Raw genomic sequence first — 46,875 nt, 5'->3', positions numbered from 1 at the left:
CCATTCGATCGTAGAGACACGATACATCGTGTCTCCCCATCAAACCATTCGATCGTAGAGACACGATACATCGTGTCTCCCCATCAAACCATTCGATCGAGTACAATAAAAAGCACAAGGGCGGGGATATGGTAGATGGACACCTTGAGCACACGCCGCGCATCAAGATTGGCGCGACTACGGAAGAAGACGATGCTGGCCTGGAGCAGCCACCCGCTGAACACCAGGGCGCCTGCGCCATAGAGCCAGCCGGTATACCCGAACGCGGTGGGCAATACGCTGGCGACGAGGAGCGCGACAGAAGCGAGCACGACCTGAAACACCGTTGATGTCCCGTCCGGTTCGACGACGGGAAGCATCTTGAAACCGGCGCGGCCATAATCCTTGCGGTACATCCACGCAAGCGAAAGGAAATGCGGGAGTTGCCAGATGACGAGGATGGCGAACATGAGCCAGCCTCCCAGCCCGAAATCTCCCGTAGCGGCTGTCCATCCGCCCATGGCCGGCAGCGCGCCGGGCAGGGTGCCCACCAGGGTATTGTACTTGGTGTGTTGCTTGAGGGGAGTATACAGCAGCACGTAAAGCACGATCGTCGCGGCAGCCAGCGCCGTCGTAAGCAGATTGGTCTGGATGTAGAGCGTCGTCAGGCCGGCGGTGGAAAGCGCCAGGGCGGTCGCCACGCCGCGCGTGAGCGAGATGCGCCCGGCGGGCAACGGGCGGTCCGCCGTGCGGTGCATCTTTTTATCCAATTCCCGTTCGAGGCACAGGTTAAACGCGGCGCCTCCGGCGGATGACAATACGACGCCAACCAGCAGGCCCGTCAAGATGCGATAGTCGATGTCTCCGGGGGCGCCCAGTAGGAAGCCGGCGAGGGCCGAAATGGCGACGAGAAAGGAAATTTCCGGCTTGGTCAGCGACCAGTAATCCTTTACCGCCTGCTTGAGCGACCAGCCCGCGGGGGCTTCCGCCGCCACGGTGGTAGCAGCTATGTACGATGAAGGTGACTCTACGGCCATGAAATCCTGATTCCAGAAAAGAGGTTCGCCGCCCGTGTCGCGAAGCACGCCGCGCGGAAGTTTCAGTCGAATGATTCCCGCCACAGCCACTCAGCAAACCGGGCGCGCGACGGCCTGTTCCATTAAAACCCGTTGAAGCCTCTCGTCTCGCCGCGGAGCCCGGAACGATCGGGTAAGCAAGGGATCCAGGGTAAGTGAAAAGTGTAAAGTGCACAGTGAAAAGTGGGTTTGATCGTGCTTCGCTTTTCCTTTTTCCTTTTTCCTTTTTCCTTTTGCACTTTTCACTATGCCTTCATCCGGTACCCTCATCGTTTCGATCTCCGGCATTCGGGGGATATTTGGAGATGGGCTCGACGCCCGCTCGATAGTCCGTTATGCCGAGGCGTTTGGGATATGGTGCAAGGGCCAGACGACGCCGGGAAGCGGCCGGCCAACGATCGTCGTCGGCCGCGATGCGCGGGTGACGGGCGAAGTGTGTGCCGGCCTGGTGATGGCGGCCTTACAGAGCGTCGGGTGCGACGTGATCGATGCCGGGATGGCGTCTACGCCGACCATCGCTTTTGGCGTGCTGGCAGAAAACGCCGCCGGCGGCGTCATCCTTTCCGCCTCGCACAACCCCGCTCAGTGGAACGCACTCAAGCTGCTCGGCCCCCGCGGCGAATTCCTCCGCGCCGCCCAGGCCGAAGCCATGCTGGCGCTGGCGGACGCCCCCGACTCGCCGACCGTCGCTTTCGACGCCATCGGATCGCTCCGCCGGCACGACTACCTCGCCGCCCACATCGACGCCATCCTCGCGCTGCCCTATATCCAGCCGGAAGCCGTCGCCCGGCGCCGCTTTCGCATCGTCATCGATGCGGTGAACTCGGTGGGCGCCGTGGCCCTGCCGGCGCTCCTCTTGCGCCTCGGCCTGGTCGAGCAGGACATCGTCCTCCTCAATGGCGAACCCAATGGGCTGTTCGCCCACAACCCGGAGCCGCTGCCCGGGCATCTGGCCGACCTCATGCAGCGCGTGGCCGACGAAGGGGCCGACCTCGGCATTGCCGTCGACCCGGATGCCGACCGCCTCGCCCTCGTGGCCGATGGCGGGGTGTACATGAGCGAGGAGCTGACGCAAGTCATCGCGGCCGATTTCCTCTGGAAGCACGCATCGGGTCCGTTTGTGACCAATCTTTCGTCCTCGCGCGCGATCGAGGATGTGGCCCGCCGGCACGGCCAGCAGGTGCACCGAACGGCAGTGGGTGAGATCAATGTGGTGGATAAGATGCAGGAAATCGGCGCCGTGCTCGGCGGCGAGGGTAATGGCGGGGTGATCGTGCCGGAACTCCACTACGGCCGCGACGCCCTCGTAGGGGTGGCGATGGTCCTCCAACATCTGGCCGACGAAGGCCTCGCGCTATCCGCCCTCCGTGAACGGCTACCCCGGTACGCCATCGTCAAGGATCGCCTGCCGCTGGGCGCGTTGAACCCGGATGTCGTCCTGGCCCGCCTCGCCGAGCAACACAAAAACGATCGGATATCGACAGTCGACGGCCTCAAGATCGACTTCGACGAAGGCTGGGTGCATCTCCGGAAATCCAATACGGAGCCTATCGTGCGGATCTACGCGGAAGCCGCGACGGAAACCGCCGCCCAGGCCCTCGCCGATCGGTTCAAATCCGCCATCCTCGCACTCGCGTGAACGGACGCGAGGGACATGCGCTTTTTCCTTTTTCCTTTTTCCTTTTGCCATTTTTCATGTCGCCATTTGTTTACGGGATCGACTTCGGCACGTCCAACTCGGTCGTCCATGTATATGACATGGAGGCCGGCGAGGTCGTGGAACTGCCTGCCGGCGTCGAGACTTCCATCGAAAGCGCGCTGTTTTTTCCGGATGGTCAGGGAGGCGACTTCCTCATCGGCTCCCGAGCGGTGGCGGAATATGCACGCTCGGGGATGAAAGGGCGTTTCTTGAAGTCGATCAAGTCGGCGCTTCCCGAGCCCTCATTGTCGGAGATCACCATCCACAACAAGCGGGTCCGCATCGAGGCGCTCATCGCGCATTTTATCGGGTATCTCAAGCAGCAGTGCGACTCGTTCCTGGGCGTCGATACAAAACGCGTCGTCCTGGGCCGGCCGACATATTTCTCGGAAGACCCCGCTCGGGATGCGCTGGCGGTGGAGCGACTCACCCGCGCGGCGCGGATGGCCGGCTTCGAGGAGATCTTCCTCCAGCCCGAACCCATCGCCGCAGCGATCGACTACGAGCAGCGCATCGACCGTCCTCAGACGGTCTACGTGGCCGACCTCGGCGGCGGCACCTCGGATTTTTGCATCATGCGGCTGGACCCCGCCCGCATCCGCGAAACCGACCGGCGCGGCGATATCCAGAGTACCGCCGGCGTGAAACTGGGCGGCGACGACTTCGACGCGGAGATCATGTGGGCCCGGATCGTCGCCTATTTCGGGTACGGGGCGCTGTACGAGTCGTACGGCAAGTGGCTGCCCGTGCCGCCCAACATCTTCCGGACGATTTGTTCGTGGGATAAGATGTCGGTGCTGAAGCGAGCCGATATCCAGCAGGCGCTCAAGACCTACCAGTTTTTCTCGGACAACAAGCCGGCGATGGCGCGGCTTCTCGCGCTCATCGACCGCAACCTGGCCTTTGCAGTCATCAAGGCGGTGGAGCGTGCAAAAATCGCCGCCACCGATGCCGAGCGCGCCATCATCCGGTTTTCCGATCGCGACATCGTCATTGAAGAACCTCTTTTTCGAGCCAACGTCCCCGCCATCCTGGAGGCGAGACTCGCACTACTGACCACGACGGTTGAGCACCATCTGAAAACAGCCGGCGTCGATCCTACGGAGATCGACGCCGTGTTTCTCACAGGAGGTAGTTCGCTCGTGCCGGCCGTGCGGCAGCGACTGGCACGGGTGTTCGGCGATGACAAATTCCAACAAGGCCACGCATTCCGAAGTGTTGCGTATGGCCTGGCGTCGTCCGCCCGGCTGTTTTTTAGCACTGTCTCAGCGTAACAGAACCACCTGGCGTGTCTGCGAAACGCCCTCGCCATCGACACGAATCAGATAGAGCCCGGGCGCGGCGCCCTCCGCGCTCCAGCGAATCCGATGGGTGCCCGTGGGGGTCGTACCCTCGTGAATGGAGGCCACTTCGCGGCCGAGGATATCGAACACGCGAATTCGCAGGGTCTGCGGGGCGGTGAGCGTCAGGTCGAACTCGGTCGCCTGCGAAAAGGGATTCGGGTACGGCGACGAGACGCCGGCGACACGCGGGGTCTCTGGCGGTCGCTCCGAGCTTACAGAAGAGGGCTCGAACGCCGGGTAGCGGGCTATAAACGCATCGTTCTGGCCGGCGCTCGTTCGCTCGTCGACGGCATCACCCCGCCCGAGATCCATCAACACCGAATACCCCCCGGTGATCGCCACATCCTCGTCTGCCTCGAACGCGATGCCCATCCCGTTGAGCAGACCCGTGCCGGTGAGCGTAAAGACCTTGCGAAGATCGCCCAGTGCATCGTAGCTGGCGACAAAGACGTCGGATCCGCCGTCCTGGTCGATGATCAACGAGGTATTGAGGGGGTCGAAGTCCGTGTTACCGGAGTAGGTGCCTGTGAGATAGCTCACGCCGGCGTCGTTCGTCGCGACATCGAACGCCGCGCTCGCCCCCCCATTAAAGACATTCGCGAAGCGCATAACTCCATCCGACGTGTAACTGGCCAGGAAGGCGCTGCCGTTGCCGTCGCCGGCGCGGACCTCGAGGTTGCCGTCGCCGTCCGCATCGAGCGGGTCGAATGAAAGCTGGCCGCTGCCTTCGCCGACGACATAGACATTATCATCCGCGTCGACTGACACCCCGTGCCCGGTGTCGTCGTCGGCGATGAAGGCGCCGCCAAAGGTATACGCGAAGCGCAGGATGCCTTCGTCCGTGTAGCTGGCGAGGAATGCGTCGGCGGTGCTGACCGTTGTACGCTCACCTCTGTCGCCGTCGTTATCTCGATCGTCGGGATCAAACTGCACTGTTCCCGTCACCCGGCCGGTGACGTAGACGTTTCCCTCACTATCCGCGACGGCGTCGCGGGCATAGTCGGCGCCAGGCCCTCCGATGCGGCCGACGAAGCGGAAGGCGCCATCGTCAGTGAAGCTGGCGAAGAACGCATCGACGCTGCCGATGCCTGGCAGGTCGCCCCGGCTGGTGTCGGCCGGTGCAAAATCGAGGAAAAACACATAGGAGCCGGCGATGTACACGTTTCCGGTCGCATCGGCGCTGATCCCGAGTCCTTCGCCCGAACTTTCACCCCCCGTGATCGGTGCGGACCACCGGTAGGCGCCCTCGCTCGTGTAGCCGGCCAGGAAGACCTTGCCGACGGTCTCCGCGAACTCCCGCGGGTCCGGGTCAAAGTCGATACTGCCAAAGGGCTGACCGCCGGTGACATAAAATCGTCCATCCTCCTCGACGGCGATGCCGCTGGATGACTCCGACGTCGCAAAGACGTTTCCGATCGGCAAGGCAAACCGGAGCGCGCCCGTCGTATCGTAGGACGTCACGAAGACGTCTGTTCGCGTGGACGTGTAGGATACTTCGCCCGGCCCCGGGTCGAAGTCGATGGTGCCGTTAAAGGTGCCGGCGGCGTACACATTGCCGCTGGAATCGATGCCGACACCCTGGCCGCTATCGAAGCTTTCGTTGCCCAATGAGTGGGCAAACTGGGCGTTTGATTCCGGCGCCGCGAGGGTCAGCAAAAGAAACGACAACCCGAGGGCTCGCGACGTTGCCCGGAACACGCTGTATGAAGTGTGCATGATGGAAGCCTCTATCATTGAACAGGGTGGATTCAAGGATAGAGGCGACATCTCATGCCGGGGCGCGCCACAACGCTTCTGGATAATTTACCGCTCTTGCATGTCATGCGTTTCGAAACGAGCTTGCGTCGTACTCCAATCATCCTACCCACAACGCCATGTTTCTCCGACTGCCAGGACTCGCCCTGCTGTGTCTGCTGACGGCGCCCGCCTTCGCCCAATCCTCGGTGTATGTACTCCGGCCGGCCGCTGTCGTCGATGTGGAATCCGGTACGCTCCTTCGTAATGCCATCGTGGTTGTTAATGGCAACCACATCGATGCCGTGGGCGTGGATGCGGCCGTCCCGCGTGGCGCTACCGTCATCGATTTGCCTGGCCACTACCTCCTACCCGGCCTCATCGACACACACACCCATGTCACCCTCACGCCCGACTACGGGGAGCGGAATCCGATCCTCTATAAGTCCATTCCCTACCGCACCGCCGAGGCGACGGCAGCCGTGCTCCAGACCCTGCTTGCCGGCTTTACGACCATCCGCGACCTGGATTCCGAGGGCGCCGACTGGGCCGATGTGGCCATCCGCGACGCGATCGAGAACGGCGTCATCCCAGGCCCGCGCATGCAGGTCGCCACGCTGGCCATCAGCATCACCGGCGGCTACATGAACACCGACGGCCTCGCCCCGGGCATCGAGGTCCCCCAGTTTGGCGCCCTCGCCGATTCACCGGCGGCCATCGTGGAAACCCTCCGCAAGCAGATCAAGTACGGGGCGGATTGGATCAAGCTCTACGCCACGGGGACGACAAAACATATCGACTTCGAGAAGATGGAGCCGCTGCCGCAGTTTACCGACGACGATATCCGACTCGTCGTCGACGAGGCTTCGCGGTTTCGGACGCCGGTCTCGGCCCACGCGTACGGCGGCCGGCCGGCCTATGTAGCCGTGGAGGCCGGCGTGCGCTCCATCGAACACGGCATGATGCTCGACGATGCGACGCTTGATCTGATGGTCCAAAAGGGGACGTTCTGGGTCCCAACCCTCTCGGTTTATTTCCCCCTGGAACCCGGTGCCACGCTCACAGAACGCCAGCGTGCGATCACGGAATCTCACCGCGATGTGTTCGGCCGGGCCGTGCGTAAAGGGGTCAAGATCGCCTACGGGACCGACGCCGGCGCTATCCCGCACGGAGAGAACGCGATGGAGTTCAAGACGATGGTGGACTACGGGATGACCAACGCCCAGGCGATTCGGTCCGCTACCCTCACCGCCGCCGAGTTGATGCAACTGGACGACGCCATCGGCTCAGTGACCGCCGGCAAACTGGCCGACCTCATCGCCGTGCCGGCCGATCCCCTCACGGATATCGATGCCCTCCGCCGGGTGGCCTTCGTGATGAAGGACGGGGTCGTCTATCGTAAGCCCTGACGGGCTTTCGGGTTAAAGGTTCGAAGTTCAAGGATTAAGGTCGTATTCTTGAACCATAGACCATACACCTTGAACCCTTCAGAAGGGCTTGTATAGCGCCAGGTAGGCGGCGAGTAGGCCGAGAACGAGCATCACATACCACAGCCATGTTCCATTACGCCCTGCTTTCTGGATCAGCACGGTCATTCCGCCGAAGGCTACCCAGATGATGAGTTTGGCAAACACCCATCCGTCCCACGGCCAGGGGATGTCGAGCCGGGCGAGCATGCCGAAGCCACCCAGGAGTACGAGAAACAGCCCGATGCCGTGGGTGATGCCGATGGCGGTTCTCCATCGGTTTTCACTTTTGAGTCCGCCGTTAAAGGCATGGACAAACGAGGCGCCCATTGCCATGAAGAGCATCATTATGCCGATCAGGTGGACCAGTTTATAGGCAAGGATATCGATCATACGAAGTCGTGGGTGTGATGGAGATGAGCCGGCGCAATCAGCGTCCGTACCAGCGGAGCAGGATGTTGAGCAACCATCGGGTGGCGCGAGTATACGGCGGATAAAGTTTACCGAAAAGGGCCGGCGCGCCTACATGTTGTGTCAGCAGGGGGCGTTCGTTAGAAAACGCCATAAATCCCGCATAGCCGTGGCTGCGTCCAATCCCGCTTTCATGAATCCCCCCGAACGCCATTTCAGTGTGGCCAAAGTGGATCAAGGTATCATTCACCACGATCGAGCCGGTCGTCGTTTGCTGACGCACACGATCCGGGAGAGACCGGTCTGAACTGAACAGGTACAGGGTGAGCGCCGGCGGCCGTTCGTTGATAAACGCCAGCGCTTCGTCGAGGGTGTCGTAGGGTACGATCGGAAGCACGGGGCCGAAGATCTCCTCCTCCAGCAAACGCGCATCCGGGGGGATGTCAACGATGAGTGTCGGCTTCAACACGCGCTCGCCGCGAACCATATCCCCTCCCCGGACGATGCGTGCCCCATGGGCGACGGCGTCGTCGATCAGAGCCAGAAGGCGGTCCAGGTGCCGTTCGTTTATGATGCTCGCGTACGACGCCGGCGTATGGGCTTCGCCGTAAAATGTATCGAGTGTTTCCTGGAGCGCCTGGACGAGCGGCTCGTAGAGGGCTCGATGGACGAGCAGGTAGTCCGGCGTGACGCAGGTCTGGCCGGCATTTGAACACTTCCCAAAAATCAGCCGCCGCGCCGTGAGGGTGACATCGGCCGAGGCGTCGACGAGAGCGGGCGACTTGCCGCCGAGTTCAAGGGTGACGGAGGTCAGGTGCCGGGCGGCGGCTTTCATCACGAGCCGGCCGATCGCCGGGCTGCCCGTGAAAAAGATATGGTCGAACCGAAGCGTCAGCAGTTCCCGGGCGACGTCCCCATCCCCCTCGACGACGGCCACCTCGTCGGCGTCGAACACATCAGCGAGGAGGGTGCGCATGAGTGTGGAACTGGCCGGCGTCAGTTCGGACGGCTTGAGCACCACGGTGTTGCCGGCGGCGATGGCCGAGGCGACGGGGCACAGGGCGAGCATGATGGGATAATTCCAGGGCGCCAGGACGAGCACGACGCCTTTGGGTTCGATATACCGAACGGCGGATGTGCCCACAAAAGGAACCGGTGTTCGCAGCCGGCGCGGCTGCATCCACTGCCGCACATGGCGCTCCGCATGGCTGATCTCGGCAAGGAGCACGGATAACTCCGTGAGGTCGGCTTCTTCTGGGGGCTTGCGAAAATCGGTGTAGACGGCTTCGCGGATGGCGTCGCGTCGGGCGAGGAGGGCCCGTTTGAGCCGGCGAAGTTTGTCCACGCGCATCCGCCAGTCGCTATGGCGGATCTCGGTCGCGCGGTGGGATAATCGCTCGAGGAGTGCCGCGTAGTCGGTGGTGAGGGTGGGCGCTCCCATGGATTCGAGCCGCGAGTTAGCAGAAGTTCTGTGTCAGAAAAAGCTGTCCCAACGGGTCGCGGGCCGCGCCGATGCCTATTGTCTGGTATTGCCGGCTCAGCACATTGAGCCGATGGCCGCGGCTATTCATCCAACCCTCCATGGCTTCGACGGCGAGGGCATCCACTGTTTTCCAGGTATACACCTGCGTGGCTTCGTCGCCCCGCCGCATGGTATGAATCGAGGAGAAAAGATAGGTGCTAAAGATGTTTTCGCCAAGTCCGATGGCCATTCGGTTCTCCCCGGCCGGCCGAACGCATTCGATGCCGCGTGCCGCCCCGCGCTGTGTGGGGTCGTCGCCGTTCGGGTCCGTGTGGCTAAAAAACTGTTGTTGCGCCATGTGGGTGCTGTGGGCACGCGCCACGTCGTCCAGCGGACGGCTGCGCTGGTAAGATGGGAGATTTCGTTCGGCCCGTTCGGCGTTGACCCGCGCCAGCACGTGACGCTCGATCGCATCGAGGTCGATAGCAGCCATGGCACGGATCGCCTCCGCGTCATGAACGCCGGCATTGAGGAGGGCATCACGTTCGGCAAGCGGCTGTCCGGAGGGCAGGGAAGCGCATCCGGACGATGCAACCAGCATCAGAAAGGTACAGGCGAAGGCGCACCACGCGATTGCGCAAACGGAAGGCGCACGCGCAGACGTACTGCCGAGAAAACAGTGGAGCCGGTGCAAAGGCTGGGGGGCCTTATCCGATCGGCTACGCCCCATGCAACGCGAGGAGTTTTTGAATCAGATCCACCGCGGAGACCCCTTCGGCCTCGGCGTTGAAGTTTGTCACAATGCGGTGCCGGAGCACTGGGACCGCCATCTTGCGCACATCATCGATGATAGGTGTCGAGCGGCCTTCGAGGGCTGCGAGCGCCTTGGCTCCCAGAATGAGGTATTGCGAGGCGCGCGGGCCGGCGCCGTAGCTGAGGAAGTTCCGGACGAAGTCGGGCGCTGAGGCGGCGGCCGGGCGGGTGTTGGTCACCAGACGAACCGCATACTCGATGACGTTATCGGTCACTGGTATCTGACGCACCAGGTGCTGGTACGCGGCCAACGACTCCCGGGAGAGCACGCGTGACAACGTCACGGGCACGGCGTTGGTCGTGTTACGCACCACGCTAACTTCCTGCTCAAACGTTGGATAATCGAGCCACAAGTTGAGCATAAAACGGTCCAGCTGCGCCTCCGGGAGGGGATAAGTGCCCTCCTGCTCGATTGGGTTTTGCGTGGCGAGGACAAAAAACGGTTCGTCGAGCTCATACGTCTGGCCGGCCGCCGTCACCCGATGTTCCTGCATGGCTTCGAGGAGGGCCGCCTGCGTCTTCGGTGGCGTACGGTTGATCTCGTCGGCCAGCACCACGTTGGCGAATACAGGGCCTTTGACAAAACGAAAGGCGCGCCGGCCCGTCGTCATATCTTCCTCGATGATCTCGGTGCCGGTGATGTCGCTGGGCATGAGATCCGGGGTAAACTGAATCCGATTGAACCGGAGGTCCAGCACCTGCGACAACGTCCGAATCAACAACGTCTTGGCCAGACCGGGCACCCCGATGAGCAGGACGTGTCCGTTGGAGAGCAGACACACAAACACCTGTCGGATGATGTCGTCCTGGCCGATGATCACTTTGCCAATCTCACGGGTGAGTGTGGCGAAACTCGCCTGCAGTTCATCGATCATGGCGATGTCTGTCTCAATGGGTGCACTTCGCGACATGGGCAGGTCGGGTGGAGAATAGGAAGAAGAACAGAAAGACTACCGCGTGGCCGGGGCGAGCGGTCATAGGGTGTTTTCGGCCAGAGAGAGGGCTTTTGCCTTGCCACGCAGGTCTACATACACGTCAGTACGCAGCTTATCCAGCCATTCAGACATGATCCTGTTCTGCTTGTCTTGCAGCGCGAGGTCTTCGATGCGTTCGTAATCCGTGATGATATCAACCGGGTGCTCGGGCACGCGGCGGTGCAATAGGACGATATGAAAGGCGCGTTTGCCGTCGAGTAGTTCAACCTCCGCCGGCTCGCTGATCGCACCGATCTCGACGGCATTAATGGTTTGCCGCCAGGTAAAATTGAGCGCCTGCAGGACGAGGTCGCGCTCGCCGGTGCGAGGATCTACCACGCGGCCGCCCAGGCGCATCGAAGCTTCCTCTTCGGAATACCGCCGCGCCATCAACTCAAACGGCGCCTGGTGGGTCAGGATCGAGTCTCGAACCATGTTCAGCGTAGCGATGGCGTCGGCAGGATCGGCCTTGCCGTCATCAACCTGGATCAGAATATGGTTGAAATCCACCAGATCGCCCCTCCGTGTGTTCACACGTAAGATGTGGTAGCCAAAGGGGGATTCGAATACAGGGGATACCTCACCGATTGGAGCGCGGGAGGCAACGGCTGCAAATTCGGGCACGAGTTCGCCTAGCCGGCTATTGGCATACCTACCGCCATTTTCGATCGACCCCTGATCCTCCGAATACAGCCGCGCGTATTCCTCGAGCGAGGCGCCGGCGATGACAATGGAGTCCCGGATGACGGATATTAGGTCTCGCGCGTACGACTTCGCTTCGGGAGAAGCCACGGGGTAGCGCACGATGTGGGAAACCCGGACGATCTCCGGGATCACGGGGAGCGAATCCTGGGGAAACTGCGCAAACCACTCGCGCACTTCCGTCGGGGTAATCTTGATCGTGCCGACCTTCTGGTTGCGGATATGGTCGGCCAGCAACTGGTCGCTGAGTTCGTCCCGTAGATCTCCCCGGATATCGAGCAGGCTCTTTCCGTAAAACTCTTCGAACTGGGCCGTTCCGCCGGCCTGAGCGGTAAGCTGGTCGATCCGTTGATTCAGGGCTTGTTCGACCTGTTCATCCGAGATGACGATGTTCGTGTCCCGCTCCGCGTGGATCGTCATCACCTTCTGGTCGATCATCTGGTTGAGCGCCAGCATCCACAGGTCCTCCGTGTAGGGCATCTGCTGTTGTTGCAAGATGCCCAGGACCACGCCGTCCACTTCAGATCGTAGGAGGATGCGGTCCCCGACGACGGCTACGATTTCATCGACGACCTCGCTTTCCTGGGCGAAGGCGTCGCGGCCGGGGGGGGAGAACAGCGAAGCGGCGAATAATGCAAATAGGAGAAAGCCAGTGGGCTTTGAGGTCATCGATGTATACATGCGTAAGGGGTCGAAGCGGGCGTGTGGGTAGAGAACGCCGTTCGCCCGGGAATATTGCCCGAAAATGGCCGGCAATCGACAGGGGCAATCGGGAGACGGGTTTCGCCCGTGAGCGATTCAAGGAAACAGGTTCCAGGTACCTTGAGCACGCGATGCCAGAGTAGTTTAGTGGATTTCAAGGTCCTGGCGGGCCAGCGCTTCGTTTCTGAGCCGTTGAACCTGACGCGCTACCATCTGTTTCCTGGCCTCGATGATCAGACGTTCGCGCAACTCGTCCTTGATCCAGGGTAGTTGCGGGGTGGTTCCGGCCAGCCGGCGGTCGGCGAGTTGGAGCACATGGAACCGTCCGTTCTCCTCCACAACAGGGGCAATCTGGTCGACTTCCAGGCGTTGAACCCACTCGCGGAGGGTGGCGCTGGGGAAGAGCCTGCTCTGGGGGAAGAAGTTCTCGCTGAGCCGCATCGAGCCGTCGTATTCCTGCGCCCAGGTGCGGGCGATGTCGCTCCAACTCGAGTCCGCCTGCCCGATCGCCGTCGCGTCGCGTAGGCGATCGCGGGCGCGGTTTGCATCGACGGCGGTGGCGGCGGTGAGGTACCGGACGCGCAGGTAGTCTTCCTTGAGCGCGAAGAGGTCGACATGCTGGGTGTAATAGGATTCGATGTCGCCCTCCGAGGGCTCGTTATCTTCCACCCGATAATACCGGGAGAGTAACGCGCTCACGAGGACGGACCGTTCATTTTCGGCGACGAGGCGGAGCACCTCCTCATCATCCTGCAAGCCGAGCCGTAGGGCTTCCTGTGCGATGAGTTCTCGTGTGACCCATTGCTCAATAATCTGCTTTCGGGCCTCGACCGAATCCAGACCCACGGCCAGGGAGGTGAGGCTTGCGTCCATCTCCTCAGCCGTCAGATAGTTTTCGCCGACCCGGACGGCATAATCCGGCACGACTTCCGGGTCGGCGCAGCCGGCGCTGAGTCCGAGTACACAGGCCAGTACCAGGGCCGGCAATCCGGTGAACCGGGCGAACGATTTCGCCCGGTCCGGATCGCCATGGACGTCAGTCATTTACGTTTTCGGGAGCGGTTAGGTCGGTGATCTTAGCCGTGGCCGCCCGCTGTTTTTCTTCCGCGTAGAGGCCCACGAGCTGCTCCGGGAACAGTTGCGTCGCGTATTTCTTGCGAAGCCGTGCCAGGAGTTTCGCTTCCTGGAGCTCCTGGTAGGCACTTAACACCTCGGAGCGGGCTTCCGTGAACGTTTTCAGACGGGCCGGCTCGGTGCCGTCGTTGATGAGGGCGATAAACGAGCCGGCGTTGAGAATCGGCTCGGTGGCCTGTCCGGCGGACAAGCCGAGGGCGCGGTCGTAAATGGAATTGTTCGGGCCGGCCAGATACGTGGTGTCGATTTCCACCACGTTCACCGTATCGCGGGACGCCGTCGCCACGAGGTCCTTCACAGAGACGCCATGGCCCAGATGCGCCGTAATCGCCCGGAGCGACGAGTCGGATTTTGCGCGGACACTCACGATCCGGGTACGGTCCGGGAATGAGAAGCTGTCGACGCGGGCGTCATGGTAAGCCACGAGCGAGGCGGTGTCCCGGGCGGCGGCCGTCCAGATGGAATCCTCCATCAACTTGAAGAGCAACAGCCCATCCCGAAACTCACCCATGATCCCCTTGAAGTCCTCATTCGTGGATTCCAATTGCGCGGCCTCATAGTCGAGGGCGGCGTTGTTCAGGAACATGTCGATCGTCTGATACACACGCCCTAGCGTATCGGCTATGTAGGCTTGATTGGCCGTTTCGGCAAAATTGACGACATCGCCAAACGTAAACCGCTGCGTGCCCACTCCGATGACAATGCGCTGCATTTCGGCCGCAGGCGTTTCGAGGATATCCCGGGCGCGGAAGGGCCGGCCGTTGAGTGTGGCAAGAATTGCCGTCGTATCGACAAAGATGCCCTGCTTTTCGCGGATCTCAAGCGCCATCCGATCTTCAGCGGCACGGACCCGGGGGAGACGCGAGGCCGTCATCTTGAGCTCTTCGTAGCTCTCCTCGAAGGTCTGCGGCACTTCGATCTGGTCCAGCCGGACGATATGGAGCCCATACGACGTCTCGATGATGTCGGAGAAGTCGCCCTCCTTTTCAAGTGCAAACAGGGCGTCTTTAAACGCCGGCGGCAGCTGAGGCGTCGTGAAAGCCACGCGTCCCAACTGGCCACCGCGGGAGCCGGACTGGGTGTCTTCGGACTTCTCGGTGGCTACGACTCGGAATTCTTCGCCCGCGAGCAGCCGGGCCCGGAGGGCCTCGATACGCTCACGCGGTGTGGCCTGTTGAGTGGTCGAGGCGAGTTCCCGTACGGCGATATGCGACGCCCACCGATCCGGCACGCGTCCGCGCCGGTCGTGCACCTGGAGAATGTGGTACCCGAACTGGGAACGGAATACGGGCGATACGTCGCCGACCGGTGTGGAATAGCCCACATTTTCAAACGCTTCTACCATCTGCCCCCCCGAGAAGTAGCCCAGCCGGCCACGGCCACCGGGGCCGTCGCCGCGTGCGGAAGGGTCTTCGGAATTTCGGAACGCCAGATCACCGAAGTCGACGCCACTCATGACGGAGTCCCGCATGGCCATCAGCTTCGTGAAGGCGGCCAGCGTATCGGCCGGCGACGCATCCTCCGCGACGCGGACGAGGATGTGGCTCGCATCCACGATTTGCTGCCGCCGCTCATATAGCTGCCGCAGGATGGGCTCCATGATCTCTCGTTCGAGCAAGTAAGGCCGAGCCAGTTGCTTGCGATAGGCATCGATCTCGCTCAGTAGCGTCGTATCCTGGTCGAACCCGAGTTCCTCGGCATACAGCACCTTCATCCGGAAATCCGTGTACCGATTCAGGAAGTCCCGATATTCAGCCAGGCTGTCCTCGATCGCTTGCTGGCGACCGCCCACCGAGCGCGCATACCGCGTTTCGAACTCATCCAGGGAGAGGGACTGTCCGGCGATGTGGGCGACGGCGTCCGGCGGGATGTTCGGGGTGGACGTGGAGCGGCCGGCGCCGCTGCAGCCGGCCACTGCGATGCCGGCGACCGTAAGAGCGATCAGAAAGAGTGAACGCAAGGGCGTTCGTATTTCAAGGTTTGCCATGATTCTATCGAGCGTACGTGTACTGGAGAAAATGAACGGATTACACACTAAGTAGCCACAGGGGGGAACGATCCGGAGAGGGGCTGTTGCCCGGATTCCTGGTGCCACAAACGTTGCAGGGTCGCCATAGGTTCATGAGCCGGCAACTTTTACATATCCGGAAGGTCGTACTTCTACAGCCATAACGCGGATTCACGGAACGAATGGACATGCCATCGAACGAAATACCGCAGCCGGATAAAGCCCTCATCGAAGCGTTTACAAGCGGCGACGAGTTTGCCTTCGTGTCGCTGTACAATCGCTACAAGGGTGCTGTGTACGCATTCTGCTTAAAAATGCTCCTCAATCGCGAGTTAGCGCGCGATACGATGCAGGATACGTTTCTGCGTGTCTATGAACACCGGGATCGGCTGATCAAGACGGACGCCTTTCGATCGTGGTTGTTCACCATCGCTCGGAATCAGTGCTTGAATCAGCTGCGACGACAGGGGTGGCAGGTCGCGCTTGAGCCGGAGCACGAGGATATTCCCACGATGCGCCGGGAGGGAGCTACGCCCATCCATCAGATGGAGAAGAATGAACAGGTGGCGATGGTAAATCGATACCTCGCCGCCCTGAAGCCGGAGTATCGAGAAGTCATCGTGCTCAGGGAATATCAGAACCTTTCGTATGAAGAAATCGCTGCGATTACGCGAAGCTCGCTGAGTGCTGTGAAATCGCGGTTGTTTAAGGCTCGTCGGACACTGGCCAGATACCTCGAAGAAGCACTCGGGAGTGATGCCCCGAAGATCGGAGTGCGGTGATGCATGGAAAGTCCTGTGTCGGTTTTTTTAGTATGCGAGCCGGAATAGCTTATGTCAACGGAATCGAATAAACGGCTGATCCATTCGGAGGATGTGGATCTGGATAGCGCCCTCGAGGCGCTGAATCTCTTTATCGACGGTGAACTCGGGCTGGAGGATCAGTCCGCCCTGTTCGCCCACCTGGCCGGCTGCAGGGCATGCCGGGTAGAACTCGAGCAATTCATGCACTTTCGCCGCATGATCCGCACTGAACCCCTCGCCGTGCCGCCGGCGTTTGACGATGGGTTTTTTAAGAAGCTCGATGCGTTGCGCGTCACCACGAGTCGAGTTGACCGTGCCGGCGATCGCCGCTCATTGTGGCAACACAAGACGCCGCTTTCCTATCGCGCCGTCGTCATCGCCGCCTCCTTGGTCTTTTTGAGCGGCCTGCTTTTTCCCGCCAACGCACCGGAAAATGCCGCCGCCGGGCAGGTCTTCGGGATGGATGAGACCATCGAGTTCACCGATCTTTCCCCTACGCAAGCGGGAACAGCCACGCTGTATGTCTTTTACCCGGGTCTGACGATTGAGGCGGCGCAGCACGATGACTGAGACATGACGGCTCCAGTGGACAGCTACAGCGACCCTGGCGCAATTCGAAAATTGGGCTAGCCCGCCCCTCGTCCGGTCGGCTATCGTATCTTGACCCCTCTTTATTCTGGACCCAGGGATTTCGATACGTGGCTGATATATGACTGACGTACGGGTGCGCTTCGCCCCGAGCCCGACCGGACTGCTTCACATCGGTGGTCTCCGGACGGCGCTCTACAACTACCTTTTCGCCCGCCGGCATGGCGGCGCCTTCGTGCTGCGGATCGAGGATACAGACCGCGAGCGCTTCGTCGAAGATGCCGAACAGGATATCCTCGACGCGCTGTCCTGGGCCGGCATGGGGTATGACGAAGGGCCGCGGATCGGAGGGCCCTTTGGCCCCTACTACCAGTCCGAAAGGAAGTCGATCTATAAAGCCTACGTCGATCGCCTACTCGCGGAGGGGAATGCCTATTACGCCTTCGATACGCCGGATGAACTGCAGGCGATGCGAGACCGGCTCACGACCGGGGATAACCCCAATCCGCGGTACGATACGGAGACGCGCCTCGCGATGCGTAACTCCTACACGATACCGGCGGCCGAGGTGAAGGCGAGGGTGGATGCCGGCGAGGCCTACGTCGTCCGTCTGAACGTGCCCGTGGGTAAGGCGATCCAGTTTAACGACATCGTCCGGGGCACGGTCGTTTTCCAGAGCGCGGAAGTGGACGATCAGGTGCTGATGAAGTCGGACGGCATGCCGACCTATCACATGGCGAATGTGGTGGACGATCACCTGATGCACATCTCGCACATCGTGCGCGGCGAGGAATGGCTGTCGTCTACCCCGAAACACATCCTACTGTATCGCGCGCTCGGCTGGGAGCCGCCGCAGACGGCGCATCTTCCCCTCATCCTGAGCCCGAACGGGGGTAAACTGTCCAAGAGAAATGCGGACAAGATGGGCATACCGGTCAACGTCCGCCAGTACCGCGAGCTTGGCTATGAACCGGAGGCGCTAGTCAACTATCTGGCCTTTCTGGGGTGGAATCCGGGTGTCGAGCAGGAGGTTTTCTCGCTCGATGAACTCGTCGAAGTGTTTTCCCTGGAGCGGATCGGCAAGGGGGGGACGCAGTACAGTCCGGACAAGATGAACTGGTTCAACCAGCAACACCTGCGCCGGCTGGACGACGCGGTGCTGGCCGAACGGATCCGGCCGGACCTCCAGGCCGCGGGGCTCGAGGCCGACGAGGCCTATCTGCGGCGGGTGGCCGGATTGATGAAGGACCGCATCACGTTTCTGCGTGAGCTGACCACGACCTGGCGTTTCTTCTTCGAAGAGCCGGCCGGTTACGACCCGGACGGGGTCGCCAAACGCTGGAAGTCGGACTCGCCGGCCCTGCTGGACGCCTTTGCGGCCCGCCTCGAGGCGCTACCCGACTTCACGGCCGCCGGTTGCGAAGAGCAGCTCCGCCTGCTCGGCGAAGAACGCGGCGCCGGCGCTGGCCGGATCATCCACCCTGTACGACTCGCCGTGAGCGGCATCACCCACGGGCCGAGCCTGTTCGAGTTGCTCGAAACCCTCGGACGCGACACCTGCGTGCGCCGCCTTCGCCTGGCCATCGAGCGGCTGCCGGCGTCAGACGCGGAATAGGTAGCTGAGTTTGAAGAACAGCCCGTCGTTTATGCGTCGGAGGTCGGTGAACCGGTAGGTATTCGGCTCCCGTAGGCTGCTGCCGTATCCAAGGAAAAACACGGTGCCCGGATTGGGGCGGTAGGACACCAGCCAGTCCGCCCGGAAGTTATTCGACCTGCGCACGACGGTTGGCGCAAACACGCCGGTCTCCCGGTCGAGCACCAGAATGGGGTCCTCGGTTCGCGAGTTGTCGCGCAGGACATCGACGAAGTTGGCGTCGTATTGCCCGACCACGCGCACGAACAAGGCGGAGGTGATCTGATACTCCACCTTCAGCCGCGGCACACGCCGCAATCCAACGGTACTTTTGTCGATGGCGCGGACGTATTGCTGGTGGTTGTACAGGAGGGACAGACGGAGCTGATCCGTGGGCGTCCAGTTGAGCCCGAGGTCGATGAAGTAGATGTCGGCCGGCGCCCACTCGAAGAAATTGTCGTCTCGGCCGGTGACGAGAAAGAGGTCGCCGGAGAACGTTTTGAACTGCGGCGTCTGCAGCGTCGTCCAGAAGCCGAGGTTGGTCAGTCGATCCGTGCCCGTGTAAGCGACGGTGTCCACCGGGGCCCCGTTTTCGCGGCGCTGAACGAAGAAATCGGTATACAATCCGTCCGGGTATTTGAAGGACTCGTAGAAGACCGACGTCCCGCCCGCCCAGCCGCCCCTAAAGCGGTAGCTGGTGTTACCGTGCAGCTTGCGGTCGTTCGGGCCCGTGCCGGCGGTGAACCGGTCGTAATCCCAGGTGCCATCCAGGGTGATGCCGGTTGTAAAGGACTCGACGCCGGCTCCGGGTTCGCCAAACCAGGTGACGCGCGGCTGAAACGTCATCGTGGCGACGTCGGTCCGTTCGATGAAGCCGGATTCCGCGTTGAACTGACCGTGGTAACCCGTCGTCGAGAACCGGGCGCCGTACTTTCGGCCCGAGGCGCTGGCAGAGAGGTACCACATGGGCGCGATATCCACCGAGCCGGCGTCGCTCGTGGCGCTGAGGCCGGTCTGGTAGGTGAATGAGTAGATCTTAGAGAACACCATGCGACCGTCGACGGCGCCGAGGCGATTCCAATGGTTGCCGTCGATCTTGTCGGTGTAGGTAAGGCCCACCGTGTTCTGGCCGCGGAGGTCCTGCCGGAGCCGGAGAGCGTTAAAGTAGCGGGCGTCCAGGTCTTTCAGGTAAAACTCGTTGTTGTCGGCGGCGGATAGGAAGGCGACGTTGGTCTTGCCGGCCTTGCCGGTGATTTTCGCCGCCCCGACAGGGTTCGCGATGCGCCGGGTGTAGATGAGCTGGGACGGACTCTGGAAGAGTTCGATCCCGTCGAGGAAGAAGGGCCGCTTCTCGGGCACGAACACGGCGCGGCGGGGGTCGAACTGGATCTGGGCGACGTCGGCTTCAACCTGCGAGAAATCGGGGTTGACGGTTCCGTTGAGCGTCAGGTTATTCGAGAGGCCCCAGCGCACGTTCATACCAAGCGGATCGCGGGCGTCCACGTCCCAGCCGGCCGCCGCATCCACGCGGTTCACCGAACTGGTGAGTTCCGGGCTGATGTCCAGTACCAGGCCGCGCCGCAGATCCGTCAGGTCGCGCAGCGTGCCCCCCTGCGCCATAAAGGACGCGTTGCCCTGGAGCACCCGGGTCCACGTACTGGCATACCCCGAATGGGCCACCTGGCGGATGATGTTGAACCCCCAGTCCTGCACGAAGTCGGCCTGATACCGGAGGCTTTTAAACGGTACCCGGATCTCGACTTCATAGCCAGTTTCTGTCAATCGGCCGCGGGATTCATAGAGGAAGTCCGGACTGAGATCGACGATATAGGCCCGCGAGAGCGTTCCGCCCCCGACGCCGCTGAGGCCCGTGGCGTCGCGGAGGATGCCATCGGCCTGTTGTCCGAGCGGATTGACGCCGATCATGACGGCCTGGCGGCGGTCGTTATACGTATCCAGAATGAGCTGGATTGAATCGTCGCCCTCGATCTTGTCGCGGTCGGCCAGTGTGGCGCGGACCTCATCGTGCGTTTCGAATGCGCGGATGCCGAAGTGGATGGCGGTCGGGGAGTACCAGACCAGCACATGCGTGGTATCGATGGCCGGACGGCCATCGACGGGCAGGTATGCTGAAAAACCGGTAAGCAGGGCGGCTTCCAGCCAGGCCGGTTCATCAAGCGCGCCATCGATCACGATTTCCTCACCCTCGAGGCGAGGCAGCGGTACTTCGGTGGGGCGGACCAGTTCTGGATCGGGGCGATCATGGGCACGGCCTGACGGTGTCCACAGAAGAGAAAACGCGGCGGCACAGACGCAAAACCGCCGTACGTTCGCAAAACGCGCGGTATTTACCATGCTAGGGATAGGGGTCACTTGCAACGTTGGATGGCGGACAGTACGCATCAACCCGTGGGCTGTTGCACTTCCATGCGCCGGCCAATTTCATACCCCTGCGGCGGCTCGACACCGAGCAGATGACGAACGAAGTAGTCCCACCGCCGGCGCATGAAGTAGTTGTTCGCGTCGCCAAATCCGTGGCGCGCGTTCGGGATCATGAGCAGGTCGAAATCCTTATTCGCTTTGATGAGCGCGTCGACCAGGGCGAGCGTGTTGTAGGGCGGGACGTTGTTGTCCATGTTGCCGTGCGCGAGCAGGAGTTTGCCCTTCAGGTTACCGGCCACCAGTTGATTGGCCTGGTTGTCGTAGTTGGTTGTCCCATCCGGCCCTTCTTCCAGCAGTCCCTGCCATTTTTCGCCCCAGTCGTCTTCATAGAGGCGGTTGCCATGGTTGCCGGCGCTGGAGACGGCGACATCGTAGAAGTCGGGATATCGGAGGACGCCGGCCGCCGAGGCGAAGCCGCCTCCCGAATGCCCCCAGATGCCTACGCGGTTGTCGTCGATCCACCCGTGCCGATCGGCGAGCTGCTGTATCGTCGCTATTTGATCCGGTAAGCCGTTGTCGCCCATATTACCGTAATAGGCGTCATGGAAGGACTTCGAGCGGCCGGGGGTGCCCATGGCGTCGACTTCGATGACGACGAAGCCCAGCTCGGCGACGGCCTGTTTATCGCTCCGCGCCGGCACGAAGCTGCGTGTGCCCACGCTGCCTGACTGAGGGCCGGGGTACAGATAATTGAGGACCGGGTAGGACCGGGTGGAATCGAAGTTGGAGGGTCGATACATCAGCCCGTGCAACTCGGTCACACCGTCGCGCGCCTTCGTGGTGAAGGGGATCGGTGGCTGCCAGCCGGCGGCCTGCAGGGCAGATATGTCCGCGCGTTCGAGTTCGACGACCGTCCGTCCATCCGTATCCTTCACCACGCTGACGGGCGGGGTAGTGGACGTGGAATAGGTATCGACGAAGAAATCGCCCGAGGGCACGAACGCGATCGTGTGATGCGCATCCTCTGCGGTCAGCAGGCGCAGATTTTTGCCATCCATCCCGATCCGGTACAGGCGATGGAAATAGGGGTCTCCCGGTTCGCGTCCGCCGGCGGTGAAATACAGGGTACGGCCCCGGGCATCGACCCGCTTCATATCCAGCACGGCCCATTCTCCCTGCGTGATCTGTTGCTTCAGCTCGCCGGTCGACAAATCATAGAGGTACATATGCCCCCAATTGTCGCGCTCGGAGAACCACAATACCTCATTGGTTTCGAACAGGACACGCCAGTTTTCATCGCTGAAGCCGGATTCGAAGTACGTATTGGTCTTCTCCGTCAACACATCCCGAACGACGCCCGTTTCCGGGTCGGCCACACGCAGGGTGGCCACCTTATGGTCACGCGAGCTGGAGACAAACGCGAGCTGATCGCTGTCGGAGCTCCATTCCACATCGAGGAAGCGGCCGCCCTGACCGGCAATGTGGTCCGTTGTCGTCCCGCGATGCGGGTCGGGCGGCATCTGGAGGCGGACGACGCGCGCGTCGTCTACATGGATCACGACGCGTTCGATCCGAAAGAAGAGGCTGTCGCCGGGCAGGGGATATTTCCAGGCTTCGAGCTTCGGCCGGCCGGTTTCGGTCGACGTCAGGTACATCTCTCCGACACCCCGCCCGTCATGTTGGAACGTGGCGATTTTTTTGGAATCGGGGGACCATAATACGACCGGGGTTTCGCTGCGCGTCCAGCCGGCGTTATTGGTGGCGTACCCAAAGTCGGTCACGCCGTCGGTAGTCAAAGGGGTCTCGTCGCCAGTTTGCTGATCGCGGACCCACAGGTTGTTATCACGGATGAAGGCGGCGAGGCGGCCATCGGGCGAGGGAACGCTACGGCGATCGAGGCGCGGGGCGCTGTGAGGCGCTCCGGCGCAGGTATACGCCCGGAGGTCGCATTCATACCGAGTGCGCTCGATGATAACGGCGAGGGAGCGGCCGTCGGCGGAGGGCTCGATGCTGGAAAATGGAAGGCGTTCGGCCGAATAGGCGGTGTCCGCCGCTGTGGATAACGCGCTGGCCAGGCGGTCGTGCTCGAAGGCGAGGGCGCGGGTTTTCCGGGCCGGATCCACGGTGACGAACTCCGTGCCGGCCGGCGTCGAGACGGCGTACCAGAAGCGATCTCCGGCATGAAACGTCGGGCGAACACCACTGCGGTAGACGAGCGGCCAGGTATTCGTGGCGAGGAAGGACTCGGCCCTGGCGTAGTCTTCGGTCGTGACCGGTTGCTGTGCCGTTGACGGCCGGGCGAAACACAGGGCCACCAGGGCCAGCAAAAGCAGGTGCATGCGCATGCAGGTTCGGATCTGAAGAGGCAATGGCGGGGTGACAGAAGTATACCCAAAATAGACAATATGTGGGCGTCTCAGGGAGCCAGTGCTAGAGCGAAACGACGCGCCCCGTGCGGAAGGCCTCGTCGGCCGCAAGCACCACCTTGAGGCTATTCACGGCTTCTCGCGCATGATCCGAAAGGTCGACGTCGTTCTCGATCGCGTTTAGCAGAAAGCGCTGCTCCAGTTCACAGAGCCCGTCGTGGGAAGGCTCGTCGGAGGTGTCGATCAGGTCGTCTTGTTTCGCGAAGCGTCCGTCGGGGCCCATGGCGCTATGGTGGAGCCGGAGGCGTCCGGTTTTGGAGTGATCGTCGACTGTGTCGCTTGTGCCGGCGGGTTTGTCTTCAATGCTCACGCAGCCCTTCGGTCCGATCACGTCTTTTACGAAGAAGGCCGTCTCGCTCATCATCGGCCCCCAGCCAGCCTCATACCATCCCACGGACCCATCGTCAAAGGTCACCTGAAGCTGTCCGTAGTTGTACATATCCGGCGCGATCTCATCGGATAACCGCGCCCCGATCGCGCTGACGCGCATCGGGTTGGCGCCGGTCATCATACACATCACATCGACATAGTGAACGCCACAGTCGACGATCGGCGACATCGTCTTCATCAGGTTCTTGTGCGTCTCCCAGGTTTTTCCACTGCTCTGCTGGTTGAGGTTCATCCGCATGACGAGCGGCTTGCCGAGGGTGCGGGCGATCGCTATAAACCGGGTCCATGCTGGATGTACGCGCAGGATGTAACCGATGACGAGTTTTCGGTTGTGATCTCGTGCGAGGTCGACGATCTGTTGTGCTTCCTCGACCGTGTTGGCGAGGGGTTTTTCGACAAATAGATGAGCGCCGGCCTCGAGGCTCTTCCGGGCGTATTCGGCATGGGTCTCGGGGTAGGTGTTGATCGACACAACATCCGGCCGAGTGGCCGCGAGCGCTTCGTCGAAGTCGGCGAACGTAGGCAGCCCGCCTAGTTCAGCGGAGAGCCGATTGCGGCTTTCGGGCTGGCGGCTGACGAGGCCGGCGATTTCAAAGGCTTCGAGACGGTGGTAAGCGCGGGCATGCGAGGTACCCATGTTGCCGCAGCCTGCGACGAGCACCGAGAGTTTCTTACGAGCCATGCGAGAGGTTCTGGGTTGGGTTGAGCCGGAAACACGATAGACGCAAGGTACACTGGCCGGCCCGTCTATGCTAAATGATGGTCAAGAATACACGTTGCAGCTGCGGCGATGGAACGCCTGTGGAACGCTCTTTCGAGGCCATGGACGATTACGCTACGCAAACAGACTCAGCTGTCCATCGGTAGCTGGTCGTCGAAAGTGCTCGGTGGCCAGCGAGGATCCGGGTTGATTCAGGTTGAGCCGGCGGCAGGTCATGCGATACAGGCGATTCACCACGTCGGCCCAGTGCCCTTCGCCACGCATCCGGACGCCAAAGCGGCCGTCCGTAAGGGACTCGCCCCGGAGGTCGGTCAGCCGGTTGATGACGCGCTGTTTACGGTCCGGATAGGCGCGTTCCAACCAGGATAGAAAGAGTTCGCGCACGGGTCCGGGCAGCCGGAGCATCACGTAATAGGCCCGCGTCGCGCCGGCCGCGGCGGCGGCCTCGATGATGGCCGGCAGCTCCTCGTCCGTCAGCCCGGGCACCACGGGCCCAACCATTACCGCGACCGGGATGCCGCGGGCGGCGAGTTGTTCGACGGCGCGAAGCCGCGCCGCTGGCCGCGAGGTGCGCGGCTCCATCGCCTGGATGATATCCGGCTTGAGGCTGGTGATCGACATCGCCACATGGACCAGGTTAAGCGCGGCGAGCTCCTCAAGAACGTCGAGGTCTCGGGTGACGAGGGCGTTTTTAGTGATGACGGAGACGGGGTTGCGATACCGGGCAAAGACTTCCAGGCAGGCGCGGGTGATCTTGAGCCGTCGTTCGACAGGTTGGTAACAATCCGTGTTACCGGAGAGCATGATCGGCTGCGGCTGCCAGGACAGGCGGTCGAAAGCCTCGGCGAGGAGCCGGGGCAGGTCCTGCTTGACGACGATGCGGGACTCGAAGTCCAGCCCGGCGGAGAACCCCAGGTATTCGTGCGAGGGGCGGGCATAACAATAGATACACCCGTGTTCGCAGCCTCGATACGGGTTGATGCTATAGGTAAAAGGAATGTCCGGGCTGTCGTTTTTGGAGAGGGCGGACTTCGAGGTGTCGTGAAAAAAAAGAGTTTTGATCTGGCGAAGCTCGGCCGGGTCTAGTTCGGCTGGGTCCTCTTCCAGATGCATGGGCTCGAACCGGTTGGGAGGATTGTAGCCGGCGGCCCGGCCGTGGCGCGTGGGAAGTGTGGAATCCTGCATGCTACGGATCGGTTGGTTAAATGAAACATACTCCACACATATGGTCTCGTTCCGGCCAATCGCTATCTTACGCTCCGTATAAACATTCGCTTTCTCATCGGCGGTCCCTGATTCAGGACCAGGCGCCTGCCGGCCATCAACGGAGATCCATGGAGCGTTTCAGGGACCGCACCGCCGTCATAACCGGTGGAAGCAAAGGGATAGGGGCCGCCATCGTCCATCGCCTGCATGCGGAAGGCGCTCGCGTGGCCGTGCTGGATGTCGATCCTGCCGGCAACGTGCTCGAGACGGGTGATAGGCTACGTTTTTTCGCCTGTGACGTGTCGCGATCGGCAGACGTCGCTGCCGCGGTTGAAGCGGCGATTGACGCATTCGGAGACATCGACATACTGGTTAACAATGCCGGCATCCAGCATTACGGGACGGTGGTGTCCACGACGGAAGAGGAGTGGGACCGGGTGATGGCTGTCAATCTGAAGAGTGCGTTTCTTTGCGCGCGGGCTGTTATACCCGGCATGCAGCGCCGGGGCGCCGGCGTGGTGATCAATATGTCTAGCGTCCAAGCGTACCATTCCCAGGCGAATGTCGCGCCCTACACCACCAGCAAAACGGCGATGCTGGGGCTGACGCGGAGCATCGCCATCGATTTTAGCCCGACGATCCGGTGTGTCGCCGTTTGCCCGGGCACCGTCGATACCCCGATGGTGCGGTGGACGGCGGAGCAATCCGGCGACCCGGACGCGCTCTACGAAGAAGTCCGCCAGATGCACCTCGCCGGTCGCATCGGCACGGCGGATGAAATTGCCGGCCTCGTCGCCTACCTGTGCAGCGACGAGGCGACCTTTATCACCGGCCAGTCGGTCCGCATTGACGGCGGCCTTGGCGTAGAACTGGGGGGCACCGTCCGTGCCACGCGGTAAGCCGGCCCTCCTTCCGTCCATCCATCCTCATCCTTTCCATGCTCGAATCGGTATTCGGCCAACCTTCCTGGCGCATCGGCACGCCAACGGTAGAACTCGCCGTAGCGGAGCAGGGCGGGCATATCGGCCCTGTCCGGTTTTTATTCGAAGATTGCGTCATTGCGCCGTACCATATCGCGCCGTGGTGGAACGAGCCGGAGACCGTGGCCGGCTTGCCGCCCATGATGCAGAGCTTGCGGGGCGATTTCTTGTGCCTCCCTTTTGGCTCAAACGACGTGGCGTTCGGCGGCGAGCAACACCCGCCGCACGGCGAGTCGTCCAACGAGCGGTGGCGGCTGGAGGGGATTCTGCACGAGGCCGGCCGCACGGTGCTGCATGTAAGCCTGGCCACGCGGGTCCGCGCCGGCCGAATCGATAAGCGCATCACGCTCGTCGAAAACCACCACGCCATCTACAGCGAACACGCGCTGTCCGGCATGAGCGGTCCCATCAGTCCCGGCCATCACGCCATGCTCGCCTTCCCGGAAGAACCCGGCAGCGGTGTGATCTCTACGAGCCCGTTCGTCTGGGCCCGCACGGCTCCTGAACCCCTGGAACGGCCCGAAAACCCTGGCTACTCGTTCCTCGCCGCCGACGCCTCGTTCGAGCGCCTGGATGCCGTGCCGGCGATCACGGGTGAATCCGTGGATCTGACCCGGTATCCGGCGCGCCGCGGCTATGAGGATCTGGCGATGATCGTGTCCGACCCAAGCCTCGATGTGGCGTGGACGGCGGTGACGTTTCCCCGCGCCGGTTACGTCTGGTTCGCGCTCAAGGACCCGCGCGTCCTCCGAAATACGATCTTCTGGTTCTCGAATGGAGGTCGGCACTATGCCCCGTGGAATAGCCGGCATAAAAATGTACTGGGGCTCGAAGAGGTGACGGCGTATTTCCACTACGGCCTGGCGGGCTCGGCGGACAACAACCCGCTCCAGGCCGACGGTTTCCCGACGGTCCTTAACGCCGAGGTGGACAAGCCGCTGGTTATCCGGTATATCATGGCCGTTCAACCGGTGCCGGCGGGGTTCGACCGCGTCGAGCGCATCGTCCCCGAGGCCGACGGCTCGCAGGTCCGGCTCGTCTCGGCCAGCGGCATGGAGGTGGTGGCTCCGCTCAACGTGGGCTTTATCACGGATGTGGACGCTTGAAAGCGATTAAAGATTAAAGATTCGAGGTTAAGGGGGCCGTTCCTTGAACCTCGAATCATTTAATCTTCAATCGTTAATCCTTAAGCCACTTCTTACCGGATGCGACGGATGTGCACCTTCGCGACGGGATCGTTCCAGCCGTGTACGGCCGGCACGAGGTCGTCGCCGCCCTCGACGCCCGGGTGATGGGCGATGGAACCGTTTTCGGCAAGGGCGGGGTTGCTCATCCCCGTCCCGGCGTCATCCGACGAGATCCCCACCAGGCCCTGGCAGGGCGGCACGATGTCGGCGAAGTCTTCCGTGTTGAGCTCCGTGCCGGCGTCGTAGCCGTTGATGCCGAGGGCGATTTCCTCACCGACTTGGCGAGGTAGCAATTGGCTATCAACACCGGTGAAGCCATCGTTCGTGCAAATGAGCATGGCCGCGAACGAGAAGTGGCGCTTGCCGGGCGTGGAGGTGATTTCGAACGTCACTTCTTCGCCTGCGAGCAGCGGTGGGACGTCGCCATCGACGGCCACGACTAGGTCGCCGATCTCCGGGTTGTCGGTCAGCGCGGCAAGCAACGGATCCAGGTTGCCATTTTCGGCAATCTCCATGATCCCGACGCTGGCTTTATCGCCCACGCTGAAGAGGTCCGCCGCGGCGCTATGGGTAACGGCGAGGGGCGGGGTGAACGGCTGACCCTTGGTCACGTTGCGGACGCGCACCTGGTAGACGGCGTCGCCGCCACCGTAGGCTTTTTCGTTCGCGGCGGACGAGGCTTCGAGGTCGCCGGCGACCGAGTTGGCGTCGTTGAGGGAGTCCTGGCAGCCGGCGAATGTGAGCGCGGCGACGAGGGTAAGCGTGTGGATGAATTTCATGTCGCGTTATCGTTATGGTTGTGTGTGAAGGGGGTAAAACTTGTGCTTCACAGTATACCATCCACCCCCCGGGGGGTGTATCACGGAAGTCTAACGCCCCGCTAACGTATTGCTTACTTCAGCCGGACATCGCGTATCTTCCACCGCTTTTCCATCGATAGCCAGACGATTATGAGTCAACATCCAGCTACTCCGCATGCGCTGCTCGATCACATCGCGCCGCCGGCACCCGGCGACTACTCGCCCTTTCTCGCCGCCTATATCGCCCGTGCCCGGGAGGCCGAGTGGTCGTCAATCCTGCTGGCAAAAAACCCCGCGGCCTGCCACCTGGCTCGCGGGCTTACTGAATTGCAAGGAGATATCCGTTATGGAGAGGGAAAGTGGTCGATCCGGGAGATCCTGGGTCATCTGAGTGATACGGAGAGGGTTTTTTCATACCGGGCAATGTGTATTGCGCGCGGGGAGACGGGGCCGTTGCCGAGTTTCGATCAGGACCTGTACGTCCGCAACGCCGGCTTCGAAACGCGAACCCTGGTCTCGCTGGCCGATGAGTTCGAGGCCGTCCGAGGGGCTACCCGTGCGCTCGTGGCTTCGCTGAGCGACGAAGCGCTTGCGCGGCGGGGCACGGCCAGTAACCACCCGGTGACGCCGGCGGCATTGATTTATGCCATTGCCGGCCACGAGGTACACCACATGATCCTCTTCCGGGATCGCCTCGGACTCACCTTCTAACCCAGGTACATGCCTTGCCCGCCATCGCCGACGCCATCGAACTCTACATGGGCCCACTCGAACTCGGGGGAGCGGACGACCTGGAGCAGGCCATCGTGGGCTTCATCGATGGCGCTAAAAAGAGCCTGTTTGTCGCAGTCCAGGAGCTAGATTCGCCGGCCATCGCCGAGGCCATCATCCGCGCCCGCAAGCGCAGGGTGCTGGTCAAGCTGGTCCTCGAGGCCGATTACCTGGTGTCCGGTTCGGTGGCCGCGAACCCCTTCGAGGCCGGGGGTGCGCGAGAGATCAATCGCACACTGCACAACGCGATTCTGCGCGCGGCAATCAGGGTGAACTCGGACTTTAATCCGCACATCTTCCACCAGAAATTTATGGTGCGAGATAAGCAATCCGTCCTGACGGGATCGGCGAATTTCACCACCACCGATACATCGAAGAATCTGAATCACCTCGTCATCGTGCACGACCGGGATGTGGCAAAGGCGTACGACCTCGAGTTCTCGGAAATCCAGCAAGGCCGCTTCGGGGCGCAGAGCGACATACATGGGCCTAAACCGCTCGTCAAACTCCTCGCCGGCGTGCGGGTAAAGGTGCTCTTCGCGCCCGAGCATGCACCCGAGATGGAGATGATGAAGCAGATTGCCAAGGCGCGGTCGCGCATCGATTTTGCCATCTTCACGTTCGCGCAGTCCTCGGGCATCGACGATCAACTGGCGCTGGTCAAGGAGCGGCCCGGGGTTGTGATACGCGGGGCCCTGCACCGGTCGCAGGCGAATCAGTCGTGGTCGTCCAAGGATCTGCTTCACGCCGCCGGCGTCGAGTTGCATCTCATCCCCACGCCGGGCCGGCCAGGACCGATGCCGTCGAAGCTACATCACAAGTTGATGGTGATTGACGAGTCGATCGTCATCGCGGGCAGCTTTAATTATACAGGCGACGCCAACAAGCTGAACGACGAGAATCTGATCATTCTGGGCGATCTGGAGTGCACCGATCCCGAGGGCGTCCGTAAACAGCGCGAACTGGCGCGGTACGCGCTCGATGAGATCGATCGGATGGTGGCGACTTTCGGCGAACGGGTCGTCTGATACACACATGAGTGGGCCGGCCACCGCACGTTCGGTCACACAATCGTCATAGAGCGGCGCAAAATCGTCAAGGATTTGTGACACACACCTGGGTGGAAATTGATTTGATTACGGCACCGAACTGTTCCCCTCAAATCAGTCTGACGGCCGTTCGTCTGCCCCTCACGATGGCACACACGGTCCGGCTCAAACCGGCGCATGAGCATCATCCCTACCCGGTCCGACGCCTCCGACAAGGCGCGACGCACCATCAACAAGTATTTTCTTCTGGTAGCGGGCCGTGCCTTCGCCGATGTGAAACGCGCCTGTACGTCCAATCCGTTTTCGTTTCGCTACATAGGCGACCTGCTGCTGGCCGAGGCGGCTTTTTTTCGGAATTGTACCGAGTATAGCGCGTACCGGCGTTCTGCCGCCGAAACGCCGGCGCGCGGCCCGATGCTTGTCATTATTTGCGCACAAACCCACCAGTGGCTTCGGGCGGATCCGGCCCTGGAGGCGTACCTGGGGTATTCGAGGGAAGAGATGGAGGCGGACTGGGGGGTGACGCTCCATCCGGATACACGCCGAGAGACAGAGCGCCGCATCACGCAAATCTATCGGGAACTGACCAGCGGCAAGATGCCGTACTGTCGCGCGGAGGTTCGTTACCATACGCGCGATGGCTACAGCGTGTGGGCGGACGTGACGCACTCGCTGGTGCGCGATCGGTATGGCCGGCCGGACCGCTATGTGCTGGCCCTGGAGGATGGTTCTCTCGCTCACTGGACCGAGCTGTTTTATACTGTGCTCGTCGGGCTCCATCGGATCATGGATCTGAGCGCCTATCAGGGACCCTTCCGGGTACAGGTTGAAGGACTGATTCGCCATTACAACGGCGAGGCCGTTGAGCCAGCCGTCCTCGGCGAACTGGCGGAGTTGCTCGGCACCACCACCGTGTAATGCCGCGCGCTGCGAGAACCATCACACTCGGCGACCGTTTTTACCGGGCAATCGGCTCCTCGCGTTTCAGCTCCGGCCCACACCCACGCCGCTGATTCACTCGGTTAAGAACCCACCGCCCTGGTCGAAACCCGGGGTGTCTCTCTCGTCGCCGCCGTAAGGCCGCGCTGCCCAGGTTCGTTCAATCTGTCAGGGTCCAGCCCCATGGACATGCTCGAAGCCCCGCCCTTACAGGCGCTGGCCGATCCACTTTCGGTATTTTATCGCATGACGGCCGCCTTCAACGCGCATGACGTGGAAGGTATGCTCGCACACATCGACGACGACATCCAGTGGTTCAGCGTACAAGGGGATCGGATGGACGTCGAGGCTCGGGGACGCGAGGCGTTCCGCGGAGCGATGGAAGCCTATTTCGTGGCGATCCCGGCGGCGCGGTCTGAGATCGAATCGGCGGTCGTGTCCGGCACGTTTGTATCCGTACGCGAACGCGCTTTCTGGGGAGACGACCAGTCGCAGGTCGCGCTGGGCGTCTTTGAAGTGCGGCATGGGCGCATCTTGCGGGTCTGGTATTATCCGGCTTCAAAATAAGCTCGACGTTGTCCCTGCGAAGCCTGGGGACAACATTGGGTCAAGTCGTTTCCGTACGGTCAAAAAGCCCTGCTTTCCAGACGAAAGTAGGGCTTTTTGCATGGCACCCCTTTCCATTACGCCGGCGACACAGTCCGGCCTTGTCTCTCACGCGCTGGAGTAGTATCCTGCCTGGCACACGTGAACTTCCCATCCCGCCCCAACTCCATGAGTGACCTTCGTTACCCCATCGGCAAATTCCTACACGACCCGGTCGCGAATCTGGAAGAAGTCGCCGCCTGGATCGATCAGATCGATGCCCTTCCGGGCGATCTCCGCGCCGTCGTTACGGGGCTCCGTGATGACCAGCTGGATACGCGCTACCGGCCCGAGGGATGGACGCTCCGCCAGGTGATCCATCATCTGGGTGACAGTCACATGAACAGCATCGTACGCTTTAAACTGGCGTTGACGGAAGAGAACCCGACGATCCGGCCTTACGATGAAAAGGGCTGGGCGGAGCAGGCGGATTACAGAGCGTTCCCGCCAGCGCACGGACTCGATTTCTTGCAGTTGCTGCACGAACGGTGGGCAATCCTCCTGCGGTCGTTGTCGCCGGCGGATCTCGCGCGCACGTACGTGCATCCTGTTTCCGGAATCAAGCGTCTGGACTGGACCGTGGGTATGTACGCATGGCACGGCCGGCACCACCTGGCGCACATCCTCGGCACAATCGAACGCGAAGGGTGGTAGGCTTTTATGTGTCAATATTGTCTTCATATCGCGACCTGTGTGACGCTGGTCATGCTCCTGGGCTGCCAGCCGCCGGTAACGGAGGACCCGGATATCCTCGTCCGGCTTCCGGAGACGGTGGACTTCAACTACCACGTCCGACCGCTCCTGTCGGACCGGTGCTTCGCCTGTCACGGGCCCGACGAAAACACGCGGGAGGCCGGCCTCCGGCTGGATGTCGAGGACGCGGCCTTTGCCGAACTCGCCGAAAATCCGGGCCACTATGCCGTCCGGCGCGGGAGCCTGCGCCGCAGCGAGATGGCGACCCGTATCGCCTCCGAGGACCCCGAACTTCAGATGCCGCCGCCGGAGTCGAACCTGGCGCTGTCCGATTACGAAGTCGCCCTTCTTAGACGATGGATCCAGCAGGGGGCGGCGTGGGAGCCGCACTGGGCGTTTACGCCTCCCGAAGCGCCCGAGGAGCCCGCACTTCGTGACGCCGGCTGGCCCCGTTCGCCCATCGACCCCTTTGTGCTTGCACGCCTGGAGCGCGAGGGTATCGCGCCGGCCCCCGAGGCCGATCGCGAGCGCCTCCTCCGCCGCGTCACGATGGACCACACCGGCCTTCCGCCCACCGTCGCGGAGATCGACGCCTTCCTCGCCGACACGGCGCCGGATGCCTACGAACGCGTGGTGGACCGCCTGCTCGCCACGCCCGCCTACGCCGAGCGTATGGCCGTGGAGTGGATGGACCTCGCCCGCTACGCCGACTCCCACGGCTACCACGCCGACGGCTACCGCCTCATGTGGCCGTGGCGCGACTGGGTGATCGAGGCGTTCCGCGACAATATGCCGTATGACCAGTTCGTCTCCTGGCAACTCGCAGGCGACTTGTACCCGGACGCCTCCACCGATCAGGTGCTCGCCACCGCCTTTAATCGCAACCACCAGATGACGGCCGAAGGCGGCATCGTCGACGAGGAGTACCGGCTCGAATATGTCGCCGACAGGACCAACACCTTCGCCCAGGCCTTCCTCGGGTTGACGATGGAATGCGCCCGCTGCCACGATCACAAGTTCGACCCCGTCACGCAGAAGGAGTATTACCAGCTCTCGGCCTTTTTTAATAACGTCAAGGAAGTCGGGATGACGGGCGACGACGGTAACGCCGGCCCGATGCTGGCCCTGTTTACGGACAGCGTGGAAGTGGCTCTAGCGGCCGTCCGAGACAGCATTACGGCGCTGGAAGGCCGCCTCGCCGAGCGCCGCCGGGCCGTCGAGCGGGAGCCGGGCCTCTGGGAGAACGCCACGGCGGGCAGCGAACCAGCCGGCCTTGTCGACCACTATCCCCTCGATCGCATCACCGATGGGACGACGCCCAACCTGGCTGCTCCGGCGCGCGCGGGTCGGGTATCTGGCGAAATTGCCATCGGGGAAGGACCCCGAGGAGCCGCGGCTACGCTGGATTATGATTTCGACTATTTCGAGCTTCCGGGCGCTGGAGGGTACGACCGGCATCAGGCGTTCACGGCCAGCATCTGGACCTACCCGGAGAAAAAAGAGGAGTACGCCGAGCTGTTTGGTAACGCCGGCCAGAAAAACTCCTACTGGCGCGGGTACGAGGTCTATCTCGACAGCCTGTACCGGGTCAACGTGCGCCTCATCAACGCGTTGCCGCACAACTATATCCACGTCCGTACCACGGTCGGCATCGCGCCGAACGCCTGGAGCCAGGTCGCGCTGGTGTACGATGGATCGAGTCGCGCCGACGGAGTCCGCTTCGTCGTGAACGGCGCCCCGCAGCCCTCTGAAACGCTGTTCGATCGCCTCTACAAGAGCATGCAGCCCGTGGATGGCATGTACGAACCTCAGCCGCGCCCGATACGCGTCGGGAAGAGCTACCGCGCTTTCACGGGCAATGACGGCATTTTTACCGGGCGCATGGACGACATCCGGTTCTACGACCGGGCGCTGAGCGGGCTCGAACTGGAGCAGCTCTACGGCCAATCCGTGCTCACCGACGCCCAGCGCCGGGCCGAAAGGATCGCTCACTATCTCCAGGAAGACGATGTCGCCTTTCGCTCACTCATGACGGCGCTTCAGGTGCTGCGATTGCACGAACACGCGCTCGTAGAGCCCGTGATGGAGGTCATGGTGATGGAGGATATGCCCGAGCCGCGTGTTACCCATATCCTGAACCGGGGGCTCTACAACCAGCCCGGCGAGGCTGTGGGACCTGGTACGCCGGCGACCGTCCTCGCCTTCGACGAAGACCTGCCTCGCAACCGCCTCGGCCTGGCGCAGTGGCTATTCGACCCGGATCACCCGCTCACCGCCCGGGTTGCCGTCAACCGGTTCTGGCAGATGTACTTTGGCCGCGGCCTCGTCGCCACGCCCGAGGACTTTGGGTATCAGGGATTGCTGCCGTCGCACCCGGATTTGCTCGACTGGCTGGCGCGCAGGTTCGTCGATTCGGGGTGGGATGTGAAGGGGTTGCAGCGCCTCATCGTCACCTCGGCCACCTATCGCCAGGACTCTCGGCCTCGGCCTGAGCTGGCGGAGGTGGACCCCGAAAACATCCTGCTCGCGCGTGGGGCGAGTTATCGATTGCCGGCCGAGATGATCCGCGACAACGCGCTGGCGGCCAGCGGCTTGCTGGTCGATGCCGTCGGTGGCCCGAGCGCGAAGCCGTACATGCCGGACGACCTCTGGTTCGAGAAAAATACCTTCTCCCAGTTCCTCTTGCATTATGTAGCGGACACGGGAGACGGCCTCTACCGCCGCAGCCTGTACACGTTTAACCGGAGGACCTCTCCGCATCCGGCGATGATCGCTTTTGATGCGACGGACCGTAGCACGTGCACGATTGTGCGGCACCGGACGAATACCCCGCTCCAGGCCCTGATCCTGATGAACGACCCGCAGTTCGTCGAGGCCAGTCGGATTCTGGCCGAGCGGATGATCCGTGAGGCCGGCCAGGAGCTGCCGGAGCGGATTGAATACGGCTTCCGACTGCTGACCGGCCGACGGCCATCCGATCCCGAAATCAACGTCCTCACCCGCCTGTTCGACGACGAAAAGGCCCGATTTTCCCGTGAGCCGGCCGCGGCGCTCGAGCTTCTGGCTGTTGGCGATGCGCCGCGCGACCCAGGTCTCAACCCCGCAGAAACGGCGGCCCTAGCGGTCGTGGCCAACACGATGATGAACCACGACGAAGCCTTTATGAAGCGGTGACCTCTATGCATCACTGTAATCAGTTTTCAAAAAACTACTCGCGTCGCGATTTTCTGGCCCGGACGACGCTCGGGCTGGGCGCCGCGGCGCTGGCTTCGTTGATCGATCCGATGAACGCGTTAGCCGACCCGGGTGGCGGCGTGCTCGGCCGGCCGCACTTTACGCCGAAGGCGAAACGCGTCATCTACCTCTTCCAGAGCGGCGGCCCATCGCAACTGGAGTTGTACGACTACAAAGAGACGCTCATCAAGCGTCATGGCGAGGAGCTCCCCGACTCCATCCGGAAAGGGCAACGATTGACCGGCATGACCGCCGGCCAGCGCTCGTTTCCGCTCGTCCGGCCGCACTTCGGTTATGCGCAACACGGCGATAGCGGGGCGTGGGTGAGCGAATTGCTTCCCCACATCGGCGGGATATCGGATGAGGTGTGTTTCGTGAAGTCGATGTACACCGACGCCATCAACCACGACCCGGCGGTGACCTTCATCCAGACCGGCTCGCAGCACCGCGGCCGGCCGTCGATCGGGGCGTGGCTTAGTTATGGATTGGGGAGCGAAAACGAAAACCTGCCGGCGTTCTGTGTGCTCCTCTCCGAGGGCCGGCCGGGTGGACAGCCGCTGTATTCCCATGTCTGGGGCAGCGGCTTCCTGCCGTCTGAGCACCAGGGCATCGAGTTTCGGGCGAGCAAGGATCCCGTGCTCTACCTGAACAATCCCCCCGGCATCGCCGATAAAGATCGCAAACGCCAACTCGACGCCATTAAGGAACTCGGCGCCCTCCAGTTCGACGCCGTCGCGGACCCCGAGATCGAGTCGAAGATCGCCCAGTACGAGATGGCCTACCGGATGCAGACGTCCGTGCCCGATGTGACGGACCTGCGCGAGGAGCCAGACCATATTTTTGACCTCTACGGCGAGGATGCCCGCACGCCGGGGACATTCGCGGCCAATTGTCTGCTGGCCCGCCGGCTTGCCGAGCGGGGGGTCTCGTTCGTGCAGCTGTATCATCAGGACTGGGACCAGCACGGCAACTTGCCGCAGGACATCGCGCGGATGGCGAAGAGCGTGGACCAGGCCTCCGCGGGGCTGGTGAGAGACCTCAAGCAGCGCGGGATGCTCGACGACACACTCGTGATCTGGGGCGGCGAGTTCGGGCGGACGAACTACTCCCAGGGCCGGCTCAGCGACGATAATTTTGGCCGGGACCACCACCCGAGCGCCTTCACGGTCTGGATGGCCGGTGGAGGTGTGAAGCCCGGCATCACGTACGGGCAGACCGACGAGTTCGGCTACAACGTCGTCGAGGACCCCGTGCACGTGCATGATTTCCAGGCCACGCTCATGCACCTGCTCGGCGTCGATCACGAACGCCTCAACTTCCGTTACCGCGGCCGGCGCTTCCGCCTCACCGACGTCCACGGGAAAGTTGTCCCCGGGCTCCTCGCCTGACGCGTGCCGGGCCGGGATCATCCCGTCCAGACGGCGATACAACCGACGGGTCCGCACGAACGGACCCGCGAAGCTAGGGGTGCCGCTGCGACAGACCGGATACTGGCTGTCGAGTCGGGCTGAGAGAGTCCCTTGGAACCTGATCCGGCTAACACCGGCGTAGGGAAGCTTACTACTCGTCAATCTCCGAGCGGCCGCCCGCCGCTGGCTTCGCCTGAACCCGCTTCACCTTTCCAGCGAACAGGCTCATGCCCGTACTGCCTCCTGCCTCCTCCGGTGATGGCGCGCCCATCAGCGCCGATTCCGTCGAACGCCCGCACGCCCACGTCGCCGAACTCGCGGCCGAAATGACGCGCCCCCTGCCAGGATCCCGCAAGATCTATGTCGAAGGCAGCCGGCCGGACATCCGTGTCCCCATGCGCGAAATCGAACAGGAAGAAACCCCGTCCCTTTTCGGCGTCGCCGCCAATCCCCCCTTTTTTGTGTATGACACGTCCGGCCCCTACACCGACCCCTCGGTCACGGTCGATGTGCGTAAAGGCATCGCCCCGGTTCGCGATCCATGGATTCGCGAGCGGGCGGATTTCGACGAGCTGCAAGGGCCATCGTCGAGCTACGGCCAGGTCCGCGCCGACGATGCTCGTCTCGATCCGCTGCGGTTCGACCACATCCGCACCCCGCTTCGGGCGAAGCCGGGCCGGCGAGTGTCGCAGATGCACTACGCGAAACAGGGCATCATCACCCCCGAAATGGAATACATCGCCATCCGCGAAGGGCAGCGTCTTGAATCGTTGAAAGAGTGCGGCATCTTCTCCCAGCACCCCGGGCATGCGTTCGGCGCGGCGATTCCAGCGGAGATCACGCCCGAGTTCGTGCGCAGCGAAATCGCCCGGGGGCGGGCCATCGTGCCGGCGAACATCAACCACCCGGAGGTCGAGCCCATGATCATCGGGCGTAACTTCCTCGTGAAGATCAACGCCAACATGGGCAACTCGGCCGTCACGTCGTCGATCGCCGAGGAAGTGGAAAAGATGGTCTGGGCCACCCGCTGGGGAGCCGACACCATCATGGACCTTTCGACGGGTAAAAATATCCACGAGACTCGCGAGTGGATCCTGCGCAACAGCCCGGTGCCGGTGGGTACGGTGCCCATTTATCAGGCTCTGGAAAAGGTGGATGGCCGGCCGGAAGAGCTGACGTGGGAGCTGTTCCGCGACACGCTCATCGAGCAAGCGGAGCAGGGGGTGGATTATTTCACGCTGCACGCCGGCGTGCTCCTCCCGTTTGTCCCGATGACGGCCAACCGGGTGACCGGCATCGTCTCCCGCGGCGGCTCGATCCTCGCCAAGTGGTGCCTTGCGCACCACCAGGAGAACTTCATCTACACCCACTGGGACGAGGTCTGCGAAATCCTCGCTGCCTACGACGTATCAATCTCGCTGGGCGATGGCCTCAGGCCAGGCTCCATCGCCGATGCCAACGACGAAGCCCAGTTCGCCGAGTTGAAGGTGCAGGGCGAACTCACCACGCGGGCGTGGGAGTATGACGTCCAGGTGATGAACGAGGGCCCGGGCCACGTCCCGATGCACCTCATCAAGGAGAACATGGACAAACAGCTGGAGTGGTGCCACGAGGCGCCGTTTTACACGCTGGGTCCGCTGACGACCGATATTGCGCCGGCGTACGACCACATCACGTCCGCTATCGGCGCCGCCATGATCGGGTGGTTCGGGACGGCCATGTTGTGTTACGTGACGCCCAAGGAACACCTCGGCCTGCCAAACAAACATGACGTGCGAGAGGGGGTGATCACCTACAAGATCGCCGCCCACGCGGCCGACCTGGCGAAGGGGCACCCGGGGGCGCAGGCGCGGGATAATGCGCTTTCCAAGGCGCGGTTCGAGTTTCGCTGGCGGGACCAGTTCAACCTCAGCCTGGACCCCGAGCGCGCCCGCGAGTACCACGACGAGACACTCCCGAAGGAATCCTCCAAGGTGGCGCACTTCTGCTCGATGTGCGGTCCGCGGTTCTGTTCGATGAAGATCACGCAGGACGTGCGCGACTACGCAAAGGCGAAGGGGCTCCTGGACGAGCAGGCGGCCATCAAAGCCGGCATGGAGGAGAAGTCCGAGTCGTTTAAATCACTCGGCAGCGAGTTGTATCACAAAGCGTAACCCCCCACCTATACTTCTTTCCCACAATAATACCGCCAAGCCTCATAGGCGACTGTGGCGGCGATAAGGCCGCTGTACGTGCCTCCAACGACCGAAACGAGTCGTAGGCCGAGCGATAGGGCCATCCGGCTGGACACGTAGGAGCCGACGACGCTGCCCGTCAGGGCGCCGATGCGTTTGAGTTCGCGTTCCCAGTCGACCTGATCCAGGGACAGGCCGAGGGAGTTAAGTGCGTCGAAAGGGAAGCCAGATTCGGGTTCGTCGGCGGGCATGTCCATAACTGTTTCGCGGTTGGGAATGGATGAAAGGAACTACGGCCGGCCGGGGGAAAAGTTTGGGGGATGGTGGTTCAATGCACACTGCCAACGCATCGCAGCAGAGACGCCCCGGTGGGGCGTCTCTGCGAGGTTTAAACCCGTCGAAACCTTCAGGATGGTTGATTGCCGTCGGGAGACGCTCCACAGGAGCGTCTCTACGACTATCACCTGGCTATTTAAGAAGCCCCGAGCACTCGCCGATACCCTATTCAGAGGCAGGAGGGCGGTATCAGGTCCCGCTCGAGCTGGCTCTAAAATCCCTGCAGCCTGGACGCACATGGAGTATCCGAACAACCTGGAAACGGGTACGGAAGAATTTTCGAACGAAGATATGGTGTCGGGGCTGGTGTTAATGTTCATGCTTGTGTTGATGAATGCCGTGTTGTTATTAGACTATTTCGGCGTCATCTCGCTGGCCTGACCAGCACCGCGACCAACGGTATTCGCCTCCCGGACAACGAGCAATCGTTGAGGCGAACTCAAGCTCAGCCCCGTAAGGCTGGGCTTTTTTTTGATAGAACCGATCGGATGGCGACGCGTCTACACGCAACGTTTTCATCCGTCACTGCGTGCACACATGCCGTCTCTCGTCGTCGGAGCCTATCTGGCGTTGGGGTCCAACCTCGGCGACCGCCTCCACAATCTGCAATCGGCGGTTCGCCGGCTGGCCGAACATCCCCAAGTGTGCGTCACGCACGGATCGTCGGTCTTCGAGACCCGCGCCCATACGCAGACGGCGGACGACGTGCAGCCCGACTACCTCAACGCCGTCGTCAAGGTCTGCACGGCCCTCGCTCCCGCCGAATTGCTCGCGATTACGCAGGCCATCGAGCGGGAGGGCGGGCGTTTACGCACCCGCGTGGGATGGGAGCCGCGCACGCTGGACATCGACCTGCTCGCGTACGGCGCCCTCACCTTCTCGGCCGGCGATCTGATCATCCCCCATCCACGACTCGATCGTCGGCGTTTCGTGCTCGCGCCCTGGGCGGCCATCGCGCCCGATTTTTTTGTGCCGTCCCCGTTTGACGCGACAGTTGCAGACCTCCTCGCCCGGTGCGAAGATACCGGTAAGGTTTCTGTTTTTGCCGGTAACCTGCTTGACTCATGACCCGGCCGGCCCTAGGTTTTTGCGGACACTGGCCATCATGACCCTATGATACACGCGGACGAGACTATAGACAGCACGGAAAGGACGCCCGAGCAGGCGCCCGGCGCGCTGCGCGACGACCTGCGGTATATCGTCATCGAGGGGGTCATCGGGGCCGGCAAGACGTCGCTTGCCCGCCTCCTGGCGCAACGGTTCAACGGGCAACTTGTCCTCGAAGAGTTCAATCAGAACCCGTTTCTGGAGCGCTTTTATGAGGATAGGAAGCGGTGGGCCTTCCATACCCAGCTCAGCTTCCTCGCCAGTCGCTTCCGGCAACAGAAGTCGCTCCTGGAGCGCGACCTGTTCCACCAGGTGGTGATCAGTGATTATATCTTTGACAAAGACCGCATCTTCGCGCACCTGAACCTGCAGGACGACGAGCTTCAGTTGTATGAGACGCTGTTCAACCAGATGCAGGTGGTAACGCCGTCTCCCGACCTCGTGGTGTACCTTCAGTCCAACACGGAGCGGCTGATGAAAAACATCGACGAGCGGCAGCGCAGCTACGAAGCCCGCATGAGTCGCGGGTATATCGAGTCGCTCAACGAGGCCTATAACTTCTACTTTTTCCGGTTCACGCGTTGCCCGCTCCTCATCATAAAGGCGACCCATATCGACTTCGTGAACAACCCGGCCCATCTCGATGAACTCGCGCGGGTCATCGCCACGCTGAACCACCCGGGCACGACGTACTTCACGCCGGCCGGCGCCTCGGATGCGGATTCGCGGTTTTAGACGCCGAAGCGGAAGGTGAGCGTCGTGTAACTGCGAACGGAGCGCCCGGCTTCCCGCGCCGGCTGGAACAACCAACGGCGGGCCGCTTCCACCGACGCCTCCTCCAGTCCGTACGCCAGCTTTGTCACCGGCTGCCGGTTTTCGCCGGCCGCATCCACCTGGTACCGCTCCACCAGGGTGGCCTCCACGACGGCCCCTTTTTCATCTACCAGCACCCGAACGACCACCTCGGCGCGCACCCGGTTGCGACGGGCTTCTGATGTATATTCGGGCTCGACGAAACGGATGGCCCGGGGGGCTGTAGCCGGCGCCGCGAGGCCGGCGGCGATCGCTTCGTTCCCCACGGCCGCGTTTTCCTCCTCCCCGTAGACATCCAGCGCCAGCTTCCTGTCGTCAAATATCATTTCCGTGTCCAGCAGAATGTCGTCCGGCGACACCACCGGCACTGGCGGCGCGGGTGGCCGTGGGGCCTGGCGGAGCTGCCGCGTGGGCATGATTTCCTCCAGCGCGATGATCTCCTGCCCGGCAATATCGTACACGCGTGCGGGATTGGGGCTGGCCGGCTGAATGGGCCAGAACCGAAACGCCGCCCAGAGGAGGCACTGACTCGCCAGTATACAGCCCAGCACGCGGAGGCGATACGCAATCGGGTCGTCGTATGTCCGTGTCGGGCGCAAGGGCGATGGCCGTGTATAAGGGTGCCGTAGATACTTCGTTTCAAATCAGCAGTTTCTTGATGAAACGTATTGGGGATGATTGCGTTTGGAGGTTGATCGCTTTCCGCGACGTGCTTACCTTGAATCCGCCCCTGAAATCTACCGACCGTTAACTCCACCGACTGTAAATTCACCGATTGGCCCTTGACGCACGTGTTGCCGATACCGCTGAACAAGTCCATCTGTAGAAGCGGCCGATTTTTTGGCTGAAACCTTCCCGTTTTTCGGGAGGGTTTTTTTGTATCAGTACGTTCTGGCCTGAACCTGAATGCCCGACACCGACATGCACCAGATCGCTCCTCTTCCCTCCGTCCAACCCTGCAAACTCGCGCTCGCCGATGGCACCGTCGTATCCGGTAAAGCCATCGGACACATCGGCGAAACCGGCGGCGAGTTGTGTTTTAATACCAGTATGATGGGGTACCAGGAAATCGCCACCGATCCGTCGTACCACGGCCAGGTGATGATGATGACGTACCCGCACATCGGCAACTACGGCGCTTTCGATAGCGACATGGAGGCCCAAAAACCGATGATCGCCGGCCTGGTCGTCCGCTCCTTCACCGAGCGGTATTCGAACCCCCTGGCCAGTGAGTCACTCGGTTCGTTCATGCAGCGCCACAAACTCGTGGGCATCTCGGGCGTCGACACCCGCTTCCTGGTCCGCCACATCCGGGCGAAGGGGGTGATGAATGCCGTCATCTCGTCGGTCGACCTGGTAGACGAGAGCCTGGTCGAACGCGCCCGTTCCTGGCCGTCGATGGACGGGTTGGAGCTGGCTTCCCACGTCACGACCGACGCTGCCTACCTCTACTGCGAAGGGGACGGGCCGCGGATCGCGGTGTACGACTTCGGGGTGAAGTTTAACATCCTTCGGATGTTCAAGCAGCGCGGATGCGAAGTCCGGGTATTCCCGTCCCACACGTCCATCGAAGAGGTGCTGGGATGGCAACCCGACGGCCTGTTCCTGTCGAACGGCCCTGGCGACCCGCGTGCGATGAAGGATGCGATCGTGATGGTGAAAAACGCCGCCACGACGGGCATCCCAATGTTCGGCATCTGCCTCGGGCATCAATTGATGGCGCTCTCCCAGGGTATCGAGGTTTATAAGATGTTCGTCGGCCACCGCGGCGCCAACCACCCCGTGCAGAACCTGACGACCCGGCGGGTCGAGGTGACCACCCAGAACCACGGCTTTGCCGTCAAACTCGAGTCGCTCGACGAGCGCGTGGCCGCCATGACACACGTGAATCTCAACGACCGGACGCTCGAGGGCATGCGTTTTAAGGCATTCACCGGGCTCAGCGTCCAGTACCACCCCGAGGCCTCGCCGGGGCCGCACGATAGCGCCTACCTATTCGATGAGTTTCTGGCGGATATCGCCGCCAGCGGCCGCGCCGGCAGACGCGCACCTTCATCCGGCATCTACGCGGCCCTCTAAGCGCGTCGCTTCCTTCGCCATCTATCCTCTTTCTGATACATGTGCCCGCCCCGCGGGACCCCTACCCATGCCCAAGCGAACCGATATCCATACCATCCTGCTCATCGGCTCCGGCCCGATCGTCATCGGCCAGGCCTGTGAATTTGACTACTCCGGCACCCAGGCGGCGCGCGCGCTGCGCTCCGAAGGCTACAGAGTGGTGCTCGTCAATTCGAATCCGGCGACCATCATGACGGATCCGATGACGGCGGACCGCATCTATCTGCGCGAGCTCACGCCGGCGTCCATCAAGGCCATCGTGGAGATCGAGAAGCCTGACGCCGTGCTTCCTACCATGGGCGGTCAGACCGCGCTGAACCTGGCCCAGCGTCTTCACGCGGAGGGTTACTGGGAGAAGATGGGAATCGAAGTGATTGGCGTCGATATCGATGCCATTGAAATCACCGAGGATCGGCAGAAATTCCGCGATCTGATGGAGCGGATCGGCATCGACCAGGGCCGCAGCCGCGTTGCCAAAAGCCTGCTCGAAGCCAAGGAGATCACCCAGGAGCTGGGCGGGGTGCCGGTGGTCATCCGCCCCTCGTTTACCCTGGGCGGCTCGGGCGGCGGCATCGTATGGTCGCTGGACGAGTTCGACCGGAAGGTGACGCGTGGCCTCGAAATGTCCCCGGTCCACGAGGTGCTCATCGAAGAGTGCCTGTTCGGGTGGAAAGAGTACGAGCTCGAGTTGCTCCGCGACGCGAACGATAACGTCATCATCGTCTGCTCGATCGAGAACATCGACCCGATGGGCGTCCACACCGGAGACTCGGTGACGGTGGCGCCGGCGCAGACCTTGAGCGACAAACAGTACCAGCACATGCGCGACGCCGCGATCCGCATGATGCGTTCGATTGGGACCTTCGCCGGCGGCTGCAACGTCCAGTTCGCCGTCCAGCCCGAAACCGGCCGGATGGTGGCCATCGAGATCAACCCGCGCGTCTCGCGCTCCTCGGCCCTGGCGTCCAAGGCAACGGGCTACCCGATCGCGAAGGTTGCCTCACGACTGGCTGTCGGCTACACACTCGATGAACTCCCGAACGAAGTCACCGGCACCACCAGTGCCTGCTTCGAGCCATCGATCGACTATGTGGTGACCAAGATCCCCCGGTTCAACTTCGACAAGTTCGAGGGGGTGGATGAAGAGCTCACCACGCAGATGAAGGCGGTGGGAGAGGTGATGGCCATAGGCCGCACCTTCCCCGAAAGTCTCCAGAAAGCCTGGCAGAGCCTGGAAATTGGCTACGCCGGCCTCGGCGGCGATCGGGAAAACAGCCCGCGCGCCGAGGTCCGCGAGCGTCTCCAGAAGCCCTACTGGGACTGCACCCTCCAGATTCGCAACGCCTTCAAACTGGGTGCTTCCGTGGAGGAAGTATCCGACATTACCAGTGTCGATCCCTGGTTTCTCTGCCAGATCGAGGACATCGTGCGCCTCGAGGATATGATCTCTACGCATACCCTGGCCGATATCGACGCCGCGTGTATGCGTCGCATCAAGCAGCACGGGTTTTCGGACGTCCAGATCGCTTATCTCGTCAAGGACACGGTCACGGAAGACGACGTGCGGGACCTTCGCAAGCGACTTGGCGTGATCCCGACGTTCCAGCTTGTCGATACCTGCGCCGGCGAGTTTCCAGCGCAAACGCCCTATTATTACTCCAGCTTCGAGACTTCCAACGAGAGCATCCCGTCCGATCGCAAGAAAGTGATCATCCTCGGCAGCGGTCCGAACCGGATCGGGCAGGGGATCGAGTTCGACTATTCCTGCGTCCACGGCGTGTTGGGCTCCCGCGAGATGGGCTACGAAGCTATCATGATCAACTGCAACCCCGAGACTGTGTCGACCGATTTCGACATCGCGGACAAGCTCTATTTCGAGCCCGTGTTCTGGGAGCGGGTGTACAACATCATCGAGCACGAGCGGGAGGGCCTCGCCGGCGTGATCGTCCAGTTCGGTGGCCAGACGGCCCTCAAGCTGGCCGCCGATCTCGTCCGTTTCGGCGTCCCGATTCTGGGCACTTCCTACGAACGGATGGACGATGCCGAGGATCGGGGTAAGTTTTCGGACATCCTCAAGGAGCTTGAAATCCCGTACCCTCGGTATGGAACGGCTCGCACGATCAGCCAGGCCGTCGAGGTGGCCGAGCGTATCGGCTACCCGATCCTCGTGAGGCCGAGTTATGTGCTCGGGGGGCAGGGGATGCGCATCGCTATCAACAAAAAAGAAGTAGAGCAGTACGTCGGTCAGATTATCAAGCTCATGCCGGACAATCAAATCCTGCTAGACGTGTTCCTTGAGAATGGGGTAGAGATTGACGCGGATGCGATTCGAGACGGCGATGAAGTCTGGATCTCCGGCATCATGCAGCACATCGAGCCCGCCGGCGTCCACTCGGGGGACTCCACCGCGGTGTTGCCCCCCTTCAGCCTCTCCGAAGAAACTATTGCCACGATCCGGCGCTATGTCACGGAGATCGCCAACCGCCTGGACGTGATCGGCATGATCAACGTCCAGTTGGTTGTTAAGGACGGCATCGTCTACGTGATCGAGGCCAACCCCCGTGCCTCGCGCACCGTGCCCTTCGTGGCCAAAGCGACGGGCATTGCCCTGACCAACATTGCGACACGCGTGATTCTGGGCGACAAACTTGCCGATTTCAGGGAGAGGGGCTTACTGGAGTCGACACTGAAGGGCTTCGCCATCAAGGAGCCCGTATTCTCGTGGGACAAATTCCCGGATGTGCCCAAGGAGCTGGGTCCTGAGATGAAAAGCACCGGTGAAGCGATCGCGTTTGTCGACGCGCTCACCGACGAACATTTCCAGCGGCCGTACGAAATGCGGAATTTGTATCTGTCGAGGTGAAAGGGGTTGGCAGGTTGCAGGTTGGCAGGTTGCAGGTTGGCAGGTTGCAGGTTGGCAGGTTGCAGGTTGGCAGGTTGCAGGTTGGCAGGTTGCAGGTTGGCAGGT

General features: G+C 61.9%; 37 protein-coding genes and 1 riboswitch. Of the genes, 21 read left to right on the top strand and 16 right to left on the bottom strand.

Annotated features, from left to right (window positions below; genetic code table 11):
- Nucleotides 1-83: 83 nt before the first annotated feature.
- Nucleotides 84-974, bottom strand: a complete 891-nt coding sequence (gene cyoE, locus SH809_14245) for a heme o synthase (protein MDZ4700866.1) — start codon at nucleotides 972-974, stop codon at nucleotides 84-86.
- A gap of 328 nt (nucleotides 975-1,302) precedes the next feature.
- Here cyoE and glmM point away from each other — a divergent pair, with 328 nt between their 5' ends.
- On the top strand, nucleotides 1,303-2,694 hold the full coding sequence (gene glmM, locus SH809_14240; protein ID MDZ4700865.1) for a phosphoglucosamine mutase: 1,392 nt from the start codon (nucleotides 1,303-1,305) through the stop codon (nucleotides 2,692-2,694).
- Nucleotides 2,695-2,750: 56 nt separating this feature from the next.
- Entirely contained in the window at nucleotides 2,751-4,028 is a 1,278-nt protein-coding gene (locus SH809_14235; GenBank protein ID MDZ4700864.1) for an Hsp70 family protein, read from the top strand.
- On the opposite strand, the gene SH809_14230 is transcribed toward SH809_14235, so the two are convergent.
- Complete coding sequence (locus tag SH809_14230) at nucleotides 4,020-5,813, bottom strand: T9SS type A sorting domain-containing protein (protein ID MDZ4700863.1); 1,794 nt, start codon at nucleotides 5,811-5,813, stop codon at nucleotides 4,020-4,022. The genes SH809_14235 and SH809_14230 overlap by 9 nt on opposite strands.
- 158 nt (nucleotides 5,814-5,971) lie before the next feature.
- Here SH809_14230 and SH809_14225 point away from each other — a divergent pair, with 158 nt between their 5' ends.
- Nucleotides 5,972-7,240, top strand: a complete 1,269-nt coding sequence (locus tag SH809_14225) for an amidohydrolase family protein (protein ID MDZ4700862.1) — start codon at nucleotides 5,972-5,974, stop codon at nucleotides 7,238-7,240.
- Nucleotides 7,241-7,318: 78 nt separating this feature from the next.
- Here the strand turns inward: SH809_14225 and SH809_14220 are convergent, their stop codons facing one another.
- From SH809_14220 to SH809_14190, 7 genes are all read right to left on the bottom strand, one after another.
- Nucleotides 7,319-7,690 (bottom strand): hypothetical protein, encoded by a 372-nt coding sequence (locus SH809_14220; GenBank protein ID MDZ4700861.1) that lies wholly within the window; start codon nucleotides 7,688-7,690, stop codon nucleotides 7,319-7,321.
- Nucleotides 7,691-7,727: 37 nt separating this feature from the next.
- Nucleotides 7,728-9,149, bottom strand: a complete 1,422-nt coding sequence (locus SH809_14215; GenBank protein ID MDZ4700860.1) for an aldehyde dehydrogenase family protein — start codon at nucleotides 9,147-9,149, stop codon at nucleotides 7,728-7,730.
- A 16-nt stretch (nucleotides 9,150-9,165) separates the two neighbouring features.
- The gene (locus SH809_14210) at nucleotides 9,166-9,771 is read right to left on the bottom strand and encodes a CAP domain-containing protein (GenBank protein ID MDZ4700859.1); all 606 of its coding nucleotides are present in this window, start codon (nucleotides 9,769-9,771) and stop codon (nucleotides 9,166-9,168) included.
- Nucleotides 9,772-9,889: 118 nt separating this feature from the next.
- Entirely contained in the window at nucleotides 9,890-10,858 is a 969-nt protein-coding gene (locus SH809_14205) for a MoxR family ATPase (protein MDZ4700858.1), read from the bottom strand.
- A 99-nt stretch (nucleotides 10,859-10,957) separates the two neighbouring features.
- Nucleotides 10,958-12,328: a peptidylprolyl isomerase gene (locus tag SH809_14200; protein MDZ4700857.1), complete on the bottom strand. Its 1,371-nt coding sequence runs from the start codon at nucleotides 12,326-12,328 to the stop codon at nucleotides 10,958-10,960.
- Between the two features lie 177 nt (nucleotides 12,329-12,505).
- Nucleotides 12,506-13,405, bottom strand: a complete 900-nt coding sequence (locus SH809_14195) for a peptidyl-prolyl cis-trans isomerase (protein ID MDZ4700856.1) — start codon at nucleotides 13,403-13,405, stop codon at nucleotides 12,506-12,508.
- Nucleotides 13,398-15,455: a peptidylprolyl isomerase gene (locus tag SH809_14190; GenBank protein MDZ4700855.1), complete on the bottom strand. Its 2,058-nt coding sequence runs from the start codon at nucleotides 15,453-15,455 to the stop codon at nucleotides 13,398-13,400. Before SH809_14190 ends, SH809_14195 begins: the two co-directional genes overlap by 8 nt.
- 236 nt (nucleotides 15,456-15,691) lie before the next feature.
- Between SH809_14190 and SH809_14185 the strand changes: the two genes are divergently transcribed.
- The 3 genes from SH809_14185 (at nucleotide 15,692) to gltX (ending at nucleotide 18,509) form a co-directional block, all read left to right on the top strand.
- Nucleotides 15,692-16,285 carry an RNA polymerase sigma factor gene (locus SH809_14185; GenBank protein MDZ4700854.1) on the top strand — a complete coding sequence of 198 codons (594 nt, stop codon included), beginning with the start codon at nucleotides 15,692-15,694 and terminating at the stop codon, nucleotides 16,283-16,285.
- A 51-nt stretch (nucleotides 16,286-16,336) separates the two neighbouring features.
- Complete coding sequence (locus SH809_14180; GenBank protein ID MDZ4700853.1) at nucleotides 16,337-16,876, top strand: zf-HC2 domain-containing protein; 540 nt, start codon at nucleotides 16,337-16,339, stop codon at nucleotides 16,874-16,876.
- A 139-nt stretch (nucleotides 16,877-17,015) separates the two neighbouring features.
- Nucleotides 17,016-18,509, top strand: coding sequence for a glutamate--tRNA ligase (gene gltX / locus SH809_14175; GenBank protein MDZ4700852.1), 1,494 nt, complete (start codon nucleotides 17,016-17,018; stop codon nucleotides 18,507-18,509).
- Here the strand turns inward: gltX and SH809_14170 are convergent.
- The 4 genes from SH809_14170 to SH809_14155 form a co-directional block, all read right to left on the bottom strand.
- A complete protein-coding gene (locus SH809_14170; protein MDZ4700851.1) occupies nucleotides 18,495-20,882 on the bottom strand; it encodes a DUF5916 domain-containing protein in 2,388 nt (795 codons plus the stop codon). The two genes, gltX and SH809_14170, sit on opposite strands and share 15 nt — an antisense overlap.
- 47 nt (nucleotides 20,883-20,929) lie before the next feature.
- Entirely contained in the window at nucleotides 20,930-23,254 is a 2,325-nt protein-coding gene (locus tag SH809_14165; protein ID MDZ4700850.1) for a DPP IV N-terminal domain-containing protein, read from the bottom strand.
- An 85-nt stretch (nucleotides 23,255-23,339) separates the two neighbouring features.
- Nucleotides 23,340-24,407 (bottom strand): Gfo/Idh/MocA family oxidoreductase, encoded by a 1,068-nt coding sequence (locus tag SH809_14160; GenBank protein MDZ4700849.1) that lies wholly within the window; start codon nucleotides 24,405-24,407, stop codon nucleotides 23,340-23,342.
- A gap of 153 nt (nucleotides 24,408-24,560) precedes the next feature.
- Nucleotides 24,561-25,631 carry a PA0069 family radical SAM protein gene (locus SH809_14155; GenBank protein ID MDZ4700848.1) on the bottom strand — a complete coding sequence of 357 codons (1,071 nt, stop codon included), beginning with the start codon at nucleotides 25,629-25,631 and terminating at the stop codon, nucleotides 24,561-24,563.
- Between the two features lie 149 nt (nucleotides 25,632-25,780).
- Between SH809_14155 and SH809_14150 the strand changes: the two genes are divergently transcribed.
- Both SH809_14150 and SH809_14145 read left to right on the top strand, forming a co-directional pair.
- Nucleotides 25,781-26,551, top strand: coding sequence for a glucose 1-dehydrogenase (locus SH809_14150; protein MDZ4700847.1), 771 nt, complete (start codon nucleotides 25,781-25,783; stop codon nucleotides 26,549-26,551).
- A gap of 38 nt (nucleotides 26,552-26,589) precedes the next feature.
- On the top strand, nucleotides 26,590-27,738 hold the full coding sequence (locus tag SH809_14145) for a hypothetical protein (GenBank protein MDZ4700846.1): 1,149 nt from the start codon (nucleotides 26,590-26,592) through the stop codon (nucleotides 27,736-27,738).
- 92 nt (nucleotides 27,739-27,830) lie between these two features.
- On the opposite strand, the gene SH809_14140 is transcribed toward SH809_14145, so the two are convergent.
- Nucleotides 27,831-28,598 carry a spondin domain-containing protein gene (locus SH809_14140; protein MDZ4700845.1) on the bottom strand — a complete coding sequence of 256 codons (768 nt, stop codon included), beginning with the start codon at nucleotides 28,596-28,598 and terminating at the stop codon, nucleotides 27,831-27,833.
- Nucleotides 28,599-28,769: 171 nt separating this feature from the next.
- Here SH809_14140 and SH809_14135 point away from each other — a divergent pair, with 171 nt between their 5' ends.
- The 8 genes from SH809_14135 to thiC all read left to right on the top strand — a co-directional run bounded on the left by SH809_14135 (nucleotide 28,770) and on the right by thiC (nucleotide 39,512).
- Nucleotides 28,770-29,330: a DinB family protein gene (locus SH809_14135; GenBank protein ID MDZ4700844.1), complete on the top strand. Its 561-nt coding sequence runs from the start codon at nucleotides 28,770-28,772 to the stop codon at nucleotides 29,328-29,330.
- Between the two features lie 14 nt (nucleotides 29,331-29,344).
- Entirely contained in the window at nucleotides 29,345-30,418 is a 1,074-nt protein-coding gene (locus SH809_14130; GenBank protein MDZ4700843.1) for a phospholipase D-like domain-containing protein, read from the top strand.
- Nucleotides 30,419-30,616: 198 nt separating this feature from the next.
- Nucleotides 30,617-31,357 carry a PAS domain-containing protein gene (locus tag SH809_14125; GenBank protein ID MDZ4700842.1) on the top strand — a complete coding sequence of 247 codons (741 nt, stop codon included), beginning with the start codon at nucleotides 30,617-30,619 and terminating at the stop codon, nucleotides 31,355-31,357.
- A gap of 204 nt (nucleotides 31,358-31,561) precedes the next feature.
- On the top strand, nucleotides 31,562-31,945 hold the full coding sequence (locus SH809_14120) for a nuclear transport factor 2 family protein (GenBank protein MDZ4700841.1): 384 nt from the start codon (nucleotides 31,562-31,564) through the stop codon (nucleotides 31,943-31,945).
- A gap of 207 nt (nucleotides 31,946-32,152) precedes the next feature.
- Nucleotides 32,153-32,677 (top strand): putative metal-dependent hydrolase, encoded by a 525-nt coding sequence (locus SH809_14115; GenBank protein ID MDZ4700840.1) that lies wholly within the window; start codon nucleotides 32,153-32,155, stop codon nucleotides 32,675-32,677.
- A 39-nt stretch (nucleotides 32,678-32,716) separates the two neighbouring features.
- Entirely contained in the window at nucleotides 32,717-35,890 is a 3,174-nt protein-coding gene (locus SH809_14110) for a DUF1553 domain-containing protein (protein ID MDZ4700839.1), read from the top strand.
- 5 nt (nucleotides 35,891-35,895) lie between these two features.
- Nucleotides 35,896-37,338, top strand: a complete 1,443-nt coding sequence (locus tag SH809_14105; protein MDZ4700838.1) for a DUF1501 domain-containing protein — start codon at nucleotides 35,896-35,898, stop codon at nucleotides 37,336-37,338.
- A 65-nt stretch (nucleotides 37,339-37,403) separates the two neighbouring features.
- A riboswitch (TPP riboswitch) is annotated at nucleotides 37,404-37,521 on the top strand.
- A 65-nt stretch (nucleotides 37,522-37,586) separates the two neighbouring features.
- A complete protein-coding gene (thiC, locus tag SH809_14100; protein ID MDZ4700837.1) occupies nucleotides 37,587-39,512 on the top strand; it encodes a phosphomethylpyrimidine synthase ThiC in 1,926 nt (641 codons plus the stop codon).
- An 8-nt stretch (nucleotides 39,513-39,520) separates the two neighbouring features.
- Here the strand turns inward: thiC and SH809_14095 are convergent, their stop codons facing one another.
- Entirely contained in the window at nucleotides 39,521-39,790 is a 270-nt protein-coding gene (locus SH809_14095; protein MDZ4700836.1) for a hypothetical protein, read from the bottom strand.
- Nucleotides 39,791-40,106: 316 nt separating this feature from the next.
- Between SH809_14095 and SH809_14090 the strand changes: the two genes are divergently transcribed.
- From SH809_14090 to SH809_14080, 3 genes are all read left to right on the top strand, one after another.
- On the top strand, nucleotides 40,107-40,250 hold the full coding sequence (locus SH809_14090; protein MDZ4700835.1) for a hypothetical protein: 144 nt from the start codon (nucleotides 40,107-40,109) through the stop codon (nucleotides 40,248-40,250).
- A gap of 156 nt (nucleotides 40,251-40,406) precedes the next feature.
- Nucleotides 40,407-40,937: a 2-amino-4-hydroxy-6-hydroxymethyldihydropteridine diphosphokinase gene (gene folK, locus SH809_14085; protein MDZ4700834.1), complete on the top strand. Its 531-nt coding sequence runs from the start codon at nucleotides 40,407-40,409 to the stop codon at nucleotides 40,935-40,937.
- 45 nt (nucleotides 40,938-40,982) lie between these two features.
- The gene (locus SH809_14080; protein ID MDZ4700833.1) at nucleotides 40,983-41,711 is read left to right on the top strand and encodes a deoxynucleoside kinase; all 729 of its coding nucleotides are present in this window, start codon (nucleotides 40,983-40,985) and stop codon (nucleotides 41,709-41,711) included.
- On the opposite strand, the gene SH809_14075 is transcribed toward SH809_14080, so the two are convergent.
- A complete protein-coding gene (locus tag SH809_14075) occupies nucleotides 41,708-42,388 on the bottom strand; it encodes an energy transducer TonB (GenBank protein ID MDZ4700832.1) in 681 nt (226 codons plus the stop codon). The genes SH809_14080 and SH809_14075 overlap by 4 nt on opposite strands.
- A 307-nt stretch (nucleotides 42,389-42,695) precedes the next feature.
- On the opposite strand from SH809_14075, the gene carA reads away from it, so the two are divergent.
- Together carA and carB are read left to right on the top strand one after the other, a co-directional pair.
- Nucleotides 42,696-43,868: a glutamine-hydrolyzing carbamoyl-phosphate synthase small subunit gene (gene carA, locus SH809_14070; GenBank protein ID MDZ4700831.1), complete on the top strand. Its 1,173-nt coding sequence runs from the start codon at nucleotides 42,696-42,698 to the stop codon at nucleotides 43,866-43,868.
- 67 nt (nucleotides 43,869-43,935) lie between these two features.
- Nucleotides 43,936-46,770: a carbamoyl-phosphate synthase large subunit gene (carB, locus tag SH809_14065; GenBank protein ID MDZ4700830.1), complete on the top strand. Its 2,835-nt coding sequence runs from the start codon at nucleotides 43,936-43,938 to the stop codon at nucleotides 46,768-46,770.
- The last annotated feature ends 105 nt before the right edge of the window (nucleotides 46,771-46,875 follow it).

The sequence above is a fragment of the Rhodothermales bacterium genome (genome assembly GCA_034439735.1).
Taxonomy (GTDB): Bacteria; Bacteroidota; Rhodothermia; order Rhodothermales; family JAHQVL01; genus JAWKNW01.
Note: the sequence above shows the minus strand (reverse complement) of the source record. Positions and strands in the feature narration are given on the sequence as shown.

Coding starts and splice junctions, on each gene's coding strand:
- glmM (MDZ4700865.1), top strand. CDS start 1,303: ATGCCTTCATCCGGTACCCTCATCGTTTCGATCTCCGGCATTCGGGGG.
- SH809_14235 (MDZ4700864.1), top strand. CDS start 2,751: ATGTCGCCATTTGTTTACGGGATCGACTTCGGCACGTCCAACTCGGTC.
- SH809_14230 (MDZ4700863.1), bottom strand. CDS start 5,813: ATGCACACTTCATACAGCGTGTTCCGGGCAACGTCGCGAGCCCTCGGG.
- SH809_14225 (MDZ4700862.1), top strand. CDS start 5,972: ATGTTTCTCCGACTGCCAGGACTCGCCCTGCTGTGTCTGCTGACGGCG.
- SH809_14220 (MDZ4700861.1), bottom strand. CDS start 7,690: ATGATCGATATCCTTGCCTATAAACTGGTCCACCTGATCGGCATAATG.
- SH809_14215 (MDZ4700860.1), bottom strand. CDS start 9,149: ATGGGAGCGCCCACCCTCACCACCGACTACGCGGCACTCCTCGAGCGA.
- SH809_14210 (MDZ4700859.1), bottom strand. CDS start 9,771: ATGCTGGTTGCATCGTCCGGATGCGCTTCCCTGCCCTCCGGACAGCCG.
- SH809_14205 (MDZ4700858.1), bottom strand. CDS start 10,858: ATGATCGATGAACTGCAGGCGAGTTTCGCCACACTCACCCGTGAGATT.
- SH809_14200 (MDZ4700857.1), bottom strand. CDS start 12,328: ATGACCTCAAAGCCCACTGGCTTTCTCCTATTTGCATTATTCGCCGCT.
- SH809_14195 (MDZ4700856.1), bottom strand. CDS start 13,405: ATGACTGACGTCCATGGCGATCCGGACCGGGCGAAATCGTTCGCCCGG.
- SH809_14185 (MDZ4700854.1), top strand. CDS start 15,692: ATGCCATCGAACGAAATACCGCAGCCGGATAAAGCCCTCATCGAAGCG.
- SH809_14180 (MDZ4700853.1), top strand. CDS start 16,337: ATGTCAACGGAATCGAATAAACGGCTGATCCATTCGGAGGATGTGGAT.
- gltX (MDZ4700852.1), top strand. CDS start 17,016: ATGACTGACGTACGGGTGCGCTTCGCCCCGAGCCCGACCGGACTGCTT.
- SH809_14170 (MDZ4700851.1), bottom strand. CDS start 20,882: ATGGTAAATACCGCGCGTTTTGCGAACGTACGGCGGTTTTGCGTCTGT.
- SH809_14165 (MDZ4700850.1), bottom strand. CDS start 23,254: ATGCGCATGCACCTGCTTTTGCTGGCCCTGGTGGCCCTGTGTTTCGCC.
- SH809_14160 (MDZ4700849.1), bottom strand. CDS start 24,407: ATGGCTCGTAAGAAACTCTCGGTGCTCGTCGCAGGCTGCGGCAACATG.
- SH809_14155 (MDZ4700848.1), bottom strand. CDS start 25,631: ATGCAGGATTCCACACTTCCCACGCGCCACGGCCGGGCCGCCGGCTAC.
- SH809_14150 (MDZ4700847.1), top strand. CDS start 25,781: ATGGAGCGTTTCAGGGACCGCACCGCCGTCATAACCGGTGGAAGCAAA.
- SH809_14145 (MDZ4700846.1), top strand. CDS start 26,590: ATGCTCGAATCGGTATTCGGCCAACCTTCCTGGCGCATCGGCACGCCA.
- SH809_14140 (MDZ4700845.1), bottom strand. CDS start 28,598: ATGAAATTCATCCACACGCTTACCCTCGTCGCCGCGCTCACATTCGCC.
- SH809_14135 (MDZ4700844.1), top strand. CDS start 28,770: ATGAGTCAACATCCAGCTACTCCGCATGCGCTGCTCGATCACATCGCG.
- SH809_14125 (MDZ4700842.1), top strand. CDS start 30,617: ATGAGCATCATCCCTACCCGGTCCGACGCCTCCGACAAGGCGCGACGC.
- SH809_14120 (MDZ4700841.1), top strand. CDS start 31,562: ATGGACATGCTCGAAGCCCCGCCCTTACAGGCGCTGGCCGATCCACTT.
- SH809_14115 (MDZ4700840.1), top strand. CDS start 32,153: ATGAGTGACCTTCGTTACCCCATCGGCAAATTCCTACACGACCCGGTC.
- SH809_14105 (MDZ4700838.1), top strand. CDS start 35,896: ATGCATCACTGTAATCAGTTTTCAAAAAACTACTCGCGTCGCGATTTT.
- thiC (MDZ4700837.1), top strand. CDS start 37,587: ATGCCCGTACTGCCTCCTGCCTCCTCCGGTGATGGCGCGCCCATCAGC.
- SH809_14095 (MDZ4700836.1), bottom strand. CDS start 39,790: ATGGACATGCCCGCCGACGAACCCGAATCTGGCTTCCCTTTCGACGCA.
- SH809_14090 (MDZ4700835.1), top strand. CDS start 40,107: ATGGAGTATCCGAACAACCTGGAAACGGGTACGGAAGAATTTTCGAAC.
- folK (MDZ4700834.1), top strand. CDS start 40,407: ATGCCGTCTCTCGTCGTCGGAGCCTATCTGGCGTTGGGGTCCAACCTC.
- SH809_14080 (MDZ4700833.1), top strand. CDS start 40,983: ATGATACACGCGGACGAGACTATAGACAGCACGGAAAGGACGCCCGAG.
- carA (MDZ4700831.1), top strand. CDS start 42,696: ATGCCCGACACCGACATGCACCAGATCGCTCCTCTTCCCTCCGTCCAA.
- carB (MDZ4700830.1), top strand. CDS start 43,936: ATGCCCAAGCGAACCGATATCCATACCATCCTGCTCATCGGCTCCGGC.